We start from the raw sequence: 57,671 nt of genomic DNA, 5'->3' as shown, positions 1-57,671 counted from the left end.
CCCACTTCGGCGAGCACAGCGTCGGGTGGGTGGCCGTCGCCCTGCTCGGCGCGGTCCTGTCGCCGAAGCGGCGCGGGGACTGGCTGATCGCCGGGGCCGGCGCCTTCGTCGCCCACGCCGCCGCCGTGGTCGTCAAGCGGATCGTGCGGCGCAAGCGGCCGCACGATCCCGCCGTCGTGGTGAACGTCGGCACGCCCAGCCAGTTGAGTTTTCCCTCCGCGCATGCCACTTCCACCACCGCCGCCGCCATCCTGATGGGCCGGACCACCGGCCTGCCGCTACCCGCGGTCCTGGTGCCGCCGATGGCGTTGTCGCGAATGTTGCTGGGCGTGCACTACCCCAGCGACGTGGCCTGCGGCATCGCCCTGGGTGCCGTCATCGCGGCGATCGCGCGCCGCGCCGGACAGGTGCAAGAGGTTGTAAGAGGTAACGCATGACCGAGGAAACCGAGGAAGTGGTGGCCGGGCCGCCCAGCAACCTGGTCGCCGGGGTGATCAAGGCGCTCCGCCCGCGCCAGTGGGTGAAGAACGTCTTGGTGCTGGCCGCGCCGGTGGCCGGGCTGGGCAGCGGGATTCGATACGACTACGGGCAGATGCTCACTCAGGTCGGGTTGGCGTTCGTGGTGTTCAGCCTGGCGGCGTCGTCGATCTATCTGGTCAACGACGTGCGCGACGTCGAGGCCGACCGCGAACACCCCACCAAGAGGTTCCGCCCGATCGCGGCGGGCGTCGTGCCCGAGTGGCTGGCCTACGCCCTGGCGGTGCTGCTGGGTGCGGCCTCGCTGGGCATCGCCTGGATGGTGACGCCGAACCTGGCCTTGGTGATGGCCGTCTACCTCGGCATGCAGCTGGCGTACTGCTTCGGACTCAAACACCAAGCGGTGCTTGACATCTGCATCGTGTCATCGGCGTACCTGCTGCGCGCCATCGCCGGCGGCGTGGCCACCGAAATCCCGCTGTCACAATGGTTTTTGCTCTCGGCGGCGTTCGCGTCGCTGTTCATGGTGGCCGGCAAGCGTTACGCCGAACTGCAATTGGCCGAACGCACCGGCGCCAAGATCCGCAAGTCGCTGGAGAGCTACACCAGCACGTACCTGAGGTTCGTCTGGACCATGTCCGCCACCGCGGTGGTGGTCTGTTACGGCTTGTGGGCGTTCGAGCGCGACCACCATTCGGGGTCCTGGTTCGCGGTCTCCATGGTCCCGTTCACCATCGCGATCCTGCGCTACGCGGTCGACGTGGACGGCGGTCTGGCCGGGGAGCCCGAAGACATCGCGTTGCGGGACCGGGTGTTGCAGCTGCTGGCGGTGGCGTGGATCGCGACCATTGGAGCCGCCGTTGCCTTCGGTTAGCCCCGAGCTGCAGGCGCTCAAGGCGCGCATGATGCGCAGCCGGCCGGTGATCAGGCGGCCCGGCTGGCCGGTGTTCCCATACACGACCATGGTGCGGACCAGCCTGTGGATCGGCGTCGCGGTCGTCGCCGTCCTGTTCGGTTGGGGCGCCTGGCAGCGGCGGTGGATCGCCGACGACGGGCTCATCGTGTTGCGCACCGTGCGCAACCTGCTCGCCGGCAACGGGCCGGTCTTCAACCAGGGCGAGCGGGTGGAGGCCAACACCTCCACCGCCTGGACGTACCTGATGTACGCCGGCAGCTGGGTCGGCGGCCCGCTGCGCATGGAGTACGTGGCTTTGGCTCTGGCGCTGGTGCTTTCGGTGCTCGGTGTGGCGCTGCTGATGCTGGGCGCCGCGCGGCTGTACGCGCCCAGCCTGCGCGGGCGCAAAGCGATCATGTTGCCCGCCGGCGCACTGGTGTACATCGCGCTGCCGCCGGCGCGCGACTTCGCCACCTCGGGCCTGGAAAGCGGTTTGGCGCTGGCCTACCTCGGGCTGCTGTGGTGGATGATGGTCTGCTGGGCGCAGCCCGTTCGCAACCGCCCGGACAAGAACGTGTTCGTCGGCGCGCTGGCGTTCGTCGCCGGGTTCAGCGTCCTGGTCCGGCCCGAGCTGGCGCTCATGGGTGGGCTGGCGCTGATCATGATGATGATCGCCGCCCGGACCTGGCGGCGCCGCGCGCTGATCGTGGCGGCCGGCGGTCTCCTGCCGGTCGGCTACGAGATCTTCCGGATGGGCTACTACGGCCTGCTGGTGCCGGGCACCGCCCTGGCCAAGGATGCGGCCGGGGACAAGTGGTCCCAGGGCATGATCTACCTCTCGAACTTCGACGCCCCGTACGCGGTGTGGATACCCGTGGTCCTGCTCGTGCCGCTGGGCGTGCTGCTGTTCGCAGCCCGGCGCCGGCCCTCGTTCCTGCGGCCCGCGCTGGCGCCCGACTACGGGCGGGTGGCCCGGGCCGTGCACAGCCCGCCGGCGGTGGTCGCGTGGGTCCTGATCAGCGGCCTGCTGCAGGCCCTGTACTGGATTCGGCAGGGCGGCGACTTCATGCACGCGCGGGTGCTGCTGGCGCCCGTGTTCTGCCTGCTGGCCCCCGTGGCCGTCGTCCCGGTCGCCATCCCCGACGGCCAGGACTATTCGCGCGAGACCGGTAACTGGGTGGCCGGCGCGGCCGCCGCGCTGTGGCTGGGGGTGGCCGGCTGGTCGCTGTGGGCCGCGAATTCACCCGGCATGGGCGACGACGCCACCCACGTCACGTACTCCGGCATCGTCGACGAACGGCGCTTCTACGCCCAGGCCACCGGTCACGCACATCCGCTGACCGCCGCGGACTACCTGGGCTACCCGCGGATGGCCGCCATCCTGACGGCCCTGAACGACACCCCCGACGGCGCGCTGCTGCTGCCGTCGGGCAACTACATCCAATGGGACCTGGTGCCGCAGGCCCAGCCCGCGCCGGGCGACAAACCGCAAAAGCCGCAGCACGCGGTGTTTTTCACCAACCTCGGCATGGTCGGCATGAACGTCGGGCTCGACGTCCGGGTCATCGACCAGATCGGGCTGGCGAATCCACTGGCGCAACACACCGAGCGGCTCAAGCACGGCCGCATCGGGCATGACAAGAACCTCTTCCCGGACTGGGTGATCGCCGACGGCCCCTGGGTGAAGGTGTACCCGGGAATCCCGGGCTACCTGGACGCGCAGTGGGTCGCCGACGCGGTCGCGGCGCTGAAATGCCCCGACACCCAGGCGGTGCTCGGCTCGGTGCGCGCGCCGATGAACCCGCATCGGTTCCTGTCCAACGTGCTGCACTCCTTCCAGTTCACCAAGTACCGCATCGACCGGGTCCCGCTCTACGAGCTGGCGCGGTGCGGGCTTCCGATACCCGAACAATCGCCCCCGCCGCCTCGCGAGTAAGCGCTGCGCAGAAGAAATTTCGGCAGATTTCACCACGATTACGGCCGGCCCGTCACGAAAAAATGGCAGCAACATCACATTTGGCCTCTCACCAGCTGGCAATGGCGGTCAAGCACATGCGCAATACTCGCCTTTTCTACACGTGTTTGACATGAAAACCGCTGGGTAGGTGGGCCGCTCGCCGGTTCGGGGGCCCGCCTCGATGCGAACGAATGGGGCAAGGTGTGGTTGACTACACGGGCACTCCTGCGCTTCGCGCGGTGACGATGCGGGCCGACCGGTTCGACGAGGAGCCGTGCAAGTGGGTACGCGCAGGCAGTTCGACCCAATCAGGAAAGCGCCCAAACGGACGAATGCGCCGGGAGGCCGCAAGAAGGATGAGGAAGCAAGGATGACGCTTGTCGACAGATTGCGCGGCGCCGTGGCGAGTATGCCGCGCCGGCTCGTGGTGGGGGCCGCCAGTGCGGCGCTGCTGACGGGCCTGATTGGCGCCGTCGGGGGCTCGGCGACCGCCGGTGCCTTCTCGCGCCCGGGTCTGCCGGTGGAGTACCTGCAGGTTCCGTCCGCCGGGATGGGCCGCGACATCAAGGTTCAGTTCCAAAGCGGCGGCGCGAACTCGCCGGCTCTGTACCTGCTCGACGGCATGCGTGCGCAGGACGACTTCAACGGCTGGGACATCAATACCCCGGCGTTCGAGTGGTACAACCAGTCGGGCATCTCGGTCGCCATGCCGGTGGGTGGCCAGTCCAGCTTCTACTCCGACTGGTACAAGCCCGCCTGCGGCAAGGCCGGCTGCACCACCTACAAGTGGGAGACCTTCCTGACCAGCGAGCTCCCCGCGTACCTGCAGAGCCAGAGGCAGGTCAAGCCGACCGGCAGCGCCGTCGTCGGCCTGTCGATGGCCGGATCGTCGGCGCTGATCCTGGCCGCCTACCACCCCGAGCAGTTCGTCTACGCCGGATCGCTGTCGGCGCTGCTGGACCCGTCTCAGGGCATGGGCCCGTCGCTGATCGGTCTGGCCATGGGTGACGCCGGTGGCTACAAGGCCGCCGACATGTGGGGCCCGAAGGAAGACCCGGCCTGGGCGCGCAACGACCCGTCGCTTCAGGTGGGCAAGCTCGTCGCCAACAACACCCGCATCTGGGTGTACTGCGGTAACGGCAAGCCGTCCGACCTCGGTGGCGACAACCTGCCCGCGAAGTTCCTCGAGGGCTTCGTGCGGACCAGCAACCTGAAGTTCCAAGACGCCTACAACGCCGCGGGCGGCCACAACGCGTTCTGGAACTTCGACGCCAACGGCACCCACGACTGGCCCTACTGGGGCGCGCAGCTGCAGGCGATGAAGCCTGACATGCAGTCGGTTCTGGGCGCCACCCCGGGCGCGGGCCCGGCCACGGCCTCGGCTGCCGGTAACGGAACCGGCCAGGGCACCTAAAACACGCCAAGCACCACGACTCGCGGCGGGAACCCTTCGGGGTTTCCGCCGTTAGTCGTTCGCGGCACGTGTGACGTGTTTCACTACCCGGCGAGCGCGGGGGCCGGCCCGCTGGCTAATGTGCATTCAGCGACTAGACGATGGAGGGTGGACATGACGGTCGTGCGGGGTGTGCCAGCGCTTCTTCGGGCGTTCTGCTTGGCCGCGCTAGCGGTCGGGCTGGCCTTTGTCTCACCGGCGGTCGGGGCCGTCGGCAAGGCCAGGGCCGCGGGCTACGAAAGCCTGATGGTTCCGTCGGCGGCCATGGGCCGGGACATCCCGGTGGCCTTCCTCGCCGGCGGCCCGCACGCGGTGTACCTGTTGGACGCCTTCAACGCGGCGCCCGACGTGAGCAACTGGGTCACCGCCGGCAACGCGATGAACACGCTGAGCGGCAAGGGCATCTCGGTGGTGGCCCCGGCCGGCGGCGCGTGGAGCATGTACACCAACTGGGAGCAGGACGGCAGCAAGCAGTGGGACACGTTCCTGTCCAGCGAGCTGCCCGATTGGCTGGCCGCCAACAAGGGCCTCGCGCCCGGTGGCCACGCCGCCGTCGGCGCCTCCCAGGGCGGCTACGGCGCGATGGCGCTGGCCGCCTTCCACCCCGACCGCTTCGGCTTCGCCGGCTCGCTGTCGGGCTTCCTGTACCCGTCGAGCACCAACTACAACGGCGCGATCCTGGCCGGGCTGCAGCAGTTCGGCGGCGTGGACGGCAACGGCATGTGGGGTGCGCCGCAGCTGGGCCGGTGGAAGTGGCACGACCCGTACGTGCACTCGGCGCTGCTGGCGCAGAACAACACGCGGGTCTGGGTGTACAGCCCGACCAATATGGGCGGCGACGACGCGGCCATGATCGGCCAGGCGTCCGCGGCGATGGGCAGTTCCCGGGAGTTCTACCAGCAGTACCGCAGCAACGGCGGGCACAACGGCCACTTCGACTTCCCGGGCGGCGGCGACAACGGCTGGGGCTCGTGGTCGGGGCAACTGGGGGCCATGTCGGGCGACATCGTCGGCGCCATCCGCTAGCAGCCGCGGCGGGTCGCGGCCCGGATTGGCCTAGCCGCAGAGCCGGTACCGTGTAGGAGTGCAGCAGGGGTCGCGAGGGCCGCTTGCCCGGATCCGAGCTGCGAATCCACCGACTCTGCTGGCAGGAGAACATGGCTAACAGCGCCCGGCGTAAGCGTCGCCGCACCCTCGCCTGGGTTGCCGCCCTTTCGGTCGCCGGTGTCGTCCTGTTGGTCATCGTGGCCGTCGTCACCGTGCTGCGCGGGCGCGAGTCGCAGCCCAGCGCGGTGCCGCCCGGGGTCTTGCCCCCGTCGTCGACGACATCTCACCCGCACAAGCCGCGCCCCGCATCCCAGGACGCCTCGTGTCCCGACGTGCTGCTGGTCAACGTTCCCGGCACGTGGGAGTCCGCCCCCCAGGACGACCCCGCCAACCCGCTGCAGTTCCCGAACGCGTTGCTGCACAAGGTGACCGCGAGCCTCACCCAGGACTTCCCCGCGTCGCGGGTGCAGGCGTACACCACCCCGTACACCGCTCAGTTCCACAATCCGCTGAGCGGCGACACGCAGATGTCCTACAACGCCAGCCGCGCCGAAGGCACCCGCGCCACCGTGGCGGCGATGACCGACATGAACACCAAGTGCCCGCTGACCAGCTATGTGCTGATGGGCTTTTCGCAGGGCGCGGTGATCATGGGCGACATCGCCAGCGATATCGGCAACGGCCGCGGGCCCGTCGACGAAGACCTGGTGCTGGGTGTGACGTTGATCGCCGACGGGCGTCGTCAGCTCGGGGTGGGTAACGACATCGGGCCCAACCCGCCGGGCCAGGGCGCGGAGGTCACGCTGCACGAGGTGCCGATCTTGTCCGGGCTGGGTCTCACCATGACCGGCGCCCGCCCGGGCGGCTTCGGTGACCTCAACGGCAGGACCAACGAGATCTGCGCCCCGGGCGACCTCATCTGCGCCGCACCGGAAGAGGCCTTCAGCATCGCCAACCTGCCGAGCACGCTGAACACGTTGGCCGGCGGGGCCGCCCAACCGGTCCACGCGTTGTACGCGACGACCCAGTGCTGGAGCGTCGACGGGGCCCCGGCGACCGACTGGACGTTGAACTGGGCTCACGGGCTGATTGCAAATGCGCCACAACCGAAACACGGATGACCGGGGCGGTGGGACACAGGCTTTAGGTAGCGGTTGGCGGTGGCTATCAGCGGTACCTTGTGATTTGGTCTGCCGTGGGCAGGCCCGTAACATTAAGAGGAATTTAAGAGCTACCAGACTTTGTCGCGGACCCGGGTCGGGGTCGATGCCGGCTGGGACTGGCACGTGACCGCCGTTCTGGCCCGCGCGTAGACATGTAACGGTCGGCGGTAGCCGGCCAGAGCTAGGACCGAAACGTCGGCGGAGCCGACCGAGATAACAAACGTCGGCGGAGCCGACCTAGATACAGGTGTGACAGGAGAGCGGCATGGCGTACCACAACCCGTTCATCGTGAATGGAAAGATCAAGTTCCCCGACAACACGAACTTGGTCAAGCACGTTGAGAAGTGGGCGCGGGTGCGTGGCGACAAGCTCGCCTACCGGTTTGTCGACTTCTCCACCGAACGCGACGGCGAGTACCGCGACATCGTGTGGAGCGACTTCAGCGCCCGCAACCGGGCCGTGGGCGCCCGCCTGCAGCAGGTCACCCAGCCGGGCGACCGCATCGCCGTGCTGTGCCCGCAGAACCTCGACTACCTCATCGCGTTCTTCGGCGCGCTGTACGCCGGCCGGATCGCGGTGCCGCTGTTCGACCCGGCCGAGCCGGGTCACGTCGGCCGCCTGCACGCCGTCCTCGACGACTGCTCCCCCTCGACGATCCTGACCACCACCGACGCCGCCGAAGGCGTCCGCAAGTTCATCCGCGCCCGTTCGGCCAAGGAGCGGCCCCGCGTCATCGCCGTCGACGCGGTCCCCAACGAGGTCGCGTCCACCTGGGAGCCGCCCGAGGCCGACGAGAACACCATCGCCTACCTGCAGTACACGTCCGGCTCCACCCGGACCCCGACGGGCGTGCAGATCACCCACCTCAACCTGCCCACCAACGTGCTGCAGGTGCTCAACGGCCTGGAGGGCAAGGAGGGCGACCGCGGGCTGAGCTGGTTGCCGTTCTTCCACGACATGGGGCTGATCACGGCGCTGCTGTCGCCGGTGCTCGGCCACAACTTCACCTTCATGACGCCGGCCGCCTTCGTGCGCCGGCCGGGCCGGTGGATCCGCGAGATGGCGCGCAAGCCCGAGGACGCTCCCGACAGCGAGGTCTTCACCGTCGCCCCGAACTTCGCCTTCGAGCACGCGGCGGTGCGCGGGGTGCCCAAGGAGGGTGAGCCGCCGCTGGACCTGAGCAACGTCAAGGCGATCCTCAACGGCAGCGAACCGGTGTCCCCGGCGTCGATGCGCAAGTTCTACGAGGCGTTTTCGCCCTACGGTCTGCGGGAGACCGCGATCAAGCCGTCCTACGGCCTGGCCGAGGCGACGCTGTTCGTCTCCACCACCCCGATGGACCAGGCGCCCACGGTCATCCACGTCGACCGTGACGAGCTGAACAAGCAGCGCTTCGTCGAGGTGCCCGCCGATTCGCCGAAGGCCGTTCCGCAGGTCTCGGCCGGCACCATCGGTGTCGACGAGTGGGCCGTCATCGTCGACCCCGAGACGGCGAGCGAGCTGCCGGACGGTCAGATCGGCGAGATCTGGCTGCACGGCAACAACCTGGGCACCGGCTACTGGGGCCGGGAGCAGGAGACCAACGACATCTTCCGCAACATCCTCAAGTCGCGGATCAGCCAGTCGCACGCCGAGGGCGCCCCCGACGACGGCATGTGGGTCAAGACCGGCGACTACGGCACCTACTACAAGGGCCACCTCTATATCGCGGGCCGCATCAAGGACCTGGTCATCATCGACGGCCGCAACCACTACCCGCAGGACCTCGAGTACTCGGCGCAGGAAGCCAGCAAGGCGCTGCGCACCGGCTACGTCGCCGCCTTCTCGGTGCCGGCGAACCAGCTGCCGAAGGAAGTGTTCGACAACCCGCACACCGGCCTCAAGTACGACCCGGACGACAGCTCCGAGCAGCTGGTGATCGTCGCCGAGCGGGCCGCGGGCTCGCACAAGCTGGACTACCAGCCCATCGCCGACGACATCCGGGCGGCGATCGCCGTGCGCCACGGCGTCACGGTCCGCGACCTGCTGCTGGTGCAGTCGGGCACGATCCCGCGGACCTCCAGCGGCAAGATCGGGCACCGCGCGTGCCGCGCCGCCTACCTCGACGGCAGTCTGCGAAGCGGCGTCGGATCCCCGACCGCGTTCGCCAATTCCACCGACTGAGCTACAGGACCATGGCTGACACCGAGCACCCCGAAAGCACCGATCACCCGCCCGCCGCCAAGGGGACCGACATGACCGTCCCCGAGATGCGCCAGTGGCTGCGCAACTGGGTGGGCAAGGCGGTCGGCCGGTCACCGGACGACATCGACGAGTCGGTGCCGATGGTCGAGCTGGGCCTGTCGTCGCGCGACGCGGTGGCGATGGCCGCCGACATCGAGGACATGACCGGAGTCACGCTGTCGGTCGCGGTGGCCTTCCAGCATCCGACGATCGAGTCGCTGGCCACCCGCATCGTCGAGGGCGAGCCCGAAATAGACACCGCCGCCGACGACGCGATGGACTGGACCCGCACCGGCCCGGCCGAGCGCGTCGACATCGCGATCGTGGGGCTGTCCACCCGGCTACCCGGCGACATGAACAGCCCCGACGAAACCTGGCAAGCGCTCATGGAGGGCCGCGACGCCATCACCGACCTGCCCGAGGGCCGCTGGTCGGAGTTCCTCGACGAACCGCGCATCGCGGCGCGCGTCGGCGCCGCCCGCACCCGCGGTGGCTACCTGAAGGACATCAAGGGCTTCGACTCGGAGTTCTTCGCGGTCGCCAAGACCGAGGCCGACAACATCGACCCGCAGCAGAGGATGGCGCTGGAGCTGACCTGGGAGGCGCTCGAGCACGCCCGCATCCCGGCGTCGAGCCTGCGCGGCGAGGCCGTCGGCGTGTACGTCGGCTTCTCCAACAACGACTACCAATTCCTGGCCGTCTCCGACCCGACCGTCGCCCACCCGTACGCGATCACCGGCACCGCCAGCTCGATCATCGCCAACCGGGTGTCCTACTTCTACGACTTCCGCGGCCCGTCGGTCGCGCTGGACACCGCCTGCTCGAGCTCGCTGGTGGCGACGCACCAGGCGGTGCAGGCGCTGCGCAACGGCGAGTGCGACGTCGCGGTCGCCGGTGGCGTCAACGCGCTGCTGACGCCGTTGGTCACACTCGGTTTCGACGAGATCGGTCAGGTGCTTTCCCCCGACGGCCGGATCAAGTCGTTCTCGTCGGACGCCGACGGCTACACCCGCTCCGAGGGTGGCGGCATGTTCGTGCTCAAGCGGGTCGACGACGCCCGCCGCGACGGCGACCAGATCCTGGCCGTGATCGCCGGCAGCGCGGTCAACCACGACGGCCGCTCCAACGGCTTGATCGCCCCCAACCAGGACGCCCAGGCCGAGGTGTTGCGACGTGCCTACAAGGACGCCGGGATCGACCCGCGCACCGTGGACTACATCGAGGCGCACGGCACCGGCACCGTCCTGGGTGACCCGATCGAGGCCGAGGCGCTGGGCCGCATCGTCGGCCGCGGCCGCCCCGCCGACCGCCCGGCGCTGCTGGGTGCGGTGAAAACCAATGTGGGACACCTCGAGTCGGCCGCCGGCGCGGCGAGCCTGGCCAAGGTGGTGCTGGCGCTGCAGCACGACAAGCTGCCGCCGTCGATCAACTTCGCCGGCCCCAGCCCCTACATCGACTTCGACGGCATGCGCTTGAAAGTCGTTGACAGCGCGACTGATTGGCCGCGCTACGGTGGTTACGCGCTGGCCGGGGTGTCCAGCTTCGGCTTCGGCGGGGCCAACGCGCACCTGGTGGTGCGCGAGGTCTTGCCGCGCGACGTGGTGGAGCGCGAGCCCGAGCCCGCCCCCCAGGCAGAGGCCGCCGCAGCCGCCGAGGCGGCCGAGGCCCCCACGCTCGAGGCCCACTCGCTGCGGTTCGACGACTTCGGCAACATCATCCCCGACGCCGAGGCGCCGGACGAAGAGGAAGACTACGAGCTGCCGGGCGTGACCGAAGAGGCGCTGCGCCTCAAGGCGATCGCGCTGGAAGAGCTTGCCGCGCAAGAGGAGGCGGAGCCGACCAGGCCGCTGATCCCGCTCGCGGTGTCGGGCTTTTTGACCTCGCGCAAGAAGGCCGCGGCCGCCGAGCTCGCGGACTGGATGGAAAGCCCGGAGGGGCAGGCGTCGTCGCTGGAATCGATCGGCCGGGCGCTGTCGCGGCGCAACCACGGCCGCTCGCGCGCGGTGGTGCTGGCCCACGATCACGAGGAGGCCGTCAAGGGCCTGCGGGCGGTCGCCGAGGGCAAGCAGCGGCCGAACGTGTTCAGCGTCGACGGCCCGGTGACCAGCGGCCCGGTCTGGGCGATGGCCGGTTTCGGTGCGCAGCACCGCAAGATGGGCAAAAACCTGTACCTGCGCAACGAGGTCTTCGCCGAGTGGATCGAGAAGGTCGACGCGCTGATTCAGGACGAGCGCGGCTACTCGGTGCTCGAGCTGATCCTCGACGACTCCCACGAATACGGCATCGAAACCTCCAACGTCGTCATCTTCGCCATCCAGATCGCGCTGGGCGAGCTGCTCAAGCATCACGGCGCGAAACCCGCTGCGGTGGTGGGCCAGTCGCTGGGTGAGCCCGCGTCGGCGTACTTCGCCGGCGGGCTGTCGCTGCGCGACGCCGCCCGCGTGATCGCCTCGCGCTCGCACCTGATGGGTGAGGGCGAGGCCATGCTGTTCGGCGAGTACATCCGGTTCATGGCGCTCGTCGAGTACTCCGCCGACGAGCTCAAGACGGTGTTCGCCGACTTCCCCGGCCTGGAGGTGTGCGTCTACGCCGCGCCCAGCCAGACCGTGATCGGCGGTCCGCCCGAGCAGATCGACGCCATCGTCGCCCGCGCCGAGTCCGAGGGTCGCTTCGCCCGAAAGCTGCAGACCAAGGGCGCCGGCCACACCTCGCAGATGGATCCGCTGCTCGGTGAGTTCTCCGCGGAACTGCAGGGCATCAAGCCGATGAGCCCCACCGTCGGGATCTTCTCGACGGTGCACGAGGGCAGCTACATCAAGCCCGGCGGCGAGCCGATCCACGACGTCGCTTACTGGGTCAAGGGAATGCGGCATTCGGTCTACTTCACCCACGGCGTGCGCAACGCCGTCGACAGCGGCCACACCACGTTCCTGGAGCTGGCGCCCAACCCGGTGGCGCTGATGCAGATCGGTTTGACCACCGCGGCCGCGGGTTTGCATGACGCCCAACTGATTCCGACGCTGGCCAAAAAGCAGGACGACGTCGAGTCGATGATCTCGGCGATGGCCCAGCTCTACGTGCACGGCCACGAGCTGGACATCCGGACGCTGTTCACCCGCGCGCAAGGCCCCGAGGACTACGCGAACATCCCGCCGACGAGGTTCAAGCGCAAAGAGCACTGGCTGGACGTGCACTTCTCCGGCGACGGCTCGGTGATCATGCCCGGCACCCACGTCGCACTGCCGGACGGCCGGCACGTCTGGGAGTACGCGCCGCGCAACGGCGAGACCGACCTGGCTGCGTTGGTGAGATCGGCCGCGACACAGGTGCTTTCGGATGCCCAGTTGGTGGCGTCCGAGCAGCGCGCGGTGCCCGGCGCCGGCGCCCGGTTGGTGACGACCATGACCCGGCACCCGGGTGGCGCCTCGGTTCAGGTGCACGCCCGCATCGACGAGTCCTTCACCCTGGTCTACGACGCGCTGGTGTCGCGGGCCGGCCAGAGCGTTGCCGCGCTGCCGACCGCGGTGGGCGCCGGCGCGGCGATTGCGGCCCCGGTGACCGACGGGCCGGTGGCGGAAGCCCCCGCCGAGGAGACCGACGCCGAGACGCTGTCGGACAGCCTGACCAACCGCTACCTGCCGTCGAGCGTGGGCAGGTGGTCGCCGGACTCCGGCGAGACCATCGGCGAGCGGCTGGGCCTGATCGTCTCGGCGGCCATGGGCTACGAGCCCGAGGACCTGCCGTGGGAGGTGCCGCTGATCGAGCTCGGCCTGGACTCGCTGATGGCGGTGCGGATCAAGAACCGCGTCGAATACGACTTCGACCTGCCGCCCATCCAGTTGACCGCGGTGCGCGACGCCAACCTGTACAACATCGAGACGCTGATCCAGTACGCGGTCGAGCACCGCGACGAGGTCGAGCAGCTGCACGAGCACCAGAAGACGCTGACCGCCGACGAGATCGCGCAGGAACAGGCGCGGTTGCTCAGCGGCGCGACGGTCGACTCGGTGACCGCGCCGGCGCCCGACCCGCAGGCCGAGCCGCAGACCCAGCCGGCACCGCCGTCGTCGGACGCGCCGATTCCGCCGCCGCCGACGGATCCGTCGGGACCGTCGGGCAACGGCGCCACCGCGAACCTGGCGGGAGCGCTCAGCCAGGAAGCGGTGTCCAAGGCGCTCAATTCCGATGTGCCCCCGCGTGACGCGGCCGAGCGGGTCACCTTCGCCACCTGGGCGATCGTCACCGGCAAGTCGCCGGGCGGCATCTTCAACCCGCTGCCCAAGCTCGACGAGGACACCGCGGCCAAGATGGCGCAGCGCCTCTCGGAGCGTGCCGACGGCACGATCACCGCCGAGGACGTGCTGACGTCGGAGACCATTGAGGAGCTGGCCGAAAAGGTCCGCCAGTACCTGGAGGCCGGTCAGATCGACGGCTTCGTCCGCACCATCCGGGCCCCGGAGAACGACTCGCAGATACCGGTGTTCGTGTTCCACCCGGCCGGCGGGTCGACCGTGGTCTACGAGCCGCTGCTCAACCGGCTGCCGGCGGGCACCCCGATGTACGGGCTCGAGCGCGTGGAGGGCACCATCCAGGAGCGGGCCGCCCAGTATGTGCCCAAGCTGCTGGAGATGAACGACGGCAAGCCGTTTATCCTGGCCGGCTGGTCGCTCGGTGGCGCCCTGGCGTACGCGTGCGCGATCGGGCTGAAGCGGGCCGGCGCCGACGTGCGGTTCGTCGGGATGATCGACACGGTGCGCCCCGGCGAGGAGATCCCCCAGACCAAGGAGGAGACCCGCAAGCGCTGGGACCGCTACGCCAGATTCGCGGAGCGCACCTTCAACGTCGAGATCCCCGCGATCCCCTACGAGCAGCTCGAAGAGCTCGACGACGAGGGGCAGGTCAAGTTCGTCCTCGACATCGTCCAGCAGAGCGGCGTGCAGATCCCGGGCGGCATCGTCGAGCACCAGCGGACCTCGTACCTGGACAACCGGGCGCTCGAGACCGTCGTGATCGAGCCCTACGACGGCCACGTGACCCTCTACATGGCCGATCGCTACCACGACGACGTCATCGAGTTCGAGCCGCGCTATGCGATCCGCCAGCCCGACGGCGGCTGGGGTGAGTACGTGGCGGACCTGGAGGTGGTCCCCATCGGCGGCGAGCACATCCAGGCCATCGACGAGCCGATCATCGGCAAGGTAGGCGCACACCTGACCGAGGTGCTGAATAAGGTGGACGCGGAAAGCACCCAGACAAGTGAGGTAGGCAAGTAGTGACGGAGATGGCGCCGGCCCCCATCCAGCACACCACCGCCGAGAAGCTGGCCGAGCTCCATCGCCGCCTGGAACTGGCCCAGGAGCCCGGCGGTGAGAAGGCCGTCGCCAAGCGCGACAAGAAGGGCATCCCCAGCGCCCGCGCCCGCGTGCACGCGCTGGTCGACCCGGGCACCTTCCTGGAGACCGGGGCGCTGGCCAAGACGCCGAACGACCCGAACGCGCTCTACGGCGACGGGTGCGTCACCGGGCACGCCATGATCGACGGCCGCCCGGTCGGGGTGTTCTCCCACGACCAGACGGTCTTCCAGGGCACCGTCGGCGAGATGTTCGGCCGCAAGGTCGCCCGGCTGATGGAGTGGTGCGCGATGATCGGGTGCCCGATCATCGGCATCCAGGACTCCGGTGGCGCCCGGATCCAGGACGCGGTGACCTCGCTGGCGTGGTACGCCGAGCTGGGCCGCCGGCACGAGGCTTTGAGCGGCCTGGTGCCCCAGATCTCCCTGATCTTCGGCAAATGCGCTGGGGGAGCGGTGTATTCGCCGATCCAGGACGACCTGCTGGTCTCGGTGCGCGACCAGGGCTACTTCTTCGTCACCGGCCCCGACGTGATCCGCGAGGTCACCGGCGAGGAGGTCACCCTCGACGAGCTGGGTGGCTCCGACGCGCAGGCCCGCTACGGCAACATCCACCAGGTGGTGAACTCCGAGGCCGAGGCGTTTCAGTACGTGCGCGACTTCCTGTCGTTCCTGCCGTCGAGCACCTTCGGCAAGCCGCCGGTGGTCAACCCCGGCCTGGAGCCGGAGATCACCCCGACCGACCTCGAGCTCGACTCGATCGTGCCCGACTCGGACAACATGGCCTACGACATGCACGAGATCCTGCTGCGGATCTTCGACGACGGCGACTTCCTCGACGTCGCCGCGCAGCACGGGCCGGCCATCATCACCGGCTACGCCCGGGTCGACGGCCACCCCGTGGGCGTGATCGCCAACCAGCCCATGTACATGTCCGGGTCGATCGACAACGAGGCCTCCGACAAGGCGGCGCGGTTCATCCGGTTCTGCGACGCGTTCAACATCCCGCTGGTTTTCGTGGTGGACACCCCCGGGTTCCTCCCGGGCGCCGAGGAGGAGAAGCGGGGAATCATCAAGCGCGGCGGGCGATTCCTCTACTCCGTGGTCGAGGCCGACGTGCCCAAGGTGACGATCACCGTGCGCAAGTCCTACGGCGGCGCCTACGCGGTGATGGGCTCGCGGCAGCTGACCGCCGACTTCAACTTCGCCTGGCCCACCGCGCGGATCGCGGTGATCGGCGCCGAAGGGGCCGCGCAGCTGCTGATGAAGCGGTTCCCCGACCCGACCACCCCCGAGGCGCAGCAGATCAAGAAGGACTTCATCGAGGGCTACAACCTCAACATGGCGATCCCGTGGACCGCCGCCGAACGCGGCTTCATCGACGCGGTCATCGACCCGCACCAGACCAGGCTGCTGCTGCGCAAGTCGATGAAGCTGTTGCGGGACAAGCAGTTGTGGTTCCGCACGGCCCGCAAGCACGGGCTCATCCCGATCTAGCCGGGCGCCAGCGACCGTGGGAGCCCGAACCACGACAGCACGCTGTTGTCGAAGCGGGTCATGGCGCAGATGCGGTCGCCACTGAGGTCGAGGACATACAGGCCGACCCCGTGGCTGACGCCGGTGGGCGTGCGCAGATAGGCGCCGAATGCCGGCTGACCATTGGCGCGGGTCGCCACGAGGTCGAACCTGCGGCCCGCACGGAAGAGAGACCGGCAGAAGCGGGCCACAACTTCGCGGCCCTCGTATTCGAACGGCATCGGTGGCATCGACATGAAGATGTCGTCGGTCAACAGGGCCACCAGCGCATCGAGATCGGCGGACTCCCACGCCTGCACGAACTTCGCCACGATCGCCACTTCGGCAGGCGAGTCGCGCGCCGGTGGGGGTTCCCGGTCGTCGACAGTGGCGCGGTGACGCCGCAGGCCGTTGCGCGCCCGTTTGAGGGCGCTCCTGACCGATTCGACTGTCGAGTCGAGCATGTCGGCCACCTCGTCGGTGCGGAATCCGAGGACGTCGCGCAGCACGAGTACTGCGATCTGCCGAGGCGGCAGAACCTGAAGGGCGGCAACGAAAGCCAGTGCGATGGATTCGGTCCGCTCGTAGCGAGCTTCCGGCATGAGGGAGTCCGGAAAGGGCTCGAGCCAAACCACTTCACCGAGTCGGGTGGGGTGGGGCGGTTCGACATCAGGCACGTCCCACTCCTTGCCCGCGCGTCGGCTTGCTGAGCGACGGGCGTTCAGGCAGCGATTCGTGGCGATGCGGTAGAGCCAGGTGCGCAGTGAGGCGCGTCCCTCGAACCCCTCGAGCCCTTGCCACGCGGCCAGCATCGCGTCTTGCAAGGTGTCTTCGGCGTCCTGCAAGGATCCGAGCATCCGGTAGCAGTGCACCTGGAGCTCCCGGCGGTACGGTTCGACCAACGCCCGGAAGGCTTCGCCGTCCCCGGCGCGCGCCCGGCACATCAGATCGCCCGCTGTCACCCTCGTCACCTCCTTCCCGTATGGACACCGGCCCATGGGCACACGGGGCGGTGTCTCCATTAGTGGTAGGTGCTGACAACGCCACCGTAAGGAGAGCACGGATGGGAACGATCATTATCAGCGAGAATGTCTCGCTCGACGGAGTCGTGCAGGACCCGACCGGGGACGAGGGGTTCAGGGTCGGTGGCTGGTTCGGCCAGATAGGGACTAGGGACCATGAAGATTGGGCGGCGGTCGGGCTCGACGAGGCGCTGGGCGCGGAGGCCCTGCTGCTGGGGCGGCGGACCTACGAATTCTTCGCGGCCCGGTGGCCGTTCCGCAGCGGCCGGTGGGCGGACCGATTGAACAGCTTGCCCAAGTACGTGGTATCGACGACCCTGCACGACCCGGATTGGAACAACACGACGGTACTGGCGGGAGATGTAGTACGCGAGATAACCACTTTGCGCCGAAAGGTCAACGGGCGCATAGTCGTCTACGGGAGCTCCCGGCTGGTGCACACGCTGGTAGAACACGACCTCGTCGACGAGTTGCGGATGATGGTCTTCCCGTTCGTGCTCGGCGCCGGCGATCGCCTCTTCGGCGCCACCAGCGGCAAGAAAGACATGCGCCTCGTCGCGACCCGCAGAGTGGGTGACGGCCTGGCGATCCTTGTCTACCGGCCCGTCCGAAACCCCTAGCCCTCGAGCCGCAGCGCACCGTCCAGAAGTTCGTCGAAGCGCTCCAGCGCCTCGTCGGAGTCGGCGTCGATGCCGCGCAGCGCCCCGCGATCGGCCAGATACCGCTGCGCGTAGAGCCGCGCGACCAGCGCCTTGCGCCCGCCGCCGCGGGTGGCGCGCTCCCAGGCGGCCTGCTCGATGAGCAACGCGCCGCCGTAGACGTCGCCCATGAATTGCGCCAGTCCGAACAGCCGCGCCTCGGCCAGCTCCCGGTCAAGTTTGGACCACGCGGTGATCGCCGCGTCGAGATCCTCGATCCGGCCGGCGACCAGCCTAGTGGCTTCGTCGTCGTCGGCGACCGACACGGCGTCGCGCAGCCGGGCCAGCAGCGTCTCGTGCGCGCGGGTCTGCTCGATCCCGCGGCGCACGTCCAGGCACAGGATGTTGTCCGGGCCCTCCCAAATGGTGTTGACCTGCGCGTCACGCAAAAGCCTTGCCACCGGCCAGGTCTCGATGTAGCCGTTGCCGCCGTGGATCTCGATCGCGTCCGACGCCGCGGTGATCCCCAGCCGGCACACCTTCAGCTTGGTGACCGGCACCGCGATGCGCTGCCGCAGGCTGCGCGGCTGGCGATGGTTGGTGGCGCCGGTGCCGTCGAACACCAGCGCCTGGGCGGCCTCGACATCGACGATCATCTCGGCGAGCTTGCGCCGCATCAACGGCTTGTCGATCAGCGCCCCGCCGAAGGCGCGCCGCTGCCGCGCGTAGCACAGCGACTCCACCAGGGCGCGCCGCGCATTGCCGAGCCCGAACAACGCGATGCCCAGCCGCGCGGCGTTGGTCAGCTCCATCATGCGGCCCAGCCCCTTGCCGTCGGCGGGGCCGGACTCGGCGGTGGGTTCGCCCGACAGCAGGAACGCCTCGGCGTCGACGAACTCGACCTCGCCCGAGGCCACCGAACGGGTGCCGAGCTTGTCCTTCAGGCGCCGGACCCGCACCCCGTTGCGGGAGCCGTCGCGGCGGGTGCGCAGCACCAGGAAATTGGCGACGCCCCGCGAAGAGTCCGGTGCGCCTTCGGGTTTGGCCAGGACGACGAACGCCTCCCCGGCGCAGTTGGACGCAAACCACTTGAACCCGTTCAGCAGCCACGAGTCGCCGTGACGGGTGGCGGTCGTCTCGAGGGCGCCCAGGTCGGAGCCGCCGGTGCGCTCGGTGAGCAGCTGGGCCGTCTCCCCGGCCCACTCGCCGGAGGCGAATTTGGCCAGCACGTGTTCGGCCACGTCGGCCGGCGCGTAGGCCGCCACCAGCGACTGCACCATGCCGCCGCCGGTGCCCAGCGCGCAGCCCATGCCGATATCGGCTTGATTGAGCAGATAATTCGACGCGAACAGCGTCAGCGACGAGCTCATCTTCGCCTCGCGCGCCTCGGTCCGCAGCGCCCGCTGGGCATCCAGGACGGCCCGCTTGGACTGGGTGAACGACGTCGGCATGACCACCTCGCTGACGTCGTGGCCCCACCGGTCGTAGCGCTGAAGCCGCGGCGGGTTGCGGTCGGTCTCCTCGGCCCACCGCGCCACCGGGCCCCCCATCAGCTCGCCGATGCGCGTCAGATGGCGCTCGGCCAGCTTCAGCTCGTCGGGCTGCAGGTAGTAGGCCATGGTGAACTGCAGCGTGGGATCGGTGCTGTACCAATTGAGACCGACGGCCCCGCCGTAGTTCTCCGTCGCGTAGCGCTGCGATTTTTCCTCGGTGGAGAACGGCAGCCTGTCCACCGCCTCCACGGCGTAGTCGCTCATGGGACAGACGCTACGCGCCGAGCCGATCGTCGTGGGGTAGGGCGTAGCGGGTGCCGTCGGCGCCGCCGACGTCCCCGGCGCGTCTTGCCAGCGCGTCGGGGTTGATGATCACAACGGTCTTGCCTCTCAACGAGATCCAGCCGCGTGTCGTGAAGCTGCCCAATGCCTTGTTCACCGACACCCGGTCGGCGCCCACCAGCTGGGCCAGCTCGTCCTGGCTGAGTTCATGCGCGACCCGCAGCGCGCCGCCCTCGCGGGTGCCGAACCGCCTGCCCAGCGCCAACAGCTGGCGGGCGACGCGGGCGTTCACATCGCTGGAAACCATTTCGACGAGTTGTCGTTCGGCGGCCCGCACTCGCCGGGTCAGCGCCCGCAGCAGCTGTTCGGCGAGCGCCGGATCCCGCGCCATCGACGCGCGCAGGGTGGCGCGGTCCAGCCACAGGGCTCGCACCTCGGTGAGTGCGGTGGCGGTGCACGCGCGAGGGGCGGGGTCGAACACCGCCAGCTCGCCGAAGATGTCCGCGGGTCCCAGGATGGCCCGCACGCCGGTGCGGCCCGCGGGGTCGCGGAGGCTGATCGTCACCGTGCCTTCGGCGATCAGATAGAGCCGGTCACCCGGGTCGCCCTGGGCGAAGATCGTTTGGCCGGGCCGGAATTCGCAGGTGTACATCGTCGCATCACGGCGTCTGGGCGGCGAGGAACACCAGCCGGAAATTGCCGATCTGCAGCACGTCGCCGTTGGCCAGCGCCGCGGAGTCGACGGCTTCGCGGTTGCGATAGGTGCCGTTGAGGCTGCCGAGGTCGACGACGCGGAATTCGCCGTTCTCGCTGCGGAATTCGGCATGCCGTCGGCTGACCGTGATGTCGTCGAGATAGATGTCGCTGGCCGGGTGGCGTCCGGCGGTCACGACGGGCTGGTTCAGGACGAAGTGCGATCCGACGTTGGGTCCCCGTTTGACCACGAGCATGGCCGAGCCGCGCTCCAGCGCCGCCGCCTCGGCCGCCGCCGACGACGTGTCGATCTCCTCGGGGACACCGTCCGCAGGCAACGCGGAGCCCCGGACCGCGGACAGGTCGCCGGTGGCGTCATCGGCCGCGATTCGCTGCTGTCGTGTGTCCCGTTGGGATGCGGACACTTTCGCCTCTCATCTGCCCTACGCCCTCACCGGCACGACGAACTCGGAGGTGTAGAACTCCGCCGGGCTCTGCGCGTGGGCGTTCGGTTGCTCGATGATCACCCACACGCCGGTCGTGCCGGGCCGGATGCTGTCCTGGACGGTCGTGTTCCCGCTGCCCGCCCCGTCGGTGTCCAGGCCGGCGAAGGCGGTCCCGGGGTCGCCGGGCCCGCACGGCGCGGAGGAGGGGCGGGGCACCTGGATCAGTCCCACGTCGAAATGGGTGCCGGGCTCCGGCGGGTTCACCAAATGGACGTCCGCGACCACCCTCGACCCTGCCGTGCGCACGACGGCGTACCCCGTCCCCAGCGAGGGGTGCGGCATCTGCACCGCAAAACTCACCAGGCTGAAATCGCAACGCCGAAGTTTGGCGTCGAAAACGACGGTGGTGCCGGCGCCCTCGGCCCCCGCCGTGCCGATGGCGAATGTCGTGGCCGGCAAAACCAGCACCGTGAGCGCGGCCGCGGGGGTTTTCAGGCGTGACTGCGTGCGCATCGGGACTACCCCTTCCCGTCGTGTGAACTGGATCACATCGGAATGAGTATTGTCCCGCGATTGGCCGATTCAAACCCTCGCCCAGCAATTACTCAGGCGTTAATTCGGTGCGTTATTCCGCGGAGGAATTGTGGCCGCGGCACGCCATTTAGACACGCCGATAATTCACGCTTTCCGCCGCGGTTACGGCTTGATGCGGATCGGGCCCGGCGACCACCACCCGGTGCGGGTGGCGGTTCCGAGATCGAGCTGCGCGGGATGCGCGTCGGCGATGGTGTCGAATTTGCGCAGCGACCCCCAGTCGCGGCCCCAGTCGTGGGACAGGTACGTCGACATCACGTGGGCCCGCAGCAGCAGGTCGGTGATGCCCAGCAGCCCCCCGTTGGTTCCGTCTTCCCAGGTGTCGGTGTCCATCTTCTTGGCCGTGTAGTCCGGGGTGATGCGGAATTTGGGGATCTCGGTGACGCCGTTGACGTGCAGCATCGGCTGCTGGCAGGGGAAGGCCAACCCGACCGCCCAGTCCATCAGCACCGGCTGCGTCGAGCCCACGTACTCCTGCAGCGAACGCATCTCCGGCACCCGCGGCGGGGTCACCGCGATCCAGTCCTCAGGCGTCAGGGACAGGTCCTCGGCCACCACCCGCACGGCGACCGCGTCCGCCGGCATGTCGGAGCGGGCGAAACGCAGGTTGCGCCAGGCCTTTGGCTGCTCGCCGTTCAGGTCGTAGGGCACCAGCCGCCCGGCGGGCACGATGCCGGCCCCGGTGTCACCCGCGGGCCCGGGCCGCCCGTACTCGAGCACCACCTTCTGGCCGTCGGTGTGGTGGTGCAGCACGCTGTTGCCGTCGATCTTGCCGGCGGCGGACACCACCACGAGCGGATGGCCGGCATCGGGTTTGGGCAACCGGTACCACGCCGAGGTGAGCCTGCTCTGCTGCTGCGCCGCGGTGGTGTAGCTGCCGGCCAGCGGAACCCGATCGGGATCCAGGCCGTAGGGCAGCGGCACCGTCGAGCCGTTGATGCCCGGCGCGCTCAGCTTGGTCGGCGCGTCCCAGTCGTAGTCGGTTCCGGGTTGATTCGGGGTGATCCGAATGGCTTCGGCGACAATGTGTTCGGGCACACCGTTGGGACTGAATCCCACCGGGTGCTCCCCGCCCAGCGGCCCCAGCGGCCCGTAGTTGCCCGGTAGCGGCGCCATGTAGCCGACGTTGCTGTCCGGCTCGACGAGCACGTCGTCGGCCAGGCCGCAGCCCCCGCTGAACTCGCGCAGGTTGTCCCAGGCGTTGGAGTAGGTGGGGTACTGGCGCACGATGCCGGCCACCATCGACGCGATGAACACCAGCGCCATGAATCCCGCCGCGATGGGCACCGGTGCGGCCGTCAGCGCCCGCGCGACCCGGCCTTCGCCGCGGTCGCGGGACGCGAAGTGCAACCAGATCGCGTACAGCACGGCCAGCACGAACAGCGCGAAAAAGATTGTGCTGACCGAGATTCCGCCGATCTTCGGCATGGTGCTGTTGAACGGGACGCCGTAGCTGGAGACGTACCACCAGCCGTTGGTGGTGGCGAAGCACAGCGCCATCAGGAACAGCACCGCCGCCAGGAACGCCATCCTGTTCCGCGACCACCGCAGCACCGCGGGCGACACCAGCACCGTGGTCAGCGCGGCCATCGCCGCCCCCACCGCGGCGAACAGGCCGAAGTGGTGCACCCACTTGGTGGGCGTGAACATCAGGAAGAACATGGTGCCGAAGATGACGCCCATCAGCCGCCACGCCGGGCCGCGGGCCACACCCGGAACCCGCTTGCGCCGCAACATGATGAACACGGCGGTGAACAGGCACAGCGCGGTGATCAGGAAGCCGAAGCGGCGCGACAGCGAACCGTCGACGGTGGGCAGGATCAGGTAGTAGTAGCGCAGGTTCTCGGTGTACCACGCCTGGCTCGGCCCGATCGCGGTCCGAATCCTGGTGGCTTCCAACACCGCCCGCAGCGTCTGGTCGGCGAACACCACGGTCAGGATGACCGTGCCGGCGGCCAGCATGGGCGCCACCAGCGGCCACGTGCCCACCAGGCGATGACGGCGGACCAGGATGCGCAGGATCGGACGGCCACCGGCGACCAAGGCGGCCACGGCGATCAGGCCGGTGGGCTGCACACCGAGCGTGAACGCGGCGGTGATGACCGCCAGCGCCGCGGGAGTCAGCCGGCTGTACCGCATGGAACGTTCGATCAGCACGTAGGTGACCAGCGAACCGAGCGCGATGATCGGCTCGGGGCGCAGACCGTTGTCGAACGGCATCCACGCCGTCAGCAACACCATGCCCGCCGCCCAGTTCGCCGGCTTGCTGGCGGCCACCGCAGGCCCCAGCCGGGGCAGCACCTCGCGAGACAGCAACAGCCAGCACACGATTCCGGCGAACAGGTCCGGCAGTCGCATCCACAGGCTGGCGTCGCTGACGTGGGTCATCAGCGCCAGCAGGTTGTAGTACCAGCCGAAGGGGTCCTCGGGGCTGCCGAACCAGCGGAAGTAGTTCGACATGTAGCCGGCGCGATCGGCCACCCGCGCCATGCCGAGGATGTAGCCGTCGTCGGACGAGTTCGCCCCGATCACGTGCCAGAGCACGAACCCGAAGATCACCGCGACGTCGGCGAGGGTGAACGTGCGCCAATTCGCCGGAATGAGCCGGCGCATCCGCCGCCCGTCCAGCTGGTCGAGTCGCCACAACGCGACCAGCGCAACGATGGTCGCCACGATCGCCAACACCATCGCGACCAGTTTCAAAGTGGTTGGGGTGGTGGAGAACCGGGTGTCGATGGTCGCCGACAGCGTCAAGCCGGCCGGGGCCGGACCGGTCAGGTCGGTGAACACACCGACGATCTGCGGTCGCAGGTTCGGGTCGGGGAATCCGCCACCGATCGGTTTGCCCGCCGAATCATTGAGCCCGACAAAGGTGGCGAACGTGCCGGCCTTCGTCGAGGTGATCTCGATGCGCTGGCACTGTGGCGACATCGCCTGGTCCCGGGACACGCTGGCGATCACCACATTGCGGTCGGTGACGTCGACGCGCTTGCCGTTGACGACGACGAACAGCGCGTTGAGCGCGGCGTCCTTGCCCTTCTTGGGCCCGGTGCCGACCACCACCCCGCCCTCCGGTGGCAGGTCGCGCACCAGCGAGCAGGGAACGGTGGCGGTCATGTCGACCGGGGTCAGCGAAATCAACGGTGCCGTAACGCTGTTCAGCTGTCCGTTCTGGGGCCAGTTCAGCGTCGCGGTCGTCTGCACGACGGGCAGCAGCGGGGTGGCGACGGACAGCACGAACCCGATCAGGCCGGCGATGGTCGCCACCCAACGCGTCGTTCGCACGTCGTCGCGCATCCTCGGCGCGCTCATGGCAACGCCCGAATCGGTCCCTGCCGGCTCCAGCCGTGCACTGTCATCACACCCTGTTCAATCGCGGCGTCCGGCGCCAAATCAGCCGGCACCAACCGGAAGTACTGCTCCACGGATCCCCAGTCGCGATACCAATCGCCGCGCAGATACGTCGAGATCGTCGACGTGCGCAGCAGCGCCTGGGCGAACAGGAAGGGCCCGCCGGCCTCGCTGGACTGCCACAGGTTCGACGACGCCGCCGTCTGCTTGCGGTCGGGAAGGATGCGGTACCCCGGAAGTTCGGCAACGCCAAGGTGTTCGGAGAACGGCCGCTGGCACGGGAAGTTGGCGGCGGTCGCGATGTCCATCAGCACCGGCGTCTGCGACCCGACCAGTTGCTGCAGGGTTTCCAGCACCGGCACCCGCGGCGGCGTGAACGCGAACCACTGCTCGGAGCTCAGGTTCGGGTCGTAGGCGACGATGCGCGCCACGTTCGCCTCCGGCGGCGCCCACGCCAGCGGGAAACGCAGGTTGCGCCACGCCGGCTGCGGGCCGATGTCGATCGGCTGCACCTCGGCCAGCGGCTGGGTGGTGCCGTCCGGGCGGGTGACGCCCCATTGCAGCTTCAGCGATTGCCCGTAGGTGAAGGTGCCGTCCTCCTTGTAGGACCAGATCGCGCCGGCGGCGGAGACGACCACCAGGGGCCGGTCGGGGGTGCGCGCGGGCAGCTGGTACCAGGCCGAGGTGGCGGTGGCGGCCAGCGTGTTCTCGCCGTAGCTGCCCATCACCGGGGTGCGGGCCGGGTCCAGCCCGAACGGCAGCGCCGCGTGGGAGCCGTTGACCCCGACCGGGCCCTTGCCGCCGGCGGTGCCCGCCGAGTCGCTGTAGGCGACGTTCGGCTTGTTCGGGGAGGCGTCGGAGTTGACCAGTCCCGGCTTGGTCACCACCGGGTCGGATTGCAGGTCCTCGCCCACGCCTTCGGGTTTGAAGCCCACCGGATTGACGCCCCCGAGCGGCCCGTCGGGCCCGAAGGTCTGGCCCGGTGCCGGGGCCAGCATGCCCGCGTTGGGGTCGGGCTCGGCCAGCACGTCGTCGGCCATGGCGCAGCTGGTGGCGGACAGGCCCGAAGTGATCGCGGCGAGGTTGGCCTTGCCGGTGGTGTAGAGCGGGTAGCGGAACACCGCGCCCTTGGTCAGCGAGGCGACCTCGCCGACGACCATGATGGTCGCGACCACCAGCAGCGGGGTCGACGCCAGGACGCGGTTGCGCCGGTTGTCCTTGACCTCGGTGTGGCCGGCGTAGTCCATCCGGAAGTGCTGCCAGGCGGCCAGCAGTCCGGTGATGATCGACAACGTCAGGAACATCGACGTCACCGGGTGGCTGGCGACGACCGGTTGGATGTCGTACCACGGCACCCCGTAGTTGCCGACGTAGAACCAGCCGTTGATGCCGGAGGTGGCCCACGCCAGCACGAACAGCAGCGCGGTGACGTACAGGGTCAGGTTGCGGCGGTTGTGCAGGCCGATCCGCGAGCAGGCGAACGCGGTGACCGCGCCCAGCGCCCCGGCCAGTCCCGCGAAGGCACCGAACTGGATCGCCCACTTCGTCGGGGTGAACGTGACGAGCAGCAGGCCGATCGCGGTGGTGCCGATCAGCCGCCAGGCCGGGCCGCTGGCCACGCCGGGAACGTGGCCGCGGCGCAGCAGGATGACGAGCATCCCGAACAGGCACAGCAGCAGGATCAGCACCGCGAACCGCCGCGCCATCGATCCGTCGGGGTTGGACTCGACCGTGAGGAAGTAGTAGCGCAGCCAGTCCTGGTACCAGGCGATCGTCGGCCCGACCTTGTATTTGATGCGGGCGGACTCCAGCACCGTGGCCAGCGTCTGGCTGCGGAACACCACCACGAGGATCACCGAGAGCGACGCGCCCAGCACCGCCAGCGGCGCCAGCAGCCCGTCGGTCGCCCGGCGGCGCCGGATCGTCTGGGCGACGGCCCGCGCCCCGGTCAGCAGCGCGGCCACGGCGATCAGACCCTGCGGCGCCAGCGTCGCGCTCAGCAGCGCCACGATGATGGCCACCGCGGCCGGGGCGAGCCGCCGCAGGGCGATCGCGCGTTCCACCAGCATCCAGGTGACCAGCACGCCGAGGGCGATCAGTGGTTCGGGCCGCAGCCCGTTGTTGAACGGCAGCCAGGCCGCGACGAAAACCGCGCCCGCGGTGAAGACCGCGACGCGGTTGGCCGCCAGTCCATCCCTGCCGGGGCCCAGCCGGCGCAGCATCCAATGGCCGATGATCAGCCAGCAGCCGATCCCGGCCAGCGTGGCGGGCAGCCGCATCCAGACGCCCGCCGTGCTCACCGAGGCGAGCTTCGACAGCACCCCGAGATACCAGTCGAAGGGGGCGTCGGTGGTACCGAAGTAGCGGTAGTAGTTGGCGACGTAACCGGCGCGCGGAGCGACGCGGGCGACGGTCAGGTTGTAGCCGTCGTCCGATGTGGTGGCGCCAATGATGTGCCACAGCAACAGGGTTGCGATCACCCCGGCGTCCGCGATCCACGTCGCCAGCCCGACGCGCCGCCAGTTCGCCAGGTGCGTGCCGGGCCGGTACCGGGACAGCCAGGCGATGGGGGAGCGCCAGTTGAGCAGCGTGCCGCCGCCCCGGCTGCGGCGGTTCAGCACCGCGAGCGCCACGATGGCCGTCAGCACGGACAGGACGCCCAGCGCCATCACAATCTTCTTGACCGCGGTGGGCGCGGTGATGAATCGGGTGTCGATGTCGACCCGGGCCGAAAGCCCCGGCCCCGCGGGCACCTTCAGATCGGTGAAGATCCCGCCGACCTGGGGCTTCTTTTCGGCTGGCAGGACGCCGGTGGCGCCGGGTATGCCGACGAACTCGGCGCCGGCCGCCCCGACGCCGGCCCAGGCGTGCAGCACGCTGCAGGCCCCGGCGGCGATGGCCGAGCGCTGCGCCACCGCCGCGACGGTGTCGCGGAACGCCACGACGACGACGTCCTTGTTCGCGCGCACGAACAGCCCGTTCTTCCCGGCGTCCATCCCGCCGGGTGGCAGCGTCGAGACCACCAAACCCCCGCTGGCGGGCAGGGTCGCGATGTCCGGGCAGGGAATGGAGATGTCCAGCGCGCGGGGCGCCCCCGACACCAGGGGCGCGGTGATCTGGCTGACGTGCCCGTCCACCGTGCCCTGCGGCCACAGCACCGTCGCCGTAGTCTGTTTCGCCGGAAGCACCGGGACGAGGAGGCACAACAACAGCCCCGCGATTCCCGCGACCGCGGCCACCGATCGTGGGATGCGCTGCGATCGCTCATTACGGTCGTGGGGCACGAGGCTCGATCGTAAGCGACGCGGCTTTGTGCCATCGGGACGCGGGGCCGCGCAGCGGGGCGCTGCTATCCGCCGAGCCGGGCCGCCAGGGTCGCGTGCCCGGGACCGTCGAGGTCGGCGAGCGCGGCCGGGCGCCCGGACATCGCCATGAGCAGCGCCTCGCCGGGGCCGGTCACCTCGGGCCCGTCGCCGTGCGTCCACTCGACGTCGGTGGCGCGCAGGCGCAGACCCCTGATCCGCCGTCCCGCGCCGATCCTGGGGTTGCCGGGCACCAGGGAGAGGACCCGCTCCAGGCGGTCGGGCGGGATCTCGCGCGGCCGGTCCAGCGCGCGGCGGATGTCCTGGTGATGGATCGTGCCGTCGACGAGGGCGATCATTCCCCCGAAACCCGCTGTCAATCCGCGTGGTTCGAGGTGGTTGCGCAGAAACTCCAGCAATTGTTGCGGGGTCAGGTGCGAGAATTCATCGACGCCCACCTGGTTGGCCCGCACCACCAGGCCCTTCGCGAATCGCTTCACCAGCCCCAGGGCGCCGAGCTCCTCGTAGCTGATCACATGCGCGACAACGTCTTTCACGCTCCATCGCGCGCACAGGCTGGGCGCCTCCCAGTCCCGCGGCGCCAGGGTGGCCAAAAAGTCCGCCAGGTCGGCCCGTTCGGCGCGGGCCATGGGCATCAGGTCGGCGGTCATCGCGGGTCACCGCCCCTCAGCACGTCGGCGTAGCGGGCCAGGTAGAGGGGCCATCCCGCATCGCCGTCGACCCCGTCGGCCACCGAGGGCCAGCCCGGCCCGTGGCGGTCGAGATGGCGGTGTTCGAGGTCCACCCGGGTGCGTCGGTCGGCCTGGGCGGTGAAGCGGACGTCGACCTCGCTGGTCTTGGCCGGGTCGGCTTCCAGCTGCCACGTCGGGCCGATGTCCCAGCTGAACACCACGCGATGCGGCGGCTCGTAGACCAGGATCCGCGCCCACCGGCACACGCTTCCGTCGACGCCGCGGTCGTAGATGTGGCCGCCGACGCGGGGCTCGAACACGGTCTCGGCGATGGGGACCGCCAAGAGATTGTGCTCGCGCGGCTTGAACGCGCCGAACTGCTGCGTGAAGACCGTGAACGCGCGCTCGATGGGGGCGTTGACGACGACGTGGTGGGTGACGTTGGGCGTCCGCTGGGATGTCATGTCGATCCTTCGTTGGTCTCGTCGATGGCCCGCGCATAGCCGGCGAGCGCCTGGGTCCAGAACCGGTCGAGGTCGGCGCGGAGCGCCTCGAGACCGGTGGGGTCGAGCTGATAGACGCGACGGGTTCCCGCGGCCCGGTCGCGCACCAGCCCGGCGGACTTGAGCACCTTGAGGTGTTGCGACACGGCGGGTCTGCTGACCGGCAGGTCGCGCGCCAACTCACCGACCGCCGACGGGCCGTGCGCGAGCCGTTCCACGATGGCCCGCCGCGTCCCGTCCGCCAACGCCAGCCACGCGTCAGCGGTTTGGTAAGTGGTCACGAACCGTAAGCATAGGCTTACGGATGTCCGCGTTCAAGGGCCCGCGACGGCGCCTACGTCTTGCGCAGCGGCGCCGGGTTCCACAGACCGCTGCGCGCCGCCGTTCCCAGCAGTAGGTCGGCGGGTTGCGCGCCGGGGTAATACGGCGTCAGCCGCTGCAGCGAGCCCCAGTCGCGGGACCAGTCGTCCTTGAGATAGGTGGCCATCGTGGTGGCTTTCACCAGGAGTTCGGTGACGCCCAACGGGCCGCCGCCGTTGTTGTCCATCACGGGCGAGTTGGCCTCGGCGCCGAACCGGTCGGGCAGGATGCGCCACTTCGGTGTCTCGTCGACGCCGTTCTGATGGCCGAACGGTCGCTGACACGGGAAGGCCAGCCCGACGAGCCAGTCCAGGAACACCGGGTCGGCGGAGCCCACCACGTCCTGCAGGGTGCGCAGCCGCGGAATGCGCGGCGGTGTCAGGGCGATCCAGTGCTGCGGCGCCAGGTCTTCGTCGTCGGCGACCAACCGAATCTGGGTGGCGGAGTCGGGGATCGCCGACAGCGCCAGGCGCAGGTTGCGCCAGGCCGGGGACGCGCCCACGTCGGCGAATTGGAACGAGCCGCCGGGGTGCCCGCCGGCCGCCTGCTCGTCGGTGGCCCACTGCACCTGGACCTCGCGGGGGTCGAAACGCCCGGCCGCGCTCACCACCAGCAGCGGTCCCGCCTTGTCGCGCGCGGGCAGGCGATACCACCCGGACCGCAGGTGCGCGGGAATCTGGATGCCCGAGCGCCAGCTGCCGAGCACCGGTGTGCGCGCGGGGTCGAGGTTGAAGGGCAGCTGGGCCGACGATCCGTTGATTCCCGGCGCGGGGGTGGTGCCGCCCTCGGTTCCCGCCTGGTTGCTGCCGGTCTTCTCCTCGTCGTTGACGAAGCTGCGGTCACCCGGCCGTTCCATCACCGGGTCGGCGCGGACGTCGGCGGGAATTCCGTTGGGAGTGAAGGCTTCCGACAGGCCGGCGCCGAGGGCGTCCGCCGCCGAGGCGCCCACCGGCGAGAGCATGCCCGCGTTCGGGTCCTGCTCCACCAGCACGTCCTCGGCCAGCCCGCACGTCTTGCCGGTCAGCGCCTGCAGGTTGGAGCGGCCGACCGACCAGGCCGGATACTGGTCGGTCATCGCCAGGGTCAGCGACGCCACCTCGAACACCACCAGCACCCACGTCGCAATTGCCAACGGGGACTGGATGATTCCCGCCACGCGTGCGCCCAGACGGGTCTTGGGTGGCCCGTTCTCGGGGGCGACGAAGTGGAACCACGCCGCCGCCAGCAGCACCACCACGGTCAGCCCGAGCAGGGCGGTGGCGAACGCGTAATGCCACGCCGGGAACGCATTCGACCAGGGCACACCGAAATTCGAGACGTACCACCAGCCGTTGACGCTGGCGAACGACAGCGCCACCAGGAACAGCACCACGGCGGCGTACACGGTGCGGTTGCGCCGCGACCGCATGGCCACCGCGGTCACCGCGACCGCGGCGAGCGCGCCCAGCGGCCCGGCGAGCCCGGCGAACACGCCGAAGTGGTGGGTCCACTTGGTGGGGGTGAACATCATCGCGACGAACGAGATGATCGTGATCCCGACGATGCGGCGGCTCGGCCCGGCGGCGGTGCCCGGAATTCGGCCCTTGCGCAACGACATTGCGACCGTGACCCCGAGCGCGAGCACCAGCGCCAGCACGGCGAAGCGGCGGGCGACCGACCCGTCGGGGCTGGCCATGAACAGCCGCTCGTAGCGGATGTGTTCGTCGAACCAACTCAGGCTGGGGCCGACGGCGCGCTTGAGCATGGTGGCCTGGACCTCGCCGGCCAGCGTCTGGTCGCGGAAGATCAGGATGGCGGTGACGGTGACCGCGGCCAGCAACGGCAGCACCAGCGGCAGCGCGCCGAACCGGGTGATCCTGCGGTGCAGGATGGTGCGCAGCGGCCCGATGGCGACCAGCAGGGCGCCGATCGAGGCGATGCCCGTCGGCCCGGAAAAGAGGGTCAGCGCGCCGATGATGCACGCGATCGCCACCGGCAGCAGCCGGCTGGTGGCCACCGCGCGCTCCACCGAACACCACGTCAGCAGGATGCCCAGGGCGATGATCGGCTCGGGGCGCAGCCCGTTGTCGAGCGGGAGCCAGACCGCCAGGAACGTGCCCGCCGCGGTCCAGGCCGCCGCGCGGTTCTGCTTGACCGCATGGCCCAGGCGGGGCATGACCTCCCGGCTGATCACCCACCAGCACGTCAGCGCCATCACCAGGGTCGGCAACCGCATCCAGATGCTGGTGGTGCTCACGTGGGCCCACAGCGCCAGCAGGTCGTAGTACCAGCCGAACGGTGCCTCGGGCGTGCCGAACCAGCGGTAGTAGTTGGCCATGTAGCCGGCGTGCTCGGACACCCGGGCCATGGTCAGGATGTAGCCGTCGTCGGAGGTGTTGGCGCCGACGAAATGCCACCACACCAGCACCGCGATCACCAGGGCGTCCAGCGCGCCGATGGACCACCAGCGCGCCGGCAGGAAGCGGCGGTGCCGGGTGCCGTCGGCGGTGTCGAGCCGGTGCAGCGCGACCAGGGAGGCGGCGGTCAGCACCAGCCCCAGGATCATCGCCGCCATCTTCAGCGGGGTGGGGCTGCTGCTGTAGCGGGTGTCGACGGTCGCCGAGAAGCTCAGCCCGGGCGGCGTCGGCCCGCTGAGATCGGTGAAGACGCCGACGATCTGCGGCCGGAAGTCGTAGCCGCTCTTCTCCCCCCGCAGCGGCGAGCCGGGATGCTCGGAATTGGGTCCCTGGGTCAGCCCGACGAACTCGGCGGTCACCCGGTCGGCGTGCGCGGTGAACGTCAGCCGCTGGCAGGCCGGGCCGAGCACCTGGCTCAGCGGCGCGCTCACCACCGGGACGTTGCGCACCACCAGCACCAGCTCGTCGTTGGCCCGCACGATCAGCAGGCCCCGGTCGACGGCCTTGGGCGCCTGCTTGGGCACCGTCGACAGCAACACCGTCTTGCCGGCGTTGCCCCCGCCGGTCAGCCCGGCGGCGGCCTGACACGGGACGGTGATGTTCAAATCGGTGGCCACGTAACCGATCAGGGGCGCCTCGACGCTGCCGAAGGTGCCGTTCTGTGGCCAGTTCAGCTGGGCGGTGGTCTGGTCGACCGGCAGCAGCGGGGTGGCGATCGCCAGCAGCACGCCGAGCAGCCCGGCGACGGAAGCAACCAGCCGGGCGATCCGGTGATTGGTTTCCGTGGCTGACACGGTGCTAGATGCTAGTTCTTCCGCGGTATGCGGCCCCGTTTGAGGCGTGGTCTCGGTGCTCATCGGTGGTTACGCCCCCGGTTTGCGGATGGCCAGCACGAAGGGGCCGACGCTGCGGACGTCGAAGCGCGGGCTGTCGAACAGGGCGCCGCGCAGATCGACGGTGTAGCGGCGCACGTTGGGCTGGTTGGGGTAGACGTCCTCGGCCAGCCGCAGGGTGTAGTTGCCGTTCGCGCCGCGGCGCATCAAAAAGACCGTCGGAGGTGGCCAGGGGCAGGCATCCAGGGCGTGGATCAGCTCGTCGGCGGTCTTGAGCTTGGACCACTTGTCGATCTGCGCGGCCCGCAGGTCGAATTGCGCGAGCGGGTTGGCGTAGTGCGAGGTGAGCCCCTGGAATCCCCAGTAGGGGTAGAACGACAGGAAGCTGTAATCGGCCGTCATCACCACGGTCTGGTCGCGCGGCTTGCCGGTCACCTGCGTGATGTCGTGATCGATTGTCGCGTAGAACTTTTCGGCGCTGGGCGGCCGCCGGTCGCCGCGCTGCCCGTTGCCGTCGGTGTCGGTGTAGGCGATGGTGAGGTCGGGGCGCAGCACGTCGGGGATGTCCTGGCTGAACGCGATCGCGGCGGTCAGACCGATGGCGCCGGCCACCGGGACGATCGCGCGGCCGCGCGGCTTGAGGGCCAGCGTCGCCTCGAGGAAACCGAAGGCCCCGGCGGCCACCAGCAGCACGCTCAGCGTCGGCTGCAGCCGGAACGACAACAGCGTGACGCGCGCCAGCGTGGTGAGCATCGACAACAGCGACCACAGGTAGATCGCCAGCACGCCGATGGCCAGCGCCCCCGCCCGCACCGAGGAGCGCGCCCGCACCACCAGCCACAGGGTGCCGATCATGGCGACCACCCCGAGCAGCGTGAACTGCAGCATCGGGAAGGTGAGCTCGGCCCCGTCGGCCGGCAGGTAGTGGGCGGCGCCCCCGGTGTTGCTGATCGGACTGCGCGCCGCTCGCACCAGGAACGGCAACCAGGTCGTGCAGCCGATCACCACGGCGATGCCGGCGATGACCGCCAGGCGTCGCAGCGGATCGAGCGCGGCCTTCACGCCGTCCCGGTGCCACCGCACCCCGGCCAGCCACAGCGCCATCAGCCCGATCGCGAACGCGCTGAACCCGAACAGCAGCGTGTACCAGGTGGCCGTCCACCCCAGGAAAATCCCTGCGCCGATCACCGCGCCCCAGCCCGCGCGCCGGCCCGCGTCCGGACGGTCCGCGGCCCGCAGCCCCGACCAGGTCAGCACCAGCACCGGCGGCAACAGCACGGTGATCATCGCCGAGTAGGGCTCGGGCGAGCCGTACGCCAGCGTGACCGCGGCCGTCGCGGCGGTGACGATCAGCGCGTACTCGAACCGGACCATCCGCCACCACAGCACCAGCGCGACCGCGACCGCGACGGCGATCGAGGTGATGGCCCACGGTTTGAAGACCTCCCACGCCGGCGTCCCGGACAGCGCCGCCGCGCGCCCGCCGATCCAGAACCAGCCGGGCGGGTAGAACGGCGGCAGCCCAAGGTAGGTCATGTCGCGCAGGGCGGGGCTGTCGGCGAGCCGGGTGACGTATTCGGTGCGGAACTGCTGGTCGACGGAGATGCCGAACAGATACAGCTTGGTGGCCCCCAGCGGCATGCCCAGGGTGACGACGGTGAACGCGGACACGAACACCAGCCCGCCCAGCTGGGCGATCAGCCGGTGCCCGCGCCGCCACACCCATCCGGTGGCGACCAGGCCGGCCAGGCAGCCGACCTGCCCGACGGTGGTCAGCGCGTGCAGTTGGTTGGACGACGGAAAGGCCGGCCACTGCACGCCAGAGATGGCGATCAGCGACACCACCGCGACGGCCACCGCAACCAGCGCCGCCAAGGCCATCTGGCCGAGGGTGGCCAGCGCGTTGCGCATGATCAGATTGGCAGCTTGCGGAAGATGGGACGCGGGACGTGTCGCAACACCATCATCACGTAACGGAATGCTGCTGGTGCCCAAACCAATTCCTTACCCTTTGCGGCCGCGGTGACCGCGAGGTTGGCGACGTACTCCTTGTCGACGGTCAGCGGCGCTTCCTTGACGTGCGCGCTCATCCGGGTACGCACCTGGCCGGGGCGAATCACCAGGACACGAACCCCGAACTCGCGCAACGCTTCTCCTAGCCCCAGGTAGAAGCCGTCCAGGCCCGCCTTGGTGGAGCCGTAGACGAAGTTGGACCGTCGCACCCGCTCACCGGCCGCCGAACTCATCGCGATGATCTGGCCGAAGCCCTGCGCCCGCATCTTCTCGGCTAACAGCACGCCCACCGAAACCACTGCGGTGTAGTTGATTTCGGCGGCCAGCACGGCCTTGTGCTGGTTTTGCCACAGCTCCTCGGCGTCACCGAGGATGCCGAAGGCGACGATGGCCACATCGACATCACCGTTGGCGAACGCCTGATCGATCATCTTCGGGTGGGTGTCGGGGTCGGTGGCCTCGAAATCGATCAGCTCCACCGACCGCGCACCGGCGGCCTTCATCTGCGCCACGGCGGCGTCGCGGCCCGGGTCGTTGGGCATGGCGGCCAGCACGATTCGCGCGTGCGCGTTCTGCAGGTAGCGCTCGCAAATGGCCAGCCCGATCTCGGAGGTGCCGCCGAGCAGCAGGATCGTCTGCGGATTCCCCACGGCGTCTAAAACCATTGGCGCACCATCTAGAGCAGCTCCAAACGTCGGGCCATGTCCGAGGCGAACACCCGTAAGGGGTCGACCTTGCGGCGTACCGCGATCCATTCGTCGATGCGCGGATACATGGCGTGGAAGGTTTCTGCGCTGACACGGGAGTCCTTGGCGGTGTAGACCCGTCCGCCGAATTCCAGTGCGCGCCGGTCGAGTTCGTTGAGGAACTCGTTGATCCCGGGCTTGTTGGGGAAGTCCATCGCGACGTTCCAACCGGCCATCGGGAAACTCAGTGGTGCGCGGTTGCCCGGGCCGAAAAGCTTGAACACGTTCAGCGCCGAGTAGTGGCCCGTGGTTTGGATCCAGCGGATGATGTCCTTGAATTCGTCCATCGCGTTCGGCGGGACCAGGAACTGATGCTGGGCGAAACCCCTTGGGCCGTAGGCGTTATTCCAGCCGCTGACCAGATCCAGCATGTGGTAGAACTGCGACAGGTTCTGGATCTTGCCCGAGTAGGTTCCGCCCAGCCGGTAATACGTCTCGCCGATGGCCATGAACGACAGCTTGTTCATCGCGCTCACCGGAAACACGTTCGGCACCGTCAGCAGCTGCGGCGCATCGAATTTCAGCGGGTTCTTGGCGAGCTTCTTCGGCAATTGGTCCAGCTTCGCCAGGCTGCCGCGGCTGACCGCGGCCCGGCCGAGCTTCGGGGGCGAACTGATCAGGTCGAACCACGCGCTGGAGTAGGTGTAGTTGGCTTCGCTGCCGTCCAGGTGCACGGCCACCGTCTCGTCGAGATCCTTGGTGGCCACGCCGTCGGCGATGAAATAGGCCGTCTCCGTGGGCGTCATGGCGATGGTGGCGCGCAGCACGATCCCGGTCAGGCCGTTGCCCCCGACGGTGGCCCAGAACAGCTCGGCGTCGTCGCCGTCGGGGGTGATGGTGCGCACGGAGCCGTCGGCCATGAGCAGGTCCATCGACCGCACGTGGTTGCCGAAGCTGCCCGCGCTGTGATGGTTCTTGCCGTGGATGTCGCAGGCGATCGCCCCGCCGACGGTGACCTGGCGGGTGCCCGGCAGCACCGGGACCCAGAGCCCGAACGGCAGCGCCGCCTTCATCAATTGGTCCAGGCTGACCCCGGCGTCGACATCGACCAGCCGGGTGTCGGCGCTGATCGAGTGAATGCGGTTGAGCGCGGTCATGTCGATCACCAGGCCGCCGCCGTTTTGCGCGTTGTCGCCGTAGGAGCGGCCCAGCCCCCGGGCGATCACGCCCCGGCCGCCCGAGTCGGCCGCCCGGGCCACCGCCTTGGCGATCACCTCCGGATCGCGGGTGGACAGCACCTGGGCCACCGACGGTGCGGTGCGCCCAAAGCCCATCAGCCGGGTGGGCTTGGTCACGGGATCGGTGCTCGACATCGTCAAAGAGGGTACCGCCTGCTCCGTCGGCGATGCGGGACGCAGGCGTCCCGCTGAGGAGGCGGGTAATCCGGGCTGGGCCGGAGGCGGCTCAGTGGATGCGGAAGATCACGGCCCGCTGCACGACGAAGTTGATCACCGTCGCGGTGCCCTGCGCGATCACGAACGCGACCGGGATCGCCCACGCTTGGTAGTGCAGAAACGCCAGGCACAGGTGGTTCAGCCCGACCTGCACGGCGAAGGTGATGGCGTAGAGGACCATGACCGCGACGAACCGGGCGGTGCTGGGGGGCGCCTGGAAGGTCCACCGGCGGTTGATCAGGTAGGCGGTGATGGTGCCGACGATGAAGCTGATGGACTTGGCCACGTCGACCTGTACGTGCGCCGCTTTGAACAGGAGCAAGTAGAGCCCGAAGTCCACGATCCCCGCCAGGCCGCCGGTGACGACGAAGCGCGTGACCTGTGTCGTCAGACTCAGGCGCGCCGGCGCGGCCGGGGACTCGGGGGGAAGCATTGGGGGAGTCTAACGGGGCCGCCGGGCACCGGCGGGCAGCGTCAGCGGGGCAGTTTGACCGCGATCAACTCGACCTGGTTCTCGCCCTGGGGCGTCGAGTACGTCACCGTGTCGCCCGGCTTGCGCCCGGCCAGGGCCTGGGCCAGCGGGCTGCGCGCGGTCAGCGTCTCGGCCTCCCGGCCGACGGGCGTCTCCTCGACGATCGAGATCACGTGCATGGTGACCACTTCGCCGTCGGCGAACCGCAGTGTCACCTCGGTGCCGCCGGGCAGCGTCGCCGAGGAGTCGGAGTCCGGCGGCCCGGCCCGCAGACGCCGGTCCAGTTCGTTGATCCGGTCGGAAAGCACCACGAGTTCGTCGGCGCGCTGGATCGCCTCGGCCGCGTCGCCATGATCGCCCACCATCCCGCGGTCGTTCTTGACTTCGGCCTCGAGGCGGTCGCGCCGCTGCCGCAGCCGGTCCAGCTCGGCTTCGAGGTTGTTCCGCGCGGCGTCCGCTGCCGATGGGGCTTTCTTGCTCACGTCCGTGGACCTTTCGCCCGGTGTGCTCAGGTGGCGTACCAGTGTGACACCACGATGAGCGACCCGCCACCATCTGCGGGAGAACCGGACATCAGAAGGGCGGCGGGTCGTTGTTGTGGGGCGCCGACCGCTCGGCGGGACGCGCCGCCTCGGCGCTGATGCGGGCCTCGTTGATGCCGCGCTCCCAGCGGACCCGGGCGGCGCGATCCTCGGCGCGGGTTCGCTGCCGGACGGGCATCATGACCCCCCGGTTCTGCGAGGGTGCGGGCGCGACGGCCGGCAGTGTCAGCGTCCCGGTCGGGACCGCCAGCGCCGGAAAGTACAGGCTGCCACCAGGTTTGGTGATGTACGTATGTCCCGTCGGCGACGTCCACACCACGGTGCCGTCGGGCAGCTGGCGATCCCGCCAGCCGTCGGGGCCCGTATAGAACGTCTTGAGCAGGTGATGGTGGCGGCAGAGCAGCTTGAGGTTGGACGGATGGGTGGGGCCGAGCGGAAACGGCACCGTGTGGTCGATGTCGCAGACGTCGGCCGGAGCGTCGCAGCCGGGGAATCGGCATGTCAGGTCGCGGAAGCGGACGAATTCGGCCAGCGCGGTCGACGGCCGGTACCCGGGCTCCGCCCGGTCCGGCGCCGGCGAGAGCGGCTTGGTCTTCGCGACACCGGCCAACTCGCGCAGCGAGCCCGTCGGCAATGGACCGAACCCCGGCAGCAGCGCCGGCGCGCGCGCCTCGCCGCCGACCGCAGCCGGCTCGGCCAGCACATGGACCACGACATTGGTTCCCGGGGGCCGCTGCGCCGCAGGGCAATCCGGGCTGCCACAGTCACAGCGCAAGACGGTCTGCCCGGCGGCCATCGCGCCCATCGCATCGGCGCGACGCTGCGCCTTGGTGCGGGAATCGTTCCGGCACACCGAATCGGCCAACGCGTCGAGCGCGCGGTCCACCGCGGCGGCATCGGTGGGACGCACCCTCGCCGAGATCTCGGCCAGCCCCGGGCTGAGGGGCCCGATCTCGACACGGCGATCTTGACTGCGCATCCCCGGCACGCGCACCCCTACGGGATCGATGCGCGCCACCCACATGTCAATGCGCTCGGCCATTTTCGGCCCCGACAGCCGCATCCATTTCGGGGCGTGCCGGGCGACCGCGGCGTCTAGCCGGGCGATCAACTCGGGGTCCTCGATCAGCTCGGTGCGGTACACCACCGCCGCCATCAACCGGAAATCGATGTGGCCCTGGGCGAAGACCTCAGCGACCCGGGGCAGCCGCTCGCGCAACGCGATCGCATAGTGCAAGCGCCCGGACGCGCGGCCCCGACTGATTCCCAGCGCGGCCGCCACCTCGGCGACCACGTTCTCGTGTCCGTCGACCGCCCAATTGAAACGGTCGGCGTCGTCGTCCGGCGCCCGACGCGCATACAGCTCGCCGATCGCCGCCAACTCGCGCGCGCAGTGCGCGTTCTGCGCCCGGGCCGCCGCGGTGACGCGGTCCAGCACACCGGCGTCGTCGACGCCCTGAAACGCCAGGTCACGCGGCACTGCTTCGAACATACGTTCGATGATAGCGCCGCCCTGTGACAAGTCAGGGAAACGCTAAACCCAGTAGGGCACCCGGGCGCGGTACTGGCGCATCGCGAAGGCCGCGAACACCCAACCGACGGCCGTCAACACCAGCACCACGGCCCAGTGCCGCAGCTCCTGGTGCGCCCCGAGTAGCGGCGCGCGAACGATGTCGAGGTAGTGCAGCAGCGGGTTGAGTTCGACGATGCGGGACCACCGCCCGGCGCCCTGCTGGCGCAAGGTGTCGTCGTTCCAGATGATCGGCGTCATGAAGAACAGCAACTGCACGACGGAGAACAGCAGCGGACCGATGTCGCGGTAGCGGGTCGCGAGGATGCCGAAACACAGTGACACCCAAATGCAATTGAGCACGATCAGCGCCAGCGCCGGGAGCACCGCGAGGTCGGCCCACGACCATGGCTTGGGATAGATCATCGCGATCACCGCGTAGATGACGATGTTGTGCGCGAACAGGATGACCTGCCGCCACACCAGTCGGTAGACATGCACGCTCAGCGGGGTGGGCAGCTGCTTGATCAACCCCTCGTTGGCGACGAACACGTCGGCGCCCTCCAGGATGGCGGCGTTGATCAGGTTCCAGATGATCAGGCCCAGCGTCACGTACGGCAGATGCACGGACAGCTCGAGGTGAAACAGCTTGGAGTACAGGCCACCCATGGCCACGGCGGTGGTGCCCGTCGCGATGGTGATCCAGAACGGCCCCAGCACCGAGCGCCGGTAACGCTGCTTGATGTCCTGCCAGCCCAGATGCAGCCAGAGCTCGTGACGACGGAAACCGTCGACCAGGTCGCGGCGGGCCCGGGTGAATGTCCGCGACTGCGCCGCCGCGTCAAGGAACGTCATCGGGCTCCTCCCGGTCTGGATGGTGGCGACCCGCTTCGCCCGGCTCCGCCGCGCTCGCGATCCCCACTAGGTATCGATGGTGGCGACCCGCTTCGCCCGGCTCCGCCGCGCTCGCGATCGCCACTCGGTATCGATGGTGGCGACCCGCTTCGCCCGGCTCCGCCGCGCTCGCGATCGCCACTAGGTATCGATGGTGGCGACCCGCTTCGCCCGGCTCCGCCGCGCTCGCGATCGCCACTAGGCCGGCCGAACTGTTCACGACGCCCCAAGCGCCGCAACCGGATCCACTCGGCCAGGCCACGGGGGTCGCGACGGGTCACCAGAAAGAACCAGCCGAACCGGACCCATTCCTGAACCACCAGCTTGCGCAGCCCCGGCTGTGACTGCAGGTAGCCGCGGTTGCGGTAGGTGAAGAACCGCTTGGTGGGGTTGTCGGGATATTGGGTGTGCATCCGGCCGCCGAGAATCGGGCGGAACTCGTCGGATCCGCACGGGTGCAGGTAGACCGCGTCCAGGCAGGTTCCGAACGGCAGGCCGGAACGCACCAGCCGCCGGTGTATTTCGACCTCGTCGCCCCGGATGAACAGCCGCAGATCCGGGACGCCGACCGATTCCAGCGTGGCGGCCCGGAACAGCGCGCCGTTGAACAACGAGGCGATGCCGCGCAACAGGTCCTGCCCGGTTTCGGTGCGCAATTCGCTTGCGCGCCTGCGCCATACCAGGCCGCGGCGCAACGGAAACGCCAACCGCTCGGCATCGTCCATGTTGCACACCATGGGTGACACCTCGGCCAGGCCGTGCTTGTCCGCGCACGCCAGCAGGGTGGCAAGGACATGCGAATCCTGCGGGCGCCCGTCGTCGTCGGCCAGCCACACCCAATCGGCGCCCAGGGCCAACGCGTGCAGCATGCCCAACGCGAAACCGCCGGCTCCGCCGAGGTTGCGTCGCGATCCCAGATAGGTCGTCGGAATGGGTTGTCCCGCAACCAGTTCGCGGACACGGCCGTCACCGGAGAAATCGTTGTCCACGACGATGAGGTGGTCGGGCAGCCGCGTTTGCGTGCTCAGCACATCGAGGGACTTGGCCAGCTCGTCGGGGCGCCGGTGGGTGACGACGACGGCGACGACGGTGTCGCTCATGGCTGTCCGGCCGTCTCGGCCAGCACCTCGCGCACGTGCCGGGCCGCATCCTCCCCCTCGTACGCCCGCACGACGTCCTCGATGCCGCCGGTCATGCGGATCACACCGTGGTCGATCCACATCGCCGTCTTGCACAGCCGGGCCAGGAATTCGTTGGAGTGGCTGGCGAACACCAGGATTCCGGACCGCTCCACCAGCCCCTGCAACCGCGACTGCGCCTTCTTCATGAAGTCGGCGTCCACCGCACCCAATCCCTCGTCGAGCAACAGGATCTCGGGATCGATGCTGGTGACCACGCCCATCGCCAGCCGGACCCGCATGCCGGTGGAATACGTACGTAGCGGCATCGACAGGTAGTCACCCAGCTCGGTGAACTCGGCGATCTCGTCGACCTTGGACTGCATCTGCTTTCGGGTCTGCCCGAGGAACAGGCCGCGGATGATGATGTTCTCGTAGCCGGAGATCTCGGGGTCCATCCCGACGCCGAGGTCGAAGATCGGCGCCACCCGCCCGGTGACCTGCGCCCAGCCCCGGGTGGGCTCGTAGATGCCCGAAAGTAGGCGCAGCAGAGTCGATTTCCCCGCTCCATTGTGGCCGACCAGGCCGACCCGGTCGCCCAGCTCGAGGGACATGGTGATGTCCCGCAACGCTTCGACGACGACCACGTTGGAGTTGTTGCGTCCGATCGTGCCGCCCGCCTTGCCCAAGAAGGCCTTCTTCAACGAACGCGACTTGGCGTCGAAGATGGGAAATTCGACCCACGCGTTGTGCGTCTTGATGTGAGGACCCGACACCGTGAACTACTCGAGGTCGCTTACAGGTACTGGCCGTGCCCGGGCGCGCCGCCCGCCTTGCCGACGCCCGGGGGGAGCGCGCCCTGGCGCATCTTTTCCAGCTGGGCGCGGGCGGCCATCTGCTGGGCGAACAGCGCGGTCTGGATGCCGTGGAACAGCCCCTCCAGCCAACCCACCAACTGCGCTTGGGCGATGCGCAATTCGGCGTCCGACGGCGCGGCGTCCTCGTTGAAGGGCAGGGTGAGGCGGTCGAGTTCCTCACGCAGTTCCGGCGCCAGGCCCTCTTCCAGTTCCCGGATGCTGGTGGCGTGGATCTCGCGCAGCCGGTTGCGGCTGGCGTCATCCAGCGGCGCTGCGCGCACTTCCTCGAGCAGTTGCTTGATCATGGTCCCGATCCGCATCACCTTTGCCGGCTGCTCGACCAGATCGGTCAGGGAGCGCTCGTCGGAGTCATCGTCGGTGATCGCCATCATCCGCGGGTCGACGCCGCCGATGATTTCGACGTCGTCATCATCGTTGCGGGTACTCAAAACTTCACCATCCTTCGTGGACTATGGGTGTGGCGTCGTGCCGCTTGGTCGCCATTCATAAATTCGGGCGCCGCCATTGTCGTAGATCAGCGCCCACGACTTCGACTTATCCAACGACACTAGTCCGTCGGGTACGGCGAACCCCCGGACAGTCGGCGCACTCGTGTAGATGTACCGGATATTGAGCGCCTTGATCGCTTCGAGGACCCTCGGATCGGAATCGCCCCGGCGCGCCGAGGTCCAGAAGATGTAGCGGTTGGGACCGGGCCCCATCTGTTGCGGGTAGTCGTAGTGCGTCCAGAGCGGGTGCAGATCGGCGACGGCGTACATCCACGCGGTACCGTCGGTGTTGGCGTTGCCGATCAGGGTCTCGCGGGCCCCGGGGAGCTTGGCCAGATACGCCATGGCCATCAGATCGCGTTGGTCGATCATCACCGAGTCGTATTTGTCGCCGAACAACCACAGGTGCCGATAGAGGTAGTGGCGCGCGCTGAGCACCGTGGTCGCCACCAGCAGCACCGCGGTGACCGACACCCAGACCGGGGCGGGCAGCGGTTTGAACCGGTCCGACAGCCGTCGGGCCCCGGCCACGACGCCGATCACGATCGCGAACAACGCGATGCCGGCCATCGGCTCCAGCAGCAGGGTGGTGGCGGCCGCGATCCGGCGCGGATCCTTGTAGAAGAACTCGCCGAACATCCCGGCCACCGCGCCGACGGGGCCACCGATCGGATTTCCTGCGTCGACGTTCACCACGATCAGCAGCAGCCACAGGGCCAGCGGCCACCAGATCCGCTTGACCAGCAGGATGACACCGCCGATGGCGGCCAGCGCGATCAGCCCGTATTGGACCGGGAAGTCGTTGAGGTGGCGGGAGTGCTGGAAGACGGCGTCGAACAGCCCCCGCTTCTTGCTGAGGTAGGTGAGGAACGAGTGCCCGGCGATGATGTCTTCCTGTTCCTGCACGCTGATGAACTGCGGCAACAGGATCAACCCCGACACCACCGCGACGCACGCCAGGGCCGCCACATCGGCCAGCCTGCCGCGCACGGGACGCCACAGCGCATCCAGGAGCCACCAGGCCAGCAGCAACAGCAGCACGATCACACCGCCGGTGATGTGCACCGACATGACACCCACCAGCGCCAGCACGGCCGCGGGGATGCGGTCGCGGTGCCGCAACGTGGAGGTGATCAGCACGAACGCCGGCACCGCGGCGCCGTAGGCGGCCAGGTTGGGCATCGCGGCGACGGCGAACTCGACATAGGGGACCGCCGTGAACGACGCGGCCAGCGTGGCTGCGGTCGCCGCGGCGCCCGCGCTGCGCCATTCGTCCCAGGTCGGGCGCAGCACCCGCCAGGTGAGCATCGCCGCGCCGGTCGGAAACAGCCACACCGATGCGGCGACCGAGCTCAACGTGTAACCCGTGGTCGGCGCCGCCCCGGTCAGCTGGCAGAACACCGCGGTCAGCGCGTGGAACACCGACGGGTAGTACAGCGTGTGGTGCGTCTCGACGTTGCGCAGCTCGCCCATGTGGGTGGAGGACGCCTGGCCGGTGTCGAGGATGAACCGCACCTCGTTGGCGTGCCACACCGCATCCCAGGTGCTCGGGATGGTCTGCCAATGACCGTCCAGGCCGCGGTAGGCGGCCCACATGATGAGCAGGGCCCCCAGCGCCACCCCGGCCGCCACCGTGATCGCCGGCCAGCGGCCGACCCTACGGGTCTCGGCGTCGCGGTCGCGGTAGCGGCCGAGCAGCAGCTGGAAACCGATCATCACCAGGCACATGACGACCAGCGCGGCCAGCGCGGTCCAGCCGTTCCACGGTATTCCGATGGCACCAAACGGAATAATGGCGAGCGCAACCACGCCGTAGGTCAGCGCCGGGCCCACCGCAACAGCGACCGGCCAAGACAACTGACTGATACGTGCGATGATCGCCCCGGGCGCTATCAGCAAAAACAATGCAATGAGCGTTCCGAACCAGAGCCCCACTCGACTAGTATGGCTGGCCGGGTGCCCTGGCTCGGGAGGCCACCGACTGGCCGGAACGGCTTGGACCCTTTCAAGGCACCCGCTACCGTCGCAGTTTCGCAAAAACGCGAAAGCTTTAAGGTGGCCCACATGGCATACGACGTCGCCCGGGTGCGCGGACTGCATCCGTCGCTGGGTGACGGGTGGGTGCACTTCGACGCTCCCGCCGGGATGCTGATTCCCGACTCCGTCGCGACGACGGTGTCGACGGCTTTCCGCAGGTCTGCGCCCACCACCGTGGGGGCGCACCCCTCGGCGCAGCGCAGCGCCGCCATCTTGGAGGCGGCCCGGGCGGCCGTGGCCGATCTGTTCAACGTCGAACCCGCCGGCGTCGTGCTGGGCGCCGATCGCGCGATCCTGTTGTCCGCGCTGGCCGAGGCGTCGTCGTCGCGCGCCGGCCTGGGCTACGAGGTCATCGTCAGCCGCTTGGACGAGGAAGCCAACATCGCCCCGTGGCTGCGGGCGGCGCACCGGTACGGGGCCAAGGTCAAGTGGGCCGAGATCGACATCGAGACGGGCGAGCTGCCGACGTGGCAGTGGGAGGGCCTGATCGGGAAGTCGACTCGGCTGGTCGCCGTCGCCTCGGCGTCCGCGACGATGGGCACGGTCACCGACCTGCGGGCGATGACCAAGCTGGTGCACGACGTCGGCGGCCTGGTGGTGGTCGACCATTCCGCCGCGGCGCCCTACCGGCTGCTCGACATGAGGGAAACCGACGCCGACGTGGTGGCGGTGAACGCCGCCGCGTGGGGCGGCCCGCCGATCGGCGCGATCGTGTTCCGCGATCCGGTGCTACTCAACTCGTTCCATTCCATCTCGGCCGACCCCAAGGCCACGGGCGCGGCGCGCCTGGAGATCGGTGCGCACCAGTTCGGGCTGCTGGCCGGGCTGGTCGCCAGCATCGAGTACCTGGCGTCGCTCGACGAATCCGCCCGCGGCACCCGGCGCGAACGCCTGGCGGTGTCGATGCAGTCCGCCACCTCGTACCTGAATCGGATCTATGACTACCTGATGGTGTCGTTGCGCTCGTTGCCGTTGGTGATGGTCATCGGCCGCCCGGAGGTGCGGATCCCGGTGGTCAGCTTCGTTTTGAACGGCGTGCCCGCCGAACGGGTGGTGCAGCGGTTGGCGGACAACGGGATTCTGGCCGTCACCAACGAAAGCTCCCGCGCGCTCGACGTGCTGGGCGTCAACGACATCGGCGGCGCGGTCACCGTCGGGCTGGCGCACTATTCGACGACGGCCGAGGTCGACCAGTTGGTGCGCGCGCTGGCCTCCCTGGGCTAGACCGTCAGGACGATCTTCCCGGTCACCTTGCCGTCCACCAGTCGCTGGTGCGCGTCGCCGGCCTGCTGAATGGGCAAGCGGGCGCCGATGATCGGCCGCACCCGTCCGTCGGCCACCATGGGCCACACCGAGGCCGTCACCGCCTGCACGATGTCGCTTTTGCTGTTCGGCCCGGTGGCCGGACGGCCCCGCAGCGTGGTGCCGATGACCCGCGCCCGCTTGGCGAGCAGTTTGCCGATGTTGAGCTCGCCCTTGACGCCGCCCTGCATGCCGATGATGACGAGCTGCCCGTCGCTGGCCAGGGCGTCGATGTTGCGATCCAGGTAGGCCGCGCCCATGATGTCGAGGATCACGTCGGCACCGCCGGACTCCTGTAGCCGCGCGACGAAGTCTTCGTCGTGGTAGTTGATGGTGATGTCGGCGCCCAGGTCGCGGCAGAAGTCGAGCTTCTCCGCCGAGCCGGCGGTGACCGCCACCCGGGCCCCGAGCGCGCGCGCGATCTGGATCGCGTGGCTGCCGATGCCGCTGGCCCCGCCGTGCGCGAGTAGTAGCTGGCCCCCGCTCAGGCCCGCGATGAGCACCACGTTCGACCACACCGTGCAGGCCACCTCCGGCAGCCCGGCCGCGTCGACGAGATCCACACCGGACGGAATCGGCAGCACCTGGCCGGCGGAAACGGCGACGTACTCGGCGTACCCCCCGCCCGCCAGCAACGCGCAAACCTCTTGGCCCGCAGACCATTCCGTGACACCGTCGCCGACTTCGGTGATGACACCGGACACCTCCATGCCGATGATCTCGCTCGCGCCGGGCGGCGGCGGGTACTTACCGGCGGCCTGCAGCACGTCGGCGCGATTCACACCGGCGGCGGCCACCTTGACCACGACCTCGCCGGGCCGAGCGGACACGTCGGCCACTTCTTGCCAGAACAGTTGATCGGAGGATTCGGCGACGATGGCTCGCATGGCGGCCACGCTACCGGCCCCCGTTACCCTTGTCCGTGGTGGCGTGGCAGAGCGGCCTAATGCACTCGCCTTGAAAGCGAGAGACGGCTAAAACCGTCCGGGGGTTCAAATCCCTCCGCCACCGCCCTGAAGTTACTCGACGCTCTGGTGCAGCGTCGGCGCGTAGCGCAGCACCGCACCGATCCCGTCGGCCGGCGAGATCCGCTCGTCGGTGCGCACCAGGGCCGCGCCGACCGAAATCGCCGATACCGGCAACGCCTCGTCGGCCCGCAGCGTCTTGGCGGGAGCGGCGCCCTGCTCGGACAACACGTTTTCATCGGGGGCGACGGTCGTCAGGTTCTCGTCGGCCACCACGGTGGCGTCGCCGATGTCACCGATGATCAACGTCTCCACCGCGCCCTGGCGCAGCGCCGAGCACACCGGACCGAGCCCCTCGGCCGCCAGCCCGGACTGCCGCCCGATCTCGGCGGTAAACCGTTGCGCCGCATCGTCGATCGTGCGCAGCTGGCGTTTGACGAACTCGTCCTCGATGGCCTGCTCGATCTCGCCGAAGTCATGCCCGCTGTGCCGCGCCCCGACCTCGAGGGCCACCGCGCGGTCGTGCAGTCGTTCCGGCAGCGCGGCCAGCAGGTCGGAGCGCGACCGCACCTCACCGACCACGAAGATCACCTCGATCGCCTTGTCGTCGGCGAGTTCGGCGACGCGATCGGCGACCGCCCGCACGTTCTTGCGGGCGGCCTCGTCGGTGCGCAGCTGGGGGTCGCCGTATCCGGCGGTCTCGGCCCCCGCGGCCTTGTGCACGGGGTAGCCGCCGCCGTCGACCGTCTCGGTGCGCAGCGTCCCGCCGAGGTGGGTCGTGATGTCGGCGCCGCTGTGGTCGACGACCACCAGGACATAGTCCGGGTGATCGAAGCTCTGCTCCAGAATCGGTACCAGGTAAGGCAATTCGGACACCCGGACCACGCTCGCGGCGGGGCCGCGGGCCAGGTGCTCGTTGATCACCACACCGTCGGCGCTGGCGATCACCGCCCGTCCACTTCGGCCGATCGGGGGACGCAGGTTCATGGCCGCGTCCTCGATCGCGGCGATCACCGCGGCGTCGGCGTGTGCGCGTTCGAGGTCTTCTTTGATCGCCCGCCACTTGAGCTCAAGTTGAGCCTCGGCGTCATGGGTGTCGTGCGAGTCGTCGAAATACACCGAAACGAACGGCCCCGGTGCGTCCAGCAGCTTGCGGAAGCGTTGCGAGTCCATGCCTTGTTGGTTGCCCCGCGAGCCGGAGCACAAACACCGTCAGCTTCGATCGCCCTCGCTGTCGTCGAAGAAATGCCAGTCGCCGTCGTGCTCGACTTCCATGCGCCAGCCGAGCTCGCTGTTGTCGGCCTTGTTGTCGACGAACCATGCGTGTGCGTCGTCGGCGCTGTCGATGTCTTTCGTCGCGACGACCTCGCCTTTCGGATTGAGCACTCGATAGGTAGCCATGCCGGCAGGGTTCCCACTGCCGTGGCCGTTAACCGGTGGGGATTTCGGCGGCGATCGTGTCCATCAGGGCCGTGTACCGGCGGGCTTCGGGATCCCGCCCGGGTTTGCCGCTGCTCACCACGCCGGCCGCCAGCCCGCGCGCGGGGTCGGCCCAGATCGCGATGTTGACCAGGCCGAGGTTCCCGAAGGCGTGTGGCGCGTTGCGCCCGAAGGGTCCCCACCGGTTGGTGCCGAGGATGTAGCCGGTGCCCCAGCGGGCCGGTTGTAGCCCGACCGCGAAATCCGGTCGCAGCCTTCGGCATTCGGCTATCGCGCCATACATGGTCTCCGGTCTGATGACCCGCACACCGTCGAGTTCGCCTCCGCGACGCCAGATCTCGGCGAACCGCGACATCTCCTGTGCGTTCGACACCGTGTTGGACGACGGGATGATGGTGGTCAAGAACAACTTGGAGTTCGTGTACGGAATGATCTCGTGCACGGTTCCGCCGATCGCCTTGCGGAAGATCTGGGCGACCACCGGCGGTAGCGTCCGCCCGGTGGCGTGGCTCGGCGCCACCAGCGCCACGTCCTTCTCGGCGACGCCGAAGTTGGTCCAGCGGAAGCCGAGCGGGTCGAGGATCTCGGTGCCCAGGATTTCGCGAATTTCCTTGCCGGTGGCCGCATACACGATCTCGCGCACCAGCGGACCCCAGGTCAGCGCGTGGTACATGTGGAACAGCCCGGGACGGTACAGGGGCCGCAATTCGCCGAGCTTGCGTTGCGCGTACTCGTGGTCGTCGGCGCGCGTGACGTCCGGCCGCGGGCCGGTCGGGAACGGCAGGCCGGCGCTGTGCGTCATCACGTGCCGGATGGTGATCCGATGCTTGCCGTGGCTGGTGAAGGTGGGGATGTAGTCGCAGACCCGGTCGTCGAGTGAGAAGACGCCGCGCTCGGCGAGCATGTGTACCACGGTCGCCGCCATCCCCTTGGCCGCCGAGTACACGCAAAACGGGGTATCGGGCGTGACGGGGATCCGCTCGGCGTCCGGTGGGTCGCTCGGGGCGTTGCCCCAGCCGTGGCCGATCGCGCGGTTGAGCACCACGCGCCCGTGCTGCCGCAGGCACAACTGGATCGCCGGTTGGAACCCGGCCCGGTACCAATGCCGCGCCGCCTGCCAGATCCGGTCGATGGCGGCGCTGTCGATTTCGGAGTGGTCTTCCGCACCGATCGTCGTCACCGCGTCCAGGTCGGCCGGGACGCGGATCTTGCCGTCAGGAGTCACCTCAGCGAGGGTACGTGCCGCCGGACTACTCCCCGGTGAACTGCGGTGGGCGCTTCTCGAAGGTCGCCGTGATGCCCTCGGTCAGGTCCTTGGACGGCAGGAACGCCGCGTTCCAGGCCGCCACGTACCGCAGGCTTTCGGAGACCGCCGCGATGCGCTGCTGGTCGAGGACGTCCTTGACGCCGTGGACGGTCAGCGGGGGATTGGCGGCGATCTCCGTGGCGGTGGCGTGGGCCGCGGCCAGCGTGGCCTCGGCGTCGGCGTACACGTCGTTGACCAGCCCGATCTTCTCGGCGCGGGCCGCGTCGATGTCCTTGCCGGTGAGCGCCAGCTCACGCAGGTGCCCGTCGTTGAGGATCAGCGGGAGGCGGGCCAGGCTGCCGACGTCGGCGACGATGGCGAGTTTGACCTCGCGCACCGAGAACTTGGCGTCGGCGCTGGCGTAGCGGATGTCCACCGCCGAGATCAGGTCGACGCCGCCGCCGATGCACCAGCCGTGCACCGCGGCGATGGTGGGGGTGCGGCAGTCGGCGACCGCGTTGATCGCGCCCTGCATGCGCAGCACCGTTCGGTGAAACTCGGCCCGCGGCCGCGCCGAGGCGCCCTCACCCAGCACCCCCGACAGCGTCCCGCCCATCGCGGCGAGGTCCAGGCCGTAGCTGAAGTTGCGGCCCGAACCGGTGAGCACGATGGCCCGCACCTCGGGGTCGGCGTCCAACTCCGGAAACAGCTCGGGCAGGTCGGACCAGAAGGCGGGCCCCATCGCATTGCCCTTGCCGGGCCCGATCAGCGTCACCTGCGCGACGTGGTCTTTCTTCTCCACGGTGACGGATTCGTATGCTTGCGCCATATCGAGACCGTAGCGTGGCGAATATGGCTCCTGACTTGCGACCCGGCCCGCATTCACCGCCGACCGACGAGCTGCACAGCGCCGAGGACACCCTGGGGGTGCTGCAGCGGGTCCTGCACACCATCGCCGCCGACGACCTGTCGCGGCCGACGCCCTGCGCGGATTTCGACGTCGCGCAGCTGACCGGGCACCTGCTGAATTCGATCAAAGCCCTCGGGGGCATGGTGGACGCCGACGTTCCCGAACCCGCCGAAGGCGATTCGGTGGAGCGCCAGGTGGTGGCCGCGGCGCGGCCGGCGCTGGACGCCTGGCACCGGCACGGGCTGGGCGGGACGGTGCCGTTCGGCAAGGGCGAGATGCCCGCCAAGAGCGCGTGCGCCGTCCTGTCGATCGAATTCCTGGTGCACGCCTGGGATTACGCGGCCGCGACGAAGCGCGAGGTCGACGCCCCCGAGCCGCTGTCCGAATACGTGCTGGGCCTGGCCCGCCACATCATCAGGCCGGAGCTACGCGGCGGCGCCGGATTCGACGACCCGGTCGATGTGCCCGAGGACGCCGGCGCCCTCGAGCAGCTGGTCGCGTTCACCGGCCGCAACCCGGCGCGGTAGCCCGCCCTTCAGCTCTCGCCCGTCGAGTGTGAAGCGTGGGCTTTGGGTGTGAAGCCGCGTCGGGTCCGCGCGGCGTGTCGTCGGCGTGGACGCACAATCAAAGCCGCCAGTTCACACTCGACGGCTCGCCGGTCGAGACGCTAGACGCGCTCGAGGTAGAAGTAGTAGTACTTGCCGTTGTCCCGAACGCCCTTGCCGTTCATGATCCCCATCACGGCGTTGTCGTCGATCTTCTTGAAGTGATCGTGCACCGGCTGGCCGTCGTAGACCATGGTGGCGGTGACCTCCCCGCGGAAGTCCTCCAGCCACAGGCTGGCCTCGCCCTTGCCCATTTCCACGTTCGAGAACTTGTTGCCGTCGGCGTCCAGGCAGACGAGCGGCTGCACGTCGCTGACGGATTTGAAGGTCTTGCCGTACCACCCGGCTTTTTCCAGTTGGCCGTTCATCTTGTGGCCGGTCTGGAACTCGCCGCCCTTCCACTCGCCGAGCATCCCGTCGAGGGTCGCGGGCGAAAGCTCGGCCCAGAATTCGTCGAGCTCGGAATCCGCGATGTCGCCGCTGCGCTCTTTGAATTCGGTGAACTTCTTTCGGGCGAGGTCCACGGCTCTCCTCAGGATTCGGTGCGGGCTATCCAATCGCGGGCGAAACGCAGCAGAGCGTCATTTTCGTCCGGAGCACCAATGGTGACACGAACGCCTTCGTCCGCGAACGGCCGCACCACCAGGTGCGCTTCGGCGGCCTGCTCGGTGAAGTCCATGGTGCGCGACCCCAGTGGTAGCCAGACGAAGTTCGACTGCGACGGCGGCAGCTCGAACCCGGCGTCGCGCAGGGCGTCACTCACGCGGGTGCGCTCGCCGACCAGTGCGTCGGTGCGGGCCATCAACTCGGCCGAGGCGTCCAGCGACGCGATGGCGGCCGACTGCGCGACGTTCGTCACCGCAAACGGCATGACGACCTTGTCCAGGGCGGTGATCAGGTCGGGGTGGGCGACCGCATAGCCGACCCGCAGGCCCGCCAACCCGTACGCCTTCGAAAAGGTCCGCAGCACAACGACATTGCTGCGGGTGAGGGCCAGCTCGAGGCTGTTGGGCAGCATGCCGTCGCGGACGTACTCGACATAGGCCTCGTCGAGGGCGACGAGGATGTGCGACGGAATGGCGTCCACGAATCGGGCCAGCGCGTCCGGGTCGACGACCGTGGACGTCGGGTTGTTGGGGTTGCAGACGAAGATCAGCCGGGTGCGGTCGGTGATCGCCGCGAGCATCGCGTCGAGGTCATGCGTGTGATCGGTCAGCGGCACCCGCACGGTCGTCGCGCCGGACACCTGAATGATGGGCAGGTAGCACTCGAAGCTGCGCCAGCCGATCATCACCTCGTCGCCGGCCGCGGCGGTGATCTGAACGAGCTGCTGGCACAAGGTGACCGAACCGCTGCCGACCGCGATGTGCTCGGGGGCGACGTCGGAACCCAGGTGCATGGCCAGCGCCGCCTTGAGGTCCACGCTGGCGTTGTCCGGGTAGCGGTTGACGACGGCGATGGCCCGCTCGATCGCCGCGTGCACGCTGGGTAGCGGGCCGTAAACGGTCTCGTTGCTGGCCAGCTTGATCGAGCCCGGCACGTTCTTGCCGGGCACATACACTGGCAGTCCGGCCAGTTCGGAGCGTAGACGGGCGGTCACTTCGACAGTTTATGTCTCAACTGTGTACAGTATGGCCGGTTCCGCGAGACCGGAAAGGGGTCGGTACCCTCAGAAAGTCCAAAAGGGAGGCGTGCCAGAGCGGCCGAATGGGGCTCACTGCTAATGAGTTGTCCCCCTCAAAGGGGACCGGAGGTTCAAATCCTCTCGCCTCCGCTGGGTCCTGAACGGAACACGGAACGACAACTGAAGAACAGGCGCCCGTAGCTCAACGGATAGAGCATCTGACTACGGATCAGAAGGTTAGGGGTTCGAATCCCTTCGGGCGCGCTCAGCCATTTTTCGTGCGTCAAACGTGTCACAGGCAGCGCGGTCTGCGCGTAATATCATCGGCCTCGGGCCTCAGTTCAGTTCCGTGCGAACATCGGAGTTGAGTCATGTCCCGTGTCACCAAAATCCTCGCCGCCCTGGTAATCGCCTCCAGCGCCCTGCTGACGTCTGCATGCGGTTGCAGTACAAGCGCAGCAGGTGTCACCACTTGCACCTTGTTGTAAGCGGCCGAATTATGTTGTGCCCTCGGGTTTGACGGAACCCGGGCACACCCGCGCCGACCGCTAGCGTCCGCCGAACGGTCCGCCGAATGGCCCCCGACGGGGCGGCTCGGTCACCGTTTGGGTGACGGTGCTGGTCTCGGTGCTCGGCGTCACGGTGACCGTGCTGGGCGAGACGGTCGTCGTGGGAGTGTCGGTGCTCGGTGGCGGGACGGTCTCGGTGACCGTCTCGGTCGGGCCGCCACCGCCGCCGCCGTGGTGCCGGGGTGGCTCCGTCGTCGTGGTGGTCACCGGCGCGGTGGTGGACGGCGCCGGCGTCGTCGTGGTTGCCGGGCTGGGCGCCGGCGAATTGCTCGCGAGCTTGACCGCCGCGAAGACGACCGCGCCGAGCAGGAGCGCCCCTATGGCGCCTGCTGCGACCAGCGCCGCCGGGCGGCGGTACCAGGGCGTCGGGGGCTCGGGCGGCTCCGGCGCGGCGTCGTAATAGCCGCCGCCGTACCGCGCGGCCGCGGTGGGCTCGGAGTAGTAATCCGGTTCCTCGGGATAGGGCGGCACGAGACGAATGCTAGTAGGTCAGCCCTCGTTGTCGATGAGGCGCAGCGCCCGCTCGAACAGATGCACGGTGGCGGCGTGCAATTGGTCGCCTACCTCCCTCTCCGCCTTTCCCGCGCAGGCCCGGGCCAGCGTCCCCTCGATCACGATCCCCAGCTTGAAGCAGGCCAGCACGGTGTACCAGGTGATGTGTGACAGGTCGCGGGTGGTGTTGGCGGCGTAGCGCTGGAAAAGCTCGTCGGTACTGGCCAATCCGTCCTGGCCGCCCAGGGCGTGGCTGAACACGCTGGAGCCGTCGGGCTGGCGCCAGGTGGCCAGCAGCCAGCCCAGGTCCAGCAGCGGATCGCCGATCGTGCACATCTCCCAGTCGACGATCGCGACCACCTCCGGCCCGGTGCGGGAGAACATCACGTTGGCCGCGTGGTAGTCGCCGTGCATGATGCCCGGCGTCCAGTGCGCCGGCCGGTGCCGGTCCAACCAGGTCGACACCTCCTCGATGCCGGGGATCTGCGGCCCGGGATAACCCTCGTAGTCGTTGTAGGACTCGAGCTCGGAAAGCCAGCGCGGCACCTGGCGCTCCAAAAAGCCCTCCGGCTTACCGAATTCGGCGAGGCCGACGGCGACATGGTCGACGGCACCGAGCTTGGCCAACGCGTCGGCCATCGACAGCCCCATGCCGTGTCGCACCTTCGCGTCGCCCGCGTGCAAAGGCGGCAGACCCTCGCCGGCGTTGAATCCGTCGACGGGATCCATGAGGTAGAAGACCGCGTCGCCCAGCACGGCGGGGTCCTCGCAGACGGCGATCAGGTGCGGATGCGGCACATCGGAACCTGCCAGCGCCGCAAGGACTTTCGTTTCCCGCAGGATCACGCTGTTGCTGCGCGGACGCAGGTGCCGGGGCCCGCGCCGCAGCACGTAGGGCCGCCCGGCCCTGCTGAACCGCAGCATGACGTTCTGCGTTCCGCCGGTGACGTTGGAGACGCCTTCCAGCGGGCCCTCGCCGAGCCCCTGCCCGGACATCCATTCCGCTACGGCTTGAAGATTCACGGAGTCCACTGCTCAGCCCTTCGGGTGTGGCGTGTATCGGACGGTCTGCGCCGCGATCACGCCGTCGCGGAACACGAAGGTGTCAACGCCGTCGTCGACCCGGCTGGCCGCCGAATCGGCGGCCCATTCCAGGAACAGCACATCGCCGTCGAAGAGCTGGGTCTTCAAGTCCCAGTTGGCATCCGGGATATCGGCGAGCAGTTGCGCGAAGACCCGGCGGATGGCCTGCCTGCCGCGCGCGACGCCGGCGGGCGTGATCAGCACGGAGTCCTCGGCGTAGTCGGTGAGGATTTCGTCAAGGTCTCCCGCGGCCAGCGCGGCGCCGTGGTGGGCGAACACTTCCTGCGGCGTACGCGACGGGGTGGGCGTCATGGCACTCCCTTGCAACCTGTGGACCGTCTGGGAAAAAGACTAGGGCAGGGGCGACGGGAGGCGGCCGGTGGCGGCGGCTGGAAGAATAGTGTGCATAACTTACTTTCTGGGGAAGGGAACTGCCCATGCCGCGGACCGACAACGATTCCTGGGAAATCACCCAAAGCGTCGGCGCCACCGCGCTCGGCGTCGCCGCAGCTCGCGCCGCGGAGACCGAGAGTGACAACCCGCTGATCAAGGACCCGTTCGCGCGGGTGTTCGTCGACGCCGCGGGCGAGGGGATGTGGAGCATCTATGCCAACCCGGCGTTGCTGGCCAAGGCGGCCGACATCGAGCCCGATCTGCGGGCGCGGCTGCAGCTGATGGTCGACTTCATGGCCACCCGGACGGCATTCTTCGACGAGTTCTTCCTGGGCGCGGCCGACGCCGGCGTGCGCCAGGTGGTGATCCTGGCGGCCGGACTGGACGCGCGCAGCTGGCGGCTGCCGTGGCCCGACGGCACGGTCGTCTACGAGCTCGACCAGCCCAAGGTGCTGGAATTCAAATCCAACACGCTGCGCGAACACGGCGCGGAGCCGACCGCGCAGCTGGTCAACGTGCCGATCGACCTGCGCCAGGATTGGCCGAAAGCGTTGCGGGAAGCGGGGTTTGATGCTTCGCGACCTGCGGTGTGGTCGGCCGAAGGGCTCGTTCGCTATCTACCGGCGCAGGCCCAGGACTTGCTGTTCGAGCGGATCGATTCGCTGAGCGCCGAGGGCAGCTGGCTGGCGTCCAACGTGCCCGAATCGGGTTTCACCGACCCCGACCGTGTGCAACGCCAGCGCGAGGACATGCGGCGCATGCGGGCGGCGGCAGCCAAGCTGGTCAACGCCGAGATCACGGACTTCGACGACCTGTGGTACCCGGAGGAGCGCACGCCCGTCGACGGCTGGCTGCGCGGCCGCGGCTGGGACGTCACGACCGCGACGTTCGCCGAGTTGATGGCCCGGTATGACCGCCGGATCCCGCAGGGTGCGGAGGATTCGATGCCGCCCACCCTCTATGTGTCCGCACAGCGGCGGCCGGGCTGACCGAACGCCGAGATCGAAAGTGCCGCTGCTAATTTAGCGGCTCAGGCACGCCATTTCGATAGGAACGCCTCGAATCGGGGCGGGTCCTCGAGTTAGCTGAGCTAATCCAGCGGGCACGGCCCTCCCGGCCGTGGGAGCGCGGGTCGCCGGCCGCCGCTTCGACCGCCTCTGACGTGCCGGGATGTGCCGACAAGCGCTGCCGCATAACCCATTGCATGTTTAGGCATAAGTCGAATGGGTAACTTCAGCACCACGAGAAAACTTCTTCTCGCTCACAATGGAGGTCACGATGCGTGGCAGCGGGATCATCGGAACGGTTGCTTTGGTGTGGTTGCTGATCGGAGCCTTCGCGGCGTGGCAACGGGATTACTTCAAAAACGACCAGACGACATGCGCCTCCGCGGGCACGGTTGCGGTGACCGTGATCGCCGGACCCCTGAATTACTTCGGGGTCAACCCGAAAGTCACGGATTGCCATCTGCCGCAACCAAGTTCAATGCAATCGGTCAACCTCTAACCCTCACCCGAAGGAAGTCGAAATGGTTATCTTAGGAATTGTCCTGCTTGTTCTCGGGTATTTCTTCCACGTACCCGTGCTGACCACGCTGGGAATCGTGCTGCTGGTGATCGGCGCGATCCTCTGGATTCTGGGCTCGATCGGCCGTCCGGTCGCCGGCCGGCGCTACTGGTATTAACCGCTACGGCCGAACACCACGATCGCGCGACTGCTCCGGCAGTCGCGCGTTTCGTTTCACAGGGCGCGCATAGGTTCGTCATAGTCTGGGCTCAGTCGGTGACGGATACTGGAGCTTGTGACGCAGCCCCGAGCCTCTGTAGAGCGGGTTGTCATGTGCCGAGCGGACGGCAACCCCATCAACGTGCTGGTCGTAGACGACGAACCCGTCCTGGCCGAAATGGTGTCGATGGCGCTGCGGTACGAGGGCTGGAACATCTCCACCGCCGGGGACGGGGAATCGGCCATCGCGGCCGCCCGCAACCAGCGTCCGGACGTCGTCGTCCTCGACGTGATGCTGCCCGACATGAGCGGCCTCGACGTCCTGCACAAACTGCGCGGGGAGATCCCACAGCTGCCGGTGCTGCTGTTGACGGCCAAGGATGCGGTGGAGGATCGCATCGCCGGCCTGACCGCCGGCGGCGACGACTACGTCACCAAGCCGTTCAGCATCGAAGAGGTCGTGCTGCGGTTGCGGGCGCTGTTGCGCCGCACCGGGGTGACGACCGTGGACAGCGGCGCACAGCTGGTGGTCGGGGATT

At 68.8% G+C, this 57,671-nt stretch carries 47 protein-coding genes, 3 tRNA genes and 1 pseudogene (2 of these 51 only partly in view); 19 read left to right on the top strand and 32 right to left on the bottom strand.

Annotated elements, in window-relative coordinates; translation table 11 throughout:
• From QGN30_RS01430 to QGN30_RS01390, 9 genes are all read left to right on the top strand, one after another.
• On the top strand, positions 1-437 hold the 3' portion of the coding sequence (locus tag QGN30_RS01430; RefSeq protein ID WP_179960096.1) for a phosphatase PAP2 family protein. The gene continues 112 nt to the left of window position 1, outside the view; the window shows 437 of its 549 coding nt (coding positions 113-549); the start codon falls outside the window, past its left edge; it ends in the stop codon at positions 435-437.
• A complete protein-coding gene (locus tag QGN30_RS01425) occupies positions 434-1,351 on the top strand; it encodes a decaprenyl-phosphate phosphoribosyltransferase (protein WP_008263021.1) in 918 nt (305 codons plus the stop codon). Before QGN30_RS01430 ends, QGN30_RS01425 begins: the two co-directional genes overlap by 4 nt.
• Positions 1,338-3,308, top strand: coding sequence for a terminal beta-(1->2)-arabinofuranosyltransferase (gene aftB / locus QGN30_RS01420; RefSeq protein ID WP_269147568.1), 1,971 nt, complete (start codon positions 1,338-1,340; stop codon positions 3,306-3,308). Before QGN30_RS01425 ends, aftB begins: the two co-directional genes overlap by 14 nt.
• Before the next feature lie 391 nt (positions 3,309-3,699).
• A complete protein-coding gene (gene ag85A / locus QGN30_RS01415) occupies positions 3,700-4,743 on the top strand; it encodes a diacylglycerol acyltransferase/mycolyltransferase Ag85A (RefSeq protein ID WP_008263023.1) in 1,044 nt (347 codons plus the stop codon).
• Positions 4,744-4,905: 162 nt separating this feature from the next.
• Positions 4,906-5,808: an esterase family protein gene (locus tag QGN30_RS01410; protein WP_008263024.1), complete on the top strand. Its 903-nt coding sequence runs from the start codon at positions 4,906-4,908 to the stop codon at positions 5,806-5,808.
• Between the two features lie 131 nt (positions 5,809-5,939).
• On the top strand, positions 5,940-6,950 hold the full coding sequence (gene culp6, locus QGN30_RS01405) for a carboxylesterase Culp6 (protein WP_009956783.1): 1,011 nt from the start codon (positions 5,940-5,942) through the stop codon (positions 6,948-6,950).
• A gap of 307 nt (positions 6,951-7,257) precedes the next feature.
• On the top strand, positions 7,258-9,156 hold the full coding sequence (fadD32, locus tag QGN30_RS01400; RefSeq protein WP_009956782.1) for a long-chain-fatty-acid--AMP ligase FadD32: 1,899 nt from the start codon (positions 7,258-7,260) through the stop codon (positions 9,154-9,156).
• An 11-nt stretch (positions 9,157-9,167) separates the two neighbouring features.
• Positions 9,168-14,489 carry a polyketide synthase Pks13 gene (gene pks13 / locus QGN30_RS01395; protein WP_201368026.1) on the top strand — a complete coding sequence of 1,774 codons (5,322 nt, stop codon included), beginning with the start codon at positions 9,168-9,170 and terminating at the stop codon, positions 14,487-14,489.
• A gap of 8 nt (positions 14,490-14,497) precedes the next feature.
• A complete protein-coding gene (locus tag QGN30_RS01390; protein ID WP_014378854.1) occupies positions 14,498-16,063 on the top strand; it encodes an acyl-CoA carboxylase subunit beta in 1,566 nt (521 codons plus the stop codon).
• Here QGN30_RS01390 and QGN30_RS01385 read toward each other — a convergent pair.
• Positions 16,060-17,043, bottom strand: a complete 984-nt coding sequence (locus QGN30_RS01385) for a sigma-70 family RNA polymerase sigma factor (protein WP_248923335.1) — start codon at positions 17,041-17,043, stop codon at positions 16,060-16,062. The genes QGN30_RS01390 and QGN30_RS01385 overlap by 4 nt on opposite strands.
• A 101-nt stretch (positions 17,044-17,144) precedes the next feature.
• Here QGN30_RS01385 and QGN30_RS01380 point away from each other — a divergent pair, with 101 nt between their 5' ends.
• Positions 17,145-17,723, top strand: coding sequence for a dihydrofolate reductase family protein (locus tag QGN30_RS01380; protein WP_014378856.1), 579 nt, complete (start codon positions 17,145-17,147; stop codon positions 17,721-17,723).
• On the opposite strand, the gene QGN30_RS01375 is transcribed toward QGN30_RS01380, so the two are convergent.
• The 21 genes and pseudogenes from QGN30_RS01375 to QGN30_RS01275 form a co-directional block, all read right to left on the bottom strand.
• Positions 17,720-19,498, bottom strand: a complete 1,779-nt coding sequence (locus QGN30_RS01375) for an acyl-CoA dehydrogenase family protein (protein WP_248923336.1) — start codon at positions 19,496-19,498, stop codon at positions 17,720-17,722. The genes QGN30_RS01380 and QGN30_RS01375 overlap by 4 nt on opposite strands.
• Positions 19,499-19,508: 10 nt before the next feature.
• Positions 19,509-20,168, bottom strand: coding sequence for a Crp/Fnr family transcriptional regulator (locus QGN30_RS01370; protein WP_014381616.1), 660 nt, complete (start codon positions 20,166-20,168; stop codon positions 19,509-19,511).
• Between the two features lie 7 nt (positions 20,169-20,175).
• Entirely contained in the window at positions 20,176-20,634 is a 459-nt protein-coding gene (locus QGN30_RS01365; protein ID WP_095762749.1) for an FHA domain-containing protein, read from the bottom strand.
• An 18-nt stretch (positions 20,635-20,652) separates the two neighbouring features.
• Positions 20,653-21,168, bottom strand: a complete 516-nt coding sequence (locus QGN30_RS01360) for a hypothetical protein (protein WP_014378858.1) — start codon at positions 21,166-21,168, stop codon at positions 20,653-20,655.
• Positions 21,169-21,351: 183 nt separating this feature from the next.
• On the bottom strand, positions 21,352-24,561 hold the full coding sequence (embB, locus tag QGN30_RS01355) for an arabinosyltransferase EmbB (RefSeq protein ID WP_026071071.1): 3,210 nt from the start codon (positions 24,559-24,561) through the stop codon (positions 21,352-21,354).
• Positions 24,558-27,884, bottom strand: a complete 3,327-nt coding sequence (locus QGN30_RS01350; RefSeq protein ID WP_248923337.1) for an arabinosyltransferase domain-containing protein — start codon at positions 27,882-27,884, stop codon at positions 24,558-24,560. Before QGN30_RS01350 ends, embB begins: the two co-directional genes overlap by 4 nt.
• 65 nt (positions 27,885-27,949) lie before the next feature.
• Positions 27,950-28,573, bottom strand: coding sequence for a maleylpyruvate isomerase family mycothiol-dependent enzyme (locus QGN30_RS01345; protein ID WP_014378861.1), 624 nt, complete (start codon positions 28,571-28,573; stop codon positions 27,950-27,952).
• On the bottom strand, positions 28,570-29,058 hold the full coding sequence (locus tag QGN30_RS01340; RefSeq protein ID WP_014378862.1) for an SRPBCC family protein: 489 nt from the start codon (positions 29,056-29,058) through the stop codon (positions 28,570-28,572). The genes QGN30_RS01345 and QGN30_RS01340 overlap by 4 nt, the downstream gene beginning before the upstream one ends.
• Positions 29,055-29,378: an ArsR/SmtB family transcription factor gene (locus QGN30_RS01335; RefSeq protein ID WP_009956770.1), complete on the bottom strand. Its 324-nt coding sequence runs from the start codon at positions 29,376-29,378 to the stop codon at positions 29,055-29,057. Before QGN30_RS01335 ends, QGN30_RS01340 begins: the two co-directional genes overlap by 4 nt.
• 53 nt (positions 29,379-29,431) lie before the next feature.
• The gene (locus QGN30_RS01330; protein ID WP_095562408.1) at positions 29,432-32,710 is read right to left on the bottom strand and encodes an arabinosyltransferase domain-containing protein; all 3,279 of its coding nucleotides are present in this window, start codon (positions 32,708-32,710) and stop codon (positions 29,432-29,434) included.
• 6 nt (positions 32,711-32,716) lie between these two features.
• Positions 32,717-34,597 (bottom strand): galactan 5-O-arabinofuranosyltransferase, encoded by a 1,881-nt coding sequence (locus QGN30_RS01325; RefSeq protein ID WP_038534793.1) that lies wholly within the window; start codon positions 34,595-34,597, stop codon positions 32,717-32,719.
• A 2-nt stretch (positions 34,598-34,599) separates the two neighbouring features.
• The gene (locus tag QGN30_RS01320) at positions 34,600-35,364 is read right to left on the bottom strand and encodes a decaprenylphospho-beta-D-erythro-pentofuranosid-2-ulose 2-reductase (RefSeq protein ID WP_248923338.1); all 765 of its coding nucleotides are present in this window, start codon (positions 35,362-35,364) and stop codon (positions 34,600-34,602) included.
• A gap of 11 nt (positions 35,365-35,375) precedes the next feature.
• Positions 35,376-36,758 (bottom strand): FAD-binding oxidoreductase, encoded by a 1,383-nt coding sequence (locus tag QGN30_RS01315; RefSeq protein ID WP_038534795.1) that lies wholly within the window; start codon positions 36,756-36,758, stop codon positions 35,376-35,378.
• A 91-nt stretch (positions 36,759-36,849) separates the two neighbouring features.
• Positions 36,850-37,272, bottom strand: a complete 423-nt coding sequence (locus QGN30_RS01310) for a GtrA family protein (protein WP_009956764.1) — start codon at positions 37,270-37,272, stop codon at positions 36,850-36,852.
• A 41-nt stretch (positions 37,273-37,313) separates the two neighbouring features.
• A complete protein-coding gene (locus QGN30_RS01305) occupies positions 37,314-37,793 on the bottom strand; it encodes a GreA/GreB family elongation factor (RefSeq protein ID WP_008263067.1) in 480 nt (159 codons plus the stop codon).
• Between the two features lie 91 nt (positions 37,794-37,884).
• Positions 37,885-39,345: an HNH endonuclease signature motif containing protein gene (locus QGN30_RS01300; RefSeq protein ID WP_009956762.1), complete on the bottom strand. Its 1,461-nt coding sequence runs from the start codon at positions 39,343-39,345 to the stop codon at positions 37,885-37,887.
• Between the two features lie 42 nt (positions 39,346-39,387).
• A complete protein-coding gene (wzm, locus tag QGN30_RS01295) occupies positions 39,388-40,218 on the bottom strand; it encodes a galactan export ABC transporter permease subunit Wzm/RfbD (RefSeq protein WP_008263070.1) in 831 nt (276 codons plus the stop codon).
• Between the two features lie 233 nt (positions 40,219-40,451).
• Positions 40,452-41,357, bottom strand: a pseudogene (glfT1, locus tag QGN30_RS01290) (galactofuranosyltransferase GlfT1); the annotation flags it as partial.
• Entirely contained in the window at positions 41,354-42,151 is a 798-nt protein-coding gene (gene wzt, locus QGN30_RS01285; RefSeq protein WP_008263074.1) for a galactan export ABC transporter ATP-binding subunit Wzt/RfbE, read from the bottom strand. The pseudogene glfT1 and the gene wzt, both read right to left, overlap by 4 nt.
• Before the next feature lie 20 nt (positions 42,152-42,171).
• Positions 42,172-42,624 carry a bacterial proteasome activator family protein gene (locus tag QGN30_RS01280; protein ID WP_225323837.1) on the bottom strand — a complete coding sequence of 151 codons (453 nt, stop codon included), beginning with the start codon at positions 42,622-42,624 and terminating at the stop codon, positions 42,172-42,174.
• 78 nt (positions 42,625-42,702) lie between these two features.
• Positions 42,703-44,676 (bottom strand): DUF6541 family protein, encoded by a 1,974-nt coding sequence (locus tag QGN30_RS01275; protein ID WP_248923340.1) that lies wholly within the window; start codon positions 44,674-44,676, stop codon positions 42,703-42,705.
• Between the two features lie 129 nt (positions 44,677-44,805).
• Between QGN30_RS01275 and QGN30_RS01270 the strand changes: the two genes are divergently transcribed.
• Complete coding sequence (locus QGN30_RS01270) at positions 44,806-46,002, top strand: cysteine desulfurase-like protein (RefSeq protein WP_009956759.1); 1,197 nt, start codon at positions 44,806-44,808, stop codon at positions 46,000-46,002.
• Here QGN30_RS01270 and QGN30_RS01265 read toward each other — a convergent pair.
• The gene (locus tag QGN30_RS01265; protein WP_038538376.1) at positions 45,999-46,967 is read right to left on the bottom strand and encodes an NAD(P)H-quinone oxidoreductase; all 969 of its coding nucleotides are present in this window, start codon (positions 46,965-46,967) and stop codon (positions 45,999-46,001) included. The genes QGN30_RS01270 and QGN30_RS01265 overlap by 4 nt on opposite strands.
• A gap of 37 nt (positions 46,968-47,004) precedes the next feature.
• Between QGN30_RS01265 and QGN30_RS01260 the strand changes: the two genes are divergently transcribed.
• Positions 47,005-47,091, top strand: a tRNA-Ser gene (locus QGN30_RS01260).
• Positions 47,092-47,099: 8 nt separating this feature from the next.
• Here the strand turns inward: QGN30_RS01260 and QGN30_RS01255 are convergent.
• From QGN30_RS01255 to QGN30_RS01240, 4 genes are read right to left on the bottom strand one after another with little or no spacing between them, the layout of a single operon-like run.
• Complete coding sequence (locus QGN30_RS01255; RefSeq protein WP_014378871.1) at positions 47,100-48,218, bottom strand: Rv2629 family ribosome hibernation factor; 1,119 nt, start codon at positions 48,216-48,218, stop codon at positions 47,100-47,102.
• A gap of 39 nt (positions 48,219-48,257) precedes the next feature.
• Entirely contained in the window at positions 48,258-48,446 is a 189-nt protein-coding gene (locus tag QGN30_RS01250) for a hypothetical protein (RefSeq protein WP_038534797.1), read from the bottom strand.
• Positions 48,447-48,474: 28 nt separating this feature from the next.
• Positions 48,475-49,710 carry a lipase LipE gene (lipE, locus tag QGN30_RS01245; RefSeq protein WP_009956755.1) on the bottom strand — a complete coding sequence of 412 codons (1,236 nt, stop codon included), beginning with the start codon at positions 49,708-49,710 and terminating at the stop codon, positions 48,475-48,477.
• Between the two features lie 25 nt (positions 49,711-49,735).
• Positions 49,736-50,560, bottom strand: a complete 825-nt coding sequence (locus QGN30_RS01240) for a crotonase/enoyl-CoA hydratase family protein (protein ID WP_064893597.1) — start codon at positions 50,558-50,560, stop codon at positions 49,736-49,738.
• A gap of 23 nt (positions 50,561-50,583) precedes the next feature.
• Here QGN30_RS01240 and QGN30_RS01235 point away from each other — a divergent pair, with 23 nt between their 5' ends.
• Positions 50,584-51,168: a TIGR03086 family metal-binding protein gene (locus QGN30_RS01235; protein ID WP_009956752.1), complete on the top strand. Its 585-nt coding sequence runs from the start codon at positions 50,584-50,586 to the stop codon at positions 51,166-51,168.
• 140 nt (positions 51,169-51,308) lie between these two features.
• On the opposite strand, the gene QGN30_RS01230 is transcribed toward QGN30_RS01235, so the two are convergent.
• Positions 51,309-51,770: a DUF4334 domain-containing protein gene (locus QGN30_RS01230; RefSeq protein ID WP_008263093.1), complete on the bottom strand. Its 462-nt coding sequence runs from the start codon at positions 51,768-51,770 to the stop codon at positions 51,309-51,311.
• Between the two features lie 8 nt (positions 51,771-51,778).
• Entirely contained in the window at positions 51,779-52,846 is a 1,068-nt protein-coding gene (locus QGN30_RS01225; RefSeq protein ID WP_014378874.1) for a pyridoxal phosphate-dependent aminotransferase, read from the bottom strand.
• A gap of 85 nt (positions 52,847-52,931) precedes the next feature.
• Here QGN30_RS01225 and QGN30_RS01220 point away from each other — a divergent pair.
• Positions 52,932-53,020 (top strand) — tRNA-Ser (locus QGN30_RS01220).
• Positions 53,021-53,061: 41 nt separating this feature from the next.
• Positions 53,062-53,134 (top strand) — tRNA-Arg (locus QGN30_RS01215).
• A gap of 284 nt (positions 53,135-53,418) precedes the next feature.
• Here QGN30_RS01215 and QGN30_RS01210 read toward each other — a convergent pair.
• Genes QGN30_RS01210 through QGN30_RS01200 form a run of 3 tightly spaced genes read right to left on the bottom strand, consistent with a single transcriptional unit; the run spans position 53,419 to position 55,326 of the window.
• Positions 53,419-53,910 (bottom strand): hypothetical protein, encoded by a 492-nt coding sequence (locus QGN30_RS01210; RefSeq protein WP_008263097.1) that lies wholly within the window; start codon positions 53,908-53,910, stop codon positions 53,419-53,421.
• 18 nt (positions 53,911-53,928) lie between these two features.
• Positions 53,929-54,927 (bottom strand): phosphotransferase family protein, encoded by a 999-nt coding sequence (locus tag QGN30_RS01205; RefSeq protein ID WP_009956749.1) that lies wholly within the window; start codon positions 54,925-54,927, stop codon positions 53,929-53,931.
• Positions 54,928-54,966: 39 nt separating this feature from the next.
• The gene (locus QGN30_RS01200; RefSeq protein ID WP_009956748.1) at positions 54,967-55,326 is read right to left on the bottom strand and encodes a nuclear transport factor 2 family protein; all 360 of its coding nucleotides are present in this window, start codon (positions 55,324-55,326) and stop codon (positions 54,967-54,969) included.
• A 125-nt stretch (positions 55,327-55,451) separates the two neighbouring features.
• Here QGN30_RS01200 and QGN30_RS01195 point away from each other — a divergent pair, with 125 nt between their 5' ends.
• The 4 genes from QGN30_RS01195 to tcrX all read left to right on the top strand — a co-directional run.
• Entirely contained in the window at positions 55,452-56,396 is a 945-nt protein-coding gene (locus tag QGN30_RS01195; protein ID WP_009956747.1) for a class I SAM-dependent methyltransferase, read from the top strand.
• Positions 56,397-56,673: 277 nt separating this feature from the next.
• Positions 56,674-56,913 carry a hypothetical protein gene (locus tag QGN30_RS01190; RefSeq protein ID WP_008263104.1) on the top strand — a complete coding sequence of 80 codons (240 nt, stop codon included), beginning with the start codon at positions 56,674-56,676 and terminating at the stop codon, positions 56,911-56,913.
• A gap of 22 nt (positions 56,914-56,935) precedes the next feature.
• Positions 56,936-57,091: a DUF6131 family protein gene (locus QGN30_RS01185; RefSeq protein ID WP_008263106.1), complete on the top strand. Its 156-nt coding sequence runs from the start codon at positions 56,936-56,938 to the stop codon at positions 57,089-57,091.
• Positions 57,092-57,244: 153 nt separating this feature from the next.
• A protein-coding gene (gene tcrX, locus QGN30_RS01180) for a two-component system response regulator TcrX (protein WP_008263107.1) crosses the window boundary here: on the top strand, positions 57,245-57,671 show its 5' portion. It continues 278 nt past the right edge of the window; only the first 427 of its 705 coding nucleotides appear in the window; it begins with the start codon at positions 57,245-57,247; the stop codon falls past the right edge of the window.

The organism is Mycobacterium sp. 3-98 (assembly GCF_035918355.1).
GTDB classification, from domain to species: Bacteria; Actinomycetota; Actinomycetes; order Mycobacteriales; family Mycobacteriaceae; genus Mycobacterium; species Mycobacterium intracellulare.
This window is presented reverse-complemented; position numbering and strand designations above follow the sequence as displayed.

What these genes read in the sequence shown, in the direction of transcription:
- QGN30_RS01425 (WP_008263021.1), top strand. Translation starts at nt 434, where the DNA reads ATGACCGAGGAAACCGAGGAAGTGGTGGCCGGGCCGCCCAGCAACCTG.
- ag85A (WP_008263023.1), top strand. Translation starts at nt 3,700, where the DNA reads ATGACGCTTGTCGACAGATTGCGCGGCGCCGTGGCGAGTATGCCGCGC.
- culp6 (WP_009956783.1), top strand. Translation starts at nt 5,940, where the DNA reads ATGGCTAACAGCGCCCGGCGTAAGCGTCGCCGCACCCTCGCCTGGGTT.
- fadD32 (WP_009956782.1), top strand. Translation starts at nt 7,258, where the DNA reads ATGGCGTACCACAACCCGTTCATCGTGAATGGAAAGATCAAGTTCCCC.
- pks13 (WP_201368026.1), top strand. Translation starts at nt 9,168, where the DNA reads ATGGCTGACACCGAGCACCCCGAAAGCACCGATCACCCGCCCGCCGCC.
- QGN30_RS01390 (WP_014378854.1), top strand. Translation starts at nt 14,498, where the DNA reads ATGGCGCCGGCCCCCATCCAGCACACCACCGCCGAGAAGCTGGCCGAG.
- QGN30_RS01380 (WP_014378856.1), top strand. Translation starts at nt 17,145, where the DNA reads ATGGGAACGATCATTATCAGCGAGAATGTCTCGCTCGACGGAGTCGTG.
- QGN30_RS01375 (WP_248923336.1), bottom strand. Translation starts at nt 19,498, where the DNA reads ATGAGCGACTACGCCGTGGAGGCGGTGGACAGGCTGCCGTTCTCCACC.
- QGN30_RS01370 (WP_014381616.1), bottom strand. Translation starts at nt 20,168, where the DNA reads ATGTACACCTGCGAATTCCGGCCCGGCCAAACGATCTTCGCCCAGGGC.
- QGN30_RS01360 (WP_014378858.1), bottom strand. Translation starts at nt 21,168, where the DNA reads ATGCGCACGCAGTCACGCCTGAAAACCCCCGCGGCCGCGCTCACGGTG.
- embB (WP_026071071.1), bottom strand. Translation starts at nt 24,561, where the DNA reads ATGAGCGCGCCGAGGATGCGCGACGACGTGCGAACGACGCGTTGGGTG.
- QGN30_RS01345 (WP_014378861.1), bottom strand. Translation starts at nt 28,573, where the DNA reads ATGACCGCCGACCTGATGCCCATGGCCCGCGCCGAACGGGCCGACCTG.
- QGN30_RS01340 (WP_014378862.1), bottom strand. Translation starts at nt 29,058, where the DNA reads ATGACATCCCAGCGGACGCCCAACGTCACCCACCACGTCGTCGTCAAC.
- QGN30_RS01330 (WP_095562408.1), bottom strand. Translation starts at nt 32,710, where the DNA reads ATGAGCACCGAGACCACGCCTCAAACGGGGCCGCATACCGCGGAAGAA.
- QGN30_RS01325 (WP_038534793.1), bottom strand. Translation starts at nt 34,597, where the DNA reads ATGCGCAACGCGCTGGCCACCCTCGGCCAGATGGCCTTGGCGGCGCTG.
- QGN30_RS01320 (WP_248923338.1), bottom strand. Translation starts at nt 35,364, where the DNA reads ATGGTTTTAGACGCCGTGGGGAATCCGCAGACGATCCTGCTGCTCGGC.
- QGN30_RS01315 (WP_038534795.1), bottom strand. Translation starts at nt 36,758, where the DNA reads ATGTCGAGCACCGATCCCGTGACCAAGCCCACCCGGCTGATGGGCTTT.
- QGN30_RS01310 (WP_009956764.1), bottom strand. Translation starts at nt 37,272, where the DNA reads ATGCTTCCCCCCGAGTCCCCGGCCGCGCCGGCGCGCCTGAGTCTGACG.
- QGN30_RS01300 (WP_009956762.1), bottom strand. Translation starts at nt 39,345, where the DNA reads ATGTTCGAAGCAGTGCCGCGTGACCTGGCGTTTCAGGGCGTCGACGAC.
- wzm (WP_008263070.1), bottom strand. Translation starts at nt 40,218, where the DNA reads ATGACGTTCCTTGACGCGGCGGCGCAGTCGCGGACATTCACCCGGGCC.
- QGN30_RS01280 (WP_225323837.1), bottom strand. Translation starts at nt 42,624, where the DNA reads ATGATGGCGATCACCGACGATGACTCCGACGAGCGCTCCCTGACCGAT.
- QGN30_RS01270 (WP_009956759.1), top strand. Translation starts at nt 44,806, where the DNA reads ATGGCATACGACGTCGCCCGGGTGCGCGGACTGCATCCGTCGCTGGGT.
- QGN30_RS01265 (WP_038538376.1), bottom strand. Translation starts at nt 46,967, where the DNA reads ATGCGAGCCATCGTCGCCGAATCCTCCGATCAACTGTTCTGGCAAGAA.
- QGN30_RS01255 (WP_014378871.1), bottom strand. Translation starts at nt 48,218, where the DNA reads ATGGACTCGCAACGCTTCCGCAAGCTGCTGGACGCACCGGGGCCGTTC.
- QGN30_RS01250 (WP_038534797.1), bottom strand. Translation starts at nt 48,446, where the DNA reads ATGGCTACCTATCGAGTGCTCAATCCGAAAGGCGAGGTCGTCGCGACG.
- QGN30_RS01240 (WP_064893597.1), bottom strand. Translation starts at nt 50,560, where the DNA reads ATGGCGCAAGCATACGAATCCGTCACCGTGGAGAAGAAAGACCACGTC.
- QGN30_RS01235 (WP_009956752.1), top strand. Translation starts at nt 50,584, where the DNA reads ATGGCTCCTGACTTGCGACCCGGCCCGCATTCACCGCCGACCGACGAG.
- QGN30_RS01205 (WP_009956749.1), bottom strand. Translation starts at nt 54,927, where the DNA reads ATGTCCGGGCAGGGGCTCGGCGAGGGCCCGCTGGAAGGCGTCTCCAAC.
- QGN30_RS01200 (WP_009956748.1), bottom strand. Translation starts at nt 55,326, where the DNA reads ATGACGCCCACCCCGTCGCGTACGCCGCAGGAAGTGTTCGCCCACCAC.
- QGN30_RS01195 (WP_009956747.1), top strand. Translation starts at nt 55,452, where the DNA reads ATGCCGCGGACCGACAACGATTCCTGGGAAATCACCCAAAGCGTCGGC.
- QGN30_RS01190 (WP_008263104.1), top strand. Translation starts at nt 56,674, where the DNA reads ATGGAGGTCACGATGCGTGGCAGCGGGATCATCGGAACGGTTGCTTTG.
- QGN30_RS01185 (WP_008263106.1), top strand. Translation starts at nt 56,936, where the DNA reads ATGGTTATCTTAGGAATTGTCCTGCTTGTTCTCGGGTATTTCTTCCAC.